Source organism: Vibrio sp. St2 (genome assembly GCF_947311885.1).
Taxonomy (GTDB): domain Bacteria; phylum Pseudomonadota; class Gammaproteobacteria; order Enterobacterales; family Vibrionaceae; genus Vibrio; species Vibrio coralliilyticus.
Genome location: NZ_CAMZNA010000002.1, coordinates 748736 through 806406 on the forward strand (window position 1 = coordinate 748736; position 57671 = coordinate 806406).

At 46.5% G+C, this 57671-nt stretch carries 50 protein-coding genes (2 of these 50 running past the window's edge); 22 read left to right on the plus strand and 28 right to left on the minus strand.

All coding sequences use genetic code 11. The features are described from left to right. A protein-coding gene (locus tag QMA41_RS09875; protein WP_281629523.1) for a LysR family transcriptional regulator crosses the window boundary here: on the minus strand, window positions 1-570 show its 5' portion. 336 nt of this gene lie to the left of the window's left edge; the window shows 570 of its 906 coding nt (coding positions 1-570); it begins with the start codon at window positions 568-570; its stop codon lies off the left edge, out of view. A gap of 225 nt (window positions 571-795) precedes the next feature. Here QMA41_RS09875 and QMA41_RS09880 point away from each other — a divergent pair, with 225 nt between their 5' ends. Continuing rightward, the gene (locus QMA41_RS09880; RefSeq protein WP_281629524.1) at window positions 796-2058 is read left to right on the plus strand and encodes a hypothetical protein; all 1263 of its coding nucleotides are present in this window, start codon (window positions 796-798) and stop codon (window positions 2056-2058) included. A 52-nt stretch (window positions 2059-2110) separates the two neighbouring features. Here QMA41_RS09880 and QMA41_RS09885 read toward each other — a convergent pair whose 3' ends face one another. Next, window positions 2111-2536, minus strand: coding sequence for a VOC family protein (locus QMA41_RS09885; protein ID WP_281629525.1), 426 nt, complete (start codon window positions 2534-2536; stop codon window positions 2111-2113). A gap of 133 nt (window positions 2537-2669) precedes the next feature. Between QMA41_RS09885 and QMA41_RS09890 the strand changes: the two genes are divergently transcribed. Further along, a complete protein-coding gene (locus QMA41_RS09890) occupies window positions 2670-3305 on the plus strand; it encodes an START domain-containing protein (RefSeq protein WP_281629526.1) in 636 nt (211 codons plus the stop codon). 3 nt (window positions 3306-3308) lie between these two features. Here QMA41_RS09890 and QMA41_RS09895 read toward each other — a convergent pair whose 3' ends face one another. The 9 genes from QMA41_RS09895 to QMA41_RS09935 all read right to left on the minus strand — a co-directional run bounded on the left by QMA41_RS09895 (window position 3309) and on the right by QMA41_RS09935 (window position 15777). Next, a complete protein-coding gene (locus tag QMA41_RS09895; RefSeq protein WP_281629527.1) occupies window positions 3309-4457 on the minus strand; it encodes a DUF1501 domain-containing protein in 1149 nt (382 codons plus the stop codon). Window positions 4458-4468: 11 nt separating this feature from the next. Further along, window positions 4469-5827: a DUF1800 domain-containing protein gene (locus QMA41_RS09900; RefSeq protein ID WP_281629528.1), complete on the minus strand. Its 1359-nt coding sequence runs from the start codon at window positions 5825-5827 to the stop codon at window positions 4469-4471. A gap of 127 nt (window positions 5828-5954) precedes the next feature. After that, window positions 5955-6269 (minus strand): DUF2834 domain-containing protein, encoded by a 315-nt coding sequence (locus QMA41_RS09905; RefSeq protein ID WP_171351575.1) that lies wholly within the window; start codon window positions 6267-6269, stop codon window positions 5955-5957. 17 nt (window positions 6270-6286) lie between these two features. Next, entirely contained in the window at window positions 6287-7291 is a 1005-nt protein-coding gene (locus QMA41_RS09910) for a S66 peptidase family protein (RefSeq protein ID WP_281629737.1), read from the minus strand. 98 nt (window positions 7292-7389) lie between these two features. Further along, window positions 7390-8031, minus strand: coding sequence for an alanyl-tRNA editing protein (locus tag QMA41_RS09915; protein ID WP_281629529.1), 642 nt, complete (start codon window positions 8029-8031; stop codon window positions 7390-7392). A 2-nt stretch (window positions 8032-8033) separates the two neighbouring features. Further along, complete coding sequence (locus QMA41_RS09920; RefSeq protein ID WP_095571143.1) at window positions 8034-8498, minus strand: GNAT family N-acetyltransferase; 465 nt, start codon at window positions 8496-8498, stop codon at window positions 8034-8036. Window positions 8499-8608: 110 nt separating this feature from the next. After that, complete coding sequence (gene glgB / locus QMA41_RS09925; RefSeq protein ID WP_064486751.1) at window positions 8609-10789, minus strand: 1,4-alpha-glucan branching protein GlgB; 2181 nt, start codon at window positions 10787-10789, stop codon at window positions 8609-8611. 253 nt (window positions 10790-11042) lie between these two features. Next, window positions 11043-13223, minus strand: a complete 2181-nt coding sequence (gene malQ, locus QMA41_RS09930; RefSeq protein ID WP_038160438.1) for a 4-alpha-glucanotransferase — start codon at window positions 13221-13223, stop codon at window positions 11043-11045. A gap of 100 nt (window positions 13224-13323) precedes the next feature. After that, complete coding sequence (locus tag QMA41_RS09935) at window positions 13324-15777, minus strand: glycogen/starch/alpha-glucan phosphorylase (protein ID WP_281629530.1); 2454 nt, start codon at window positions 15775-15777, stop codon at window positions 13324-13326. A gap of 556 nt (window positions 15778-16333) precedes the next feature. Here QMA41_RS09935 and malT point away from each other — a divergent pair. Next, entirely contained in the window at window positions 16334-19042 is a 2709-nt protein-coding gene (gene malT / locus QMA41_RS09940; protein ID WP_038160445.1) for an HTH-type transcriptional regulator MalT, read from the plus strand. A gap of 47 nt (window positions 19043-19089) precedes the next feature. Here malT and QMA41_RS09945 read toward each other — a convergent pair whose 3' ends face one another. Both QMA41_RS09945 and QMA41_RS09950 read right to left on the minus strand, forming a co-directional pair. After that, a complete protein-coding gene (locus tag QMA41_RS09945) occupies window positions 19090-20013 on the minus strand; it encodes a LysR family transcriptional regulator (protein ID WP_281629531.1) in 924 nt (307 codons plus the stop codon). A gap of 15 nt (window positions 20014-20028) precedes the next feature. After that, window positions 20029-20520, minus strand: a complete 492-nt coding sequence (locus QMA41_RS09950) for a GNAT family N-acetyltransferase (RefSeq protein ID WP_021455281.1) — start codon at window positions 20518-20520, stop codon at window positions 20029-20031. A 324-nt stretch (window positions 20521-20844) separates the two neighbouring features. Between QMA41_RS09950 and QMA41_RS09955 the strand changes: the two genes are divergently transcribed. Continuing rightward, window positions 20845-23721, plus strand: a complete 2877-nt coding sequence (locus QMA41_RS09955; protein WP_281629532.1) for an alkaline phosphatase family protein — start codon at window positions 20845-20847, stop codon at window positions 23719-23721. A gap of 67 nt (window positions 23722-23788) precedes the next feature. Here the strand turns inward: QMA41_RS09955 and QMA41_RS09960 are convergent, their stop codons facing one another. Then, the gene (locus QMA41_RS09960; protein ID WP_006961819.1) at window positions 23789-24145 is read right to left on the minus strand and encodes a YibL family ribosome-associated protein; all 357 of its coding nucleotides are present in this window, start codon (window positions 24143-24145) and stop codon (window positions 23789-23791) included. Window positions 24146-24218: 73 nt separating this feature from the next. Then, window positions 24219-24857, minus strand: coding sequence for a CatB-related O-acetyltransferase (locus QMA41_RS09965; protein WP_281629533.1), 639 nt, complete (start codon window positions 24855-24857; stop codon window positions 24219-24221). Window positions 24858-25114: 257 nt separating this feature from the next. Here QMA41_RS09965 and QMA41_RS09970 point away from each other — a divergent pair, with 257 nt between their 5' ends. The 3 genes from QMA41_RS09970 to QMA41_RS09980 all read left to right on the plus strand — a co-directional run bounded on the left by QMA41_RS09970 (window position 25115) and on the right by QMA41_RS09980 (window position 28185). Beyond that, on the plus strand, window positions 25115-25864 hold the full coding sequence (locus QMA41_RS09970) for a DUF4344 domain-containing metallopeptidase (protein WP_281629738.1): 750 nt from the start codon (window positions 25115-25117) through the stop codon (window positions 25862-25864). A 38-nt stretch (window positions 25865-25902) separates the two neighbouring features. Further along, window positions 25903-26289, plus strand: a complete 387-nt coding sequence (locus QMA41_RS09975) for a DUF393 domain-containing protein (RefSeq protein ID WP_043009765.1) — start codon at window positions 25903-25905, stop codon at window positions 26287-26289. Between the two features lie 234 nt (window positions 26290-26523). Next, on the plus strand, window positions 26524-28185 hold the full coding sequence (locus tag QMA41_RS09980; RefSeq protein ID WP_006961823.1) for a methyl-accepting chemotaxis protein: 1662 nt from the start codon (window positions 26524-26526) through the stop codon (window positions 28183-28185). A gap of 43 nt (window positions 28186-28228) precedes the next feature. Here the strand turns inward: QMA41_RS09980 and QMA41_RS09985 are convergent, their stop codons facing one another. Then, a complete protein-coding gene (locus QMA41_RS09985) occupies window positions 28229-29146 on the minus strand; it encodes a helix-turn-helix domain-containing protein (RefSeq protein ID WP_095663423.1) in 918 nt (305 codons plus the stop codon). Between the two features lie 106 nt (window positions 29147-29252). On the opposite strand from QMA41_RS09985, the gene QMA41_RS09990 reads away from it, so the two are divergent. The 3 genes from QMA41_RS09990 to QMA41_RS10000 all read left to right on the plus strand — a co-directional run bounded on the left by QMA41_RS09990 (window position 29253) and on the right by QMA41_RS10000 (window position 33359). Further along, complete coding sequence (locus tag QMA41_RS09990; protein WP_281629534.1) at window positions 29253-29771, plus strand: cysteine hydrolase family protein; 519 nt, start codon at window positions 29253-29255, stop codon at window positions 29769-29771. 344 nt (window positions 29772-30115) lie between these two features. Next, window positions 30116-31696, plus strand: coding sequence for a S8 family peptidase (locus QMA41_RS09995; RefSeq protein ID WP_281629535.1), 1581 nt, complete (start codon window positions 30116-30118; stop codon window positions 31694-31696). Between the two features lie 232 nt (window positions 31697-31928). Further along, window positions 31929-33359 (plus strand): amidohydrolase, encoded by a 1431-nt coding sequence (locus tag QMA41_RS10000; RefSeq protein WP_281629536.1) that lies wholly within the window; start codon window positions 31929-31931, stop codon window positions 33357-33359. A 60-nt stretch (window positions 33360-33419) separates the two neighbouring features. On the opposite strand, the gene QMA41_RS10005 is transcribed toward QMA41_RS10000, so the two are convergent. Then, on the minus strand, window positions 33420-34325 hold the full coding sequence (locus QMA41_RS10005) for an AraC family transcriptional regulator (protein WP_043009759.1): 906 nt from the start codon (window positions 34323-34325) through the stop codon (window positions 33420-33422). Between the two features lie 190 nt (window positions 34326-34515). Between QMA41_RS10005 and QMA41_RS10010 the strand changes: the two genes are divergently transcribed. The 3 genes from QMA41_RS10010 to QMA41_RS10020 all read left to right on the plus strand — a co-directional run bounded on the left by QMA41_RS10010 (window position 34516) and on the right by QMA41_RS10020 (window position 36992). After that, window positions 34516-35490: an alpha/beta fold hydrolase gene (locus tag QMA41_RS10010; RefSeq protein ID WP_281629537.1), complete on the plus strand. Its 975-nt coding sequence runs from the start codon at window positions 34516-34518 to the stop codon at window positions 35488-35490. 11 nt (window positions 35491-35501) lie between these two features. After that, complete coding sequence (locus tag QMA41_RS10015; protein WP_281629538.1) at window positions 35502-36053, plus strand: nuclear transport factor 2 family protein; 552 nt, start codon at window positions 35502-35504, stop codon at window positions 36051-36053. A gap of 291 nt (window positions 36054-36344) precedes the next feature. Next, a complete protein-coding gene (locus QMA41_RS10020; RefSeq protein ID WP_281629539.1) occupies window positions 36345-36992 on the plus strand; it encodes a hypothetical protein in 648 nt (215 codons plus the stop codon). Window positions 36993-37041: 49 nt separating this feature from the next. Here the strand turns inward: QMA41_RS10020 and QMA41_RS10025 are convergent, their stop codons facing one another. Continuing rightward, window positions 37042-38271 carry a DUF6596 domain-containing protein gene (locus QMA41_RS10025; protein ID WP_281629540.1) on the minus strand — a complete coding sequence of 410 codons (1230 nt, stop codon included), beginning with the start codon at window positions 38269-38271 and terminating at the stop codon, window positions 37042-37044. A 3-nt stretch (window positions 38272-38274) separates the two neighbouring features. Next, entirely contained in the window at window positions 38275-38634 is a 360-nt protein-coding gene (locus tag QMA41_RS10030; protein ID WP_006961833.1) for a YciI family protein, read from the minus strand. 263 nt (window positions 38635-38897) lie between these two features. On the opposite strand from QMA41_RS10030, the gene QMA41_RS10035 reads away from it, so the two are divergent. Continuing rightward, a complete protein-coding gene (locus tag QMA41_RS10035) occupies window positions 38898-39491 on the plus strand; it encodes a helix-turn-helix transcriptional regulator (RefSeq protein WP_281629541.1) in 594 nt (197 codons plus the stop codon). 59 nt (window positions 39492-39550) lie between these two features. On the opposite strand, the gene QMA41_RS10040 is transcribed toward QMA41_RS10035, so the two are convergent. After that, complete coding sequence (locus tag QMA41_RS10040) at window positions 39551-39946, minus strand: hypothetical protein (RefSeq protein WP_281629542.1); 396 nt, start codon at window positions 39944-39946, stop codon at window positions 39551-39553. 166 nt (window positions 39947-40112) lie between these two features. On the opposite strand from QMA41_RS10040, the gene QMA41_RS10045 reads away from it, so the two are divergent. Further along, window positions 40113-40328: a TIGR02450 family Trp-rich protein gene (locus QMA41_RS10045; protein ID WP_095571157.1), complete on the plus strand. Its 216-nt coding sequence runs from the start codon at window positions 40113-40115 to the stop codon at window positions 40326-40328. A gap of 86 nt (window positions 40329-40414) precedes the next feature. Here the strand turns inward: QMA41_RS10045 and QMA41_RS10050 are convergent, their stop codons facing one another. After that, window positions 40415-40888 (minus strand): peroxiredoxin, encoded by a 474-nt coding sequence (locus QMA41_RS10050; RefSeq protein WP_281629739.1) that lies wholly within the window; start codon window positions 40886-40888, stop codon window positions 40415-40417. Window positions 40889-41276: 388 nt separating this feature from the next. Between QMA41_RS10050 and QMA41_RS10055 the strand changes: the two genes are divergently transcribed. The 6 genes from QMA41_RS10055 (at window position 41277) to QMA41_RS10080 (ending at window position 49338) form a co-directional block, all read left to right on the plus strand. Further along, window positions 41277-42008, plus strand: coding sequence for a GntR family transcriptional regulator (locus tag QMA41_RS10055; protein WP_043009752.1), 732 nt, complete (start codon window positions 41277-41279; stop codon window positions 42006-42008). Window positions 42009-42320: 312 nt separating this feature from the next. Beyond that, a complete protein-coding gene (xdhA, locus tag QMA41_RS10060; protein WP_095559947.1) occupies window positions 42321-43766 on the plus strand; it encodes a xanthine dehydrogenase small subunit in 1446 nt (481 codons plus the stop codon). After that, window positions 43759-46149: a xanthine dehydrogenase molybdopterin binding subunit gene (gene xdhB, locus QMA41_RS10065; RefSeq protein ID WP_021455261.1), complete on the plus strand. Its 2391-nt coding sequence runs from the start codon at window positions 43759-43761 to the stop codon at window positions 46147-46149. The genes xdhA and xdhB overlap by 8 nt, the downstream gene beginning before the upstream one ends. A 37-nt stretch (window positions 46150-46186) precedes the next feature. Beyond that, window positions 46187-47038: a xanthine dehydrogenase accessory protein XdhC gene (gene xdhC / locus QMA41_RS10070; protein WP_281629543.1), complete on the plus strand. Its 852-nt coding sequence runs from the start codon at window positions 46187-46189 to the stop codon at window positions 47036-47038. Between the two features lie 30 nt (window positions 47039-47068). Next, window positions 47069-48406, plus strand: a complete 1338-nt coding sequence (gene guaD, locus QMA41_RS10075; RefSeq protein ID WP_006961844.1) for a guanine deaminase — start codon at window positions 47069-47071, stop codon at window positions 48404-48406. Between the two features lie 197 nt (window positions 48407-48603). Continuing rightward, complete coding sequence (locus QMA41_RS10080) at window positions 48604-49338, plus strand: class I SAM-dependent methyltransferase (protein WP_281629544.1); 735 nt, start codon at window positions 48604-48606, stop codon at window positions 49336-49338. A gap of 10 nt (window positions 49339-49348) precedes the next feature. On the opposite strand, the gene QMA41_RS10085 is transcribed toward QMA41_RS10080, so the two are convergent. The 3 genes from QMA41_RS10085 to QMA41_RS10095 form a co-directional block, all read right to left on the minus strand. Then, window positions 49349-51451: an ATP-binding protein gene (locus QMA41_RS10085; protein ID WP_281629545.1), complete on the minus strand. Its 2103-nt coding sequence runs from the start codon at window positions 51449-51451 to the stop codon at window positions 49349-49351. 5 nt (window positions 51452-51456) lie between these two features. Beyond that, a complete protein-coding gene (locus QMA41_RS10090) occupies window positions 51457-51957 on the minus strand; it encodes a hypothetical protein (RefSeq protein ID WP_281629546.1) in 501 nt (166 codons plus the stop codon). A 123-nt stretch (window positions 51958-52080) separates the two neighbouring features. Continuing rightward, the gene (locus tag QMA41_RS10095) at window positions 52081-52533 is read right to left on the minus strand and encodes an Lrp/AsnC family transcriptional regulator (RefSeq protein ID WP_006961848.1); all 453 of its coding nucleotides are present in this window, start codon (window positions 52531-52533) and stop codon (window positions 52081-52083) included. A 122-nt stretch (window positions 52534-52655) separates the two neighbouring features. Here QMA41_RS10095 and QMA41_RS10100 point away from each other — a divergent pair, with 122 nt between their 5' ends. Next, window positions 52656-53321 carry a glutathione S-transferase family protein gene (locus QMA41_RS10100; protein WP_281629547.1) on the plus strand — a complete coding sequence of 222 codons (666 nt, stop codon included), beginning with the start codon at window positions 52656-52658 and terminating at the stop codon, window positions 53319-53321. A gap of 38 nt (window positions 53322-53359) precedes the next feature. Here QMA41_RS10100 and QMA41_RS10105 read toward each other — a convergent pair whose 3' ends face one another. From QMA41_RS10105 to alc, 4 genes are all read right to left on the minus strand, one after another. Then, window positions 53360-55282: a methyl-accepting chemotaxis protein gene (locus tag QMA41_RS10105; protein WP_281629548.1), complete on the minus strand. Its 1923-nt coding sequence runs from the start codon at window positions 55280-55282 to the stop codon at window positions 53360-53362. A 344-nt stretch (window positions 55283-55626) separates the two neighbouring features. After that, window positions 55627-56934 (minus strand): urate hydroxylase PuuD, encoded by a 1308-nt coding sequence (locus QMA41_RS10110; protein ID WP_281629549.1) that lies wholly within the window; start codon window positions 56932-56934, stop codon window positions 55627-55629. Between the two features lie 66 nt (window positions 56935-57000). Then, window positions 57001-57564 carry an ureidoglycolate lyase gene (locus QMA41_RS10115; RefSeq protein WP_006961853.1) on the minus strand — a complete coding sequence of 188 codons (564 nt, stop codon included), beginning with the start codon at window positions 57562-57564 and terminating at the stop codon, window positions 57001-57003. Between the two features lie 14 nt (window positions 57565-57578). Beyond that, window positions 57579-57671, minus strand: the 3' portion of a protein-coding gene (alc, locus tag QMA41_RS10120) for an allantoicase (RefSeq protein WP_021455252.1). Its footprint extends 894 nt past the window's final position; only the last 93 of its 987 coding nucleotides appear in the window; its start codon lies off the right edge, out of view — the gene reads right to left on this strand; the stop codon is at window positions 57579-57581.

The following is a 57671-nucleotide window of genomic DNA, read 5'->3' on the forward strand; positions in this document are numbered from 1 at the left end:
GCTGGAATCTGACATCCAAGGATCGTGTTGCTCAAGGTAGCGTGGTGTAGCGTAGTAACAGATGGCAATTTTACCTATGATCCGCCCCACTAAGTGCTCGGGAGGCATTTGATTCATTGGCATAATCCGCAGCGCGATATCGACTTCATGATCACCCAAGTCCAGCACCTGACTCGACAAAACCACTTCGGCGTTGATATCAGGATACTGCTGACTGAACATAGCAATCGTCGGCATCAATAAATGGTTGGCAATCGCATCCGCAGTTGTAATACGAATTTCACCGCTGTATTTGGCGTCTTTCCCTTTGAGCTCGATCTCTGCTTGTCGTAGTGACATTTCGGCTTGCTCAGCATAACGCTGCAAGCTCTCCCCTTCAGGAGAGAGTGTGTAACCTGAGGTACCTTTACGAAATAGAGATACTCCCAGACTTTTCTCTAGGCTAGCAATTCTACGAGTAATAGTTGAATGGCTGACATTAAGACTTGCTGCAGCCGAGCGTGCACTGCCAGCACGCATTGTCTGGAGAAAAATCGCCACATCGCTCCAGTCCATGGATGAATTTTGCACCATCATATTCCTAACTAAAAGTAACTCATCAACCCATTAACTATAATGCTTTGTTAATAAATACAGCTAGAACGTACAAGTGTGATATTGATCTAAGTCCAAATAACCTTTTCTTATGTGGTGCAAAAATGCACCACAGACGTGCATTTTTCTATCTACTCACTCTCCACAATTATTCCTAATATCAAAAAGCATCAATAAAACGCTCGTTCACTGGCGTATTCGTTGCCTGAGAAGCTAACCGATTCCAACCCAACACAACTGGTCGATATTCAAGGGGGAAAGATGTTCCAAGATTTTTCTAAAGCGCTACTGGATGAAATTCAGCGCCGAGAGATTGCAAAAACCAGAGCTAAAAGCAAGAAATTCCTAGCGCAAATCAATAAGCAACAAAACCTCAGTCAGGGGTTTCTATTGGTCAATCAATCCCAATACAAACGTGAATTGGCTGAACTGAAAGCAAAACTGAAAAACTCTACTTTCCAACAAACGCCTGAAGGTCAAATGTCGAAACTTATGCTGGCGATTTTGGAGAATGATACTGAGCTGGAAAAATATCTTGATAAAGATGTCGTCGAAGAAATTCACCATAAGGACTTGAGATGGGGTAGTGAAAAGCCTAAACCAAATACATCGAAAACCACAAAAGTGGGGACAGGTATACGCTACAGCGATCGCACTCGAAATCAGTTAAGTAGTTTACGTTTCAAGCGCAAACAGTTATTTCTGTTTTACAAACGCATTATTGAAGCTCAAGTTGCTCTGCGTGTCTTATGTGATGATGTTGTCTCAACCGTAGGAGGCAAGGTTTGCGCGCCTCCGGGGGCTTTCAACGGTATCAAAAGCTTTAACGGCGCTCTCAACAAAATTACCCAACGTGAACGTAGCGATGAAGTGGGAGACCTAAAAGACTGCGCGCGTATGACAATCGAGTTTGATAACCAGAAACAAATGTTATTGGCGAAAGCAAAAATTGCTCAATCTCAGGAGTTCTTGGCCGTCAAGGGCTACCAGAAAGCGCTCAAAGACCGATATTCAAGTGGCACACAGGAAGACGGCCTGCTCAAATTCAACTCCTCTGCACAGAAGTCTGGCTACAAGGATATTAAATTTTTCCTCAAAATGAGCAATGGCGTCATCGGCGAGCTGCAACTTAACACCAAAGATATGCTGATTGCCAAAGAGAAAGAGCATGTGATTTACGATATTTTGCGTGAATCGAAAGATCAAACCAAGCCCTATACCATCAGCAACCCCGACGTGGTGATTAAAATCCGAGAGCACATGAACGATGGGTGGTTCTCATTTATTGAAACTAAAGTCCCTGAGGTAAAGGAAGCATTAGTGCAGGTTAAGCAAATGGTGAAGAATATTCCCATGGGGATCAGCCCGACTCTGACTGTGATGCCCAAGCAAGCAGAAGCACTCAACAAAGTCAGCCTCGGCTTGTATGCCAAGGGCGAGCTGCCTGGTGCGCTAGTCGTTTAATCGCTTATAAAATAACTCAGCCCATAGCTTTCGCTATGGGCTTGTCGTTCAATCAAATCACCAAACTGCCATCTTCATTAAACTCCCAGCAGTCACCATAAGCGACTTCCCACAAATACCCATCTGGGTCTGAAAAATAACCGCTGTATCCACCCCAAAAGACATCTTGTGCAGGTTTCTCAAGCTTTCCTCCTGCCTCAACGGCCACACGCAGCACTTCATCCACTTCGTCTTTACTTCGCGTGTTGTGCGCTAAGGTTATTCCGCTAAAACCTTCCCGCATAGCAGCAAAATCCGGCGAGACATCGTCAGCTAGCGCCTCAAGAGGGTATATCGCCAAACAGGTTCCACGTGTTTTGAAAAATACGATCCCCTCTTCTGGCGTTTTAGCCGATTCGAGGCCGAGCTTAGTATAAAAGTCGAATGAGGCTTTGAGGTTACTGACGCCAAGCGTAATGATGCTGATTCTAGGTTCCATCGCAGAGATTCCTTTTATTTGTTTGTTCTATAGTAGCGTGGTGAAAACAAATACCCCCAAATGAATCCCATTTTTGTGTTTTCTGTAGCCCAAGTTTATTTTTAATTTATTCCGTGCCTATTTCTAAACAACAATGAAATTCTACCTAGCCACTCTCGCCATCGTTGGGTTTTCAACACCAGCTCAATCTGAACCTATTCAGCCATGGCAATTTGATAGCAGTGATAATGGCATTTCTATTTACATCAGAGAGCACACGGATGGGTTGGTTGAAGTGCGCGCAGAAATGTTTGCTCCCACCTCCTATGGCGCCTTTCTAACCTTATTGGAAGACAGTGACAATGTTCCAAACTGGATTGATAACGTTAGTCACAGCCGAGTGCTGCGGCAAATCAGCGAGACTGAAAACATCGTCTATACCAAGTTCGCAGCGCCTTGGCCTGCCAAGGATCGCGACATGGTGACTTATTCCAAATTCGTAATCGACGATGCCAGTTTTACATTACGTATCAAGGATGCGCCAAGCAACACCTTACCTGAGCAGGAGGATTACATTCGGATCACCCGGGTTAAAGCCACTTGGACGCTACAAAAACTTACTAATGGGACGACTCACATCGAGTACATCGCATTTGCCGATCCCGGAGGTGCGCTACCTGATTGGTTGGCCAATGATCTGGCAAAAGAGAGCGCTCGTAATACTTTCGAAGGCTTACGGCAGCAGCTCCCTCACTACCAGACTGCGACTCATCCAAAAATCAAAGAGTAACACTTAAACGAAATCAAACTTCCACGGTGGTGCCTGCTCACTTTGCGGAAAGATGGTCTCAAGTTTATCAGCACTGACCGATAGATGTTGGCCCAGCACGCCTTTAATCACAGAACGCATGTCAGTGGTTGGCTTGAGGTCTCGGCCTTGATACAGCTCGGCTTCTCCGAGCCCCGGCCAGCCACCAAGCACTTGACCACCATTAATAGCTCCCCCAGCCACCAGCATGACATTGGCCGTTCCGTGATCCGTACCTTTGGTGCCATTTTCACGCGCGGTTCGGCCAAATTCACTGGCCGCAATGACGACTGTACGTTGCCATTGCTTACCCAAAGCTTGCTTAAGTGCCGCTAAACCGCTGTCCAGTAGTTTCAGTTGATTACTCAGCCTTCCATTCACGCTGCCTTGGTTAGCATGAGTATCCCAGCCGCCAATTTCCAAGGCTGCGATGTTAGGCCCTGTTGGGTCAGCCAGAATTTCTCCGGTCTTCTGGGTCAAGGACTTGAACTGCTTACCGACGCCTTCATCACCGACTAGCTTGTCAATTTTCATCATGCTTTCAAAATTGGCAGACAAGGTGGCATCACTTTGAAATAGCTGCTCCAGAAGTTCGGTTTGCCGTTCTCGGGTTTTAAGTCGGTTCGGATACCAGCTATCAACACTCGCATCGCCTTGCATGATAAGCGGTAGGCCCGAATCAATCGCAATACCTTGATTTTGGCTTTCCAAGCTCAGCAACCGGTTTAGCCAACCTTCCCCATAAAACGGGTCTAGAGTGCCGTTTTCCAGTATCTTCTGGCCATCAAAATGAGAACGCTCACGATAAGGTGTGGCACAAGCGTGAACAAAGGTGATTTCTCGATTCTTAAACCATAGATGACATTGCTTCAAGGAAGGGTGAAGGCCAAAGTAAGAAGTCAGATTGAGTGACTGTTCAGGCTTGAGCCCAATCGAAGGTCTGAGCGAGGCGTACGATTTATCACCATGAGGCACGACTACATTCAACCCATCCATTGCTCCACGCAAAGATATCCAGACAAACAGATTATCTGAGCTCGTCTTGGCAAACACAGGCATTGGTAACAATGAGCTAATACTCAGCGCAGCAGCATTCTGGAGAAAACGGCGACGATTTAGCTGTAAATTCGACATCAAACTTCTCCCTAGCGATATTGAAACTGCGGACTGAGCCAGAGTAGCGACAGCTGCATCATGGGGTTCTTGGTTTTATTGAGCACTAAACGCGTATGCTCATCCAAATCAGAGTGATAAAGCCGTGTGATCACTTCATCGACCACTTTTTGCGGCTTGATACCTTTGGATTTGGCATTTTTTACCGTTTTCGCCGCCAGCATATTGGCGATTTGCAATCGCTGCGTGAGAGCAGATGGGCTGTTGTAATCCTTGTCTCTGTCCGGCCACCCCGCCGGAGAGCCTGGTTTGAATGGAGCTTGACCTAAAGCATTCAGCGCATTGAACACCTGCTTATCATTGATATCAATTTGTGCGCTCCGCAATACAGCAAACATCCACTCTTTATGCATCCTGTATCGCATCGGTTTGGCTGATTTCGCCTGCTCACTGTCAATCAAAACCCGATAAACGGGTTGTAAATCACCCTTTGATTTCAAGTAGGCATCCACCATTTTGTTTTGCAGCACGGGGGGCGTTTCACCAAAGAAATGCTGACATAGTTTTCGGGTAAGGTGTTTCGCCGTATCAGGGTGCAAAGCTAACGTTTTTAGGCAAGCCTCACCTTGCTCTGTCCCTTTCTGCGCATAAGTATTACCCATGACAGTCACGGCTCCCGGTTCATGCATATTGGGCACAAAGCGGAATCCAACATTGGGGGCTTTTAGCTTAATGCTCCAGCCCGAAATGGCCTTTGCCAGCTCAATCACATCCTGTTGGGTATAGCTGCTATCAACGCCTAAAGTATGAAGCTCTAAAATCTCTCGCGCTAAATTCTCATTGAGCCCTTTACCTCGTTTTTTTCCTAGCTTGGAATTAGGCCCCGTTGAAACCTGATTATCCAGATATATCAACATGGCAGGGTGTTTCGCCACCCTCATCAGCATATCGCTGAAGTTGCCATTCCAGTATTGGCGGACTACATCATTTTCGATTCGAGAAGCGAGTGGCATTAAGCGTCGATTATCCACTGAGATGGCGAAGTGATTACTCCAGAATTGAATTAAGCGTTCTTGAAAGCCGTAAGGGGTATACAGGCTCTGCTGATGCCTCGCTTCAACCTGCTGTCGATAGTGCTGGCGAAAAAATGCCTGAGTCTGTTTTTGTAGCTCACGCTTTTTCACATCGTCATTTTTAACTTTGGCGCGTTGGGCTTGGTTGTGACCAAACTGCGCCAAAATCTCTTCGGTGGTTGGCAGTGTCTGAATAGCAGGGTGAATATAGCCTGTTTCATCAAGCTGATTCGCCAGTGGCACAGTCTGTTGCCCGAGTCGGGGGCCAAAACCAAACCTTTGTTCCGCAAGGATTTTCGCGTCTGGGTAATAATTCATAACGTACTTCCTGATACGACATACAGTAAGTGTAATCAGAGTCCGTCAGAGAATAATGAGCTTTACATTGTTTTACCCTACGCAATGTAAAAGTTTCGTCTTTTGAAAACGACACATGCCAGTATCGTTACTCAGCCTCTAGCTGGCGCTCGCGCAAATAAAGGTAAAAAGGTAAGCCACAGGAAACACCCACACATAGCGTCGCAACAATAGCCCAATTACGCCCTTTTACTTTGAGACGTTTACCGTCAACAAGAATAAAAACAATCAGTGCGATCGCTGCAATGATGACGTCTAGCCAGGCGAACTGACTGAGAGGGTATGCCATTGCCTCAGACATCAACTCTGGAATATTCAAACCATGATGCAATAACCATGGTGCAAAGGCTGCATAGGGAACAGCCACTCCAATAACAGCTAGCACGAGATACAGCCTTGCCATTACTCTTCCCCTGTCAGTTAGTTAACTACCCATGGAGACGTGAGAGATATAGTTCCTTGATCAAAATCGAGCTCTGCTTCAACACCTAATGGTGTGACCAGCATAGGGTGCGTGTGGCAACTGTCGAAGCCATAAAGAATCGGGACTTTTTGACCGTTCAACACCTCATACAACACATCAAGAGGCGTGCGACCTGTCCCTTTGTCATCAAACAGCTCATGCTTACCAAGTACGATAGCAGCGACACGGTCAAACACACCGCAGAGCTTGAGTAGGTTGAAACTGCGCTCTACCACAGCAATGTTATGAAGAGAGTCTTCGATAAGCAGAATGTCGCCTTTACTAATGTCAGGCATGTAGGGACTTCCCCAAATCCCATTCATGGTGTTCAGGTTTCCACCAATAATACGACCTCGTACTTTCCCGTCACTAATAAACTGCCATTCATTGGCTGTCACAGGTTTAGCATTCACTTGGGATTCCCAGTCAATCATGACATCTGTCCAGACTTCTGGCATCTGATAGCGATACGGTAGCGAAGGTGCGGAGCATAGTATGGATTCAAACGAAGAAAAAGTGTCGTCAACCAGAGGTGGAAACTCGCCAAATGATGCAACCAAAGCAGGGCCATAAAAGGTGATGAGCCCTGTCTGAGCATAGATACCCAATAAAAGTGCCGTGACGTCAGAGTAACCAATGATGATTTTCGGATCAGCTTTCAGGGCCTCATAGTCAATATAGGGCAGTAAGGCATTGCTGTTAGAGCCACCAATAGTCGAAATAATACAGCGGACTTCCGGGTCACGAATCAAGACATTAAGTTCCTCGGCACGTTCTTGAATCGAACCCGAGCGATAGTGATCTGACTTTCCGGTTAACTTCCCGCTTTTGAGCTTGAATCCTTTGCTTTCGAGATACGTTTTAGCTCGTTGAAACCGACTCGGGGCAAAATAAGTAGCTGGTGACGAAGGTGAGAAAAATCCTATGGTGTCACCTTTCGATAAACGGCGCGGCAATAATATAGACAAAGCGGGTACTCCTTAACCCTAAATAATTTATGCCGAGTGTAACCAATCCTTGTGTTAATTAGCCACCGTTCAAGATAAAAATGTATGATAGATCAAACCACTAGGCGTATTTCTACCCGCTCTTTCCCTCGGCCAATATTCTTACGTTTCAACGCTATTTTGCCCACCTCAGAGGTTTTTCTCAGGTGTGTACCGCCGCATGCTACCTGAGCAAACCCTTCGACGCGCCAAAAACGCCTTTCATTCGCTTTATCCTCAAACTGACTCTCAATTAATTGACCTTTATTAATCAGGGCTTGAGCTTTATTTTCAAACTCTGGAAGTAGAGGGGAGAGACTCTCGGGCCAGACGAAGTCAATTCGGCTTTTGTCTTGACCAATATGCGCCCCAATCTTTTCGATATCAGGATAACGTTGTGTAAACAATTCAAGTATCACCTCTGCTGCAAAATGGAGCTTCATCAGAGCGTAGCGACGAGTCCAATTAATCACGGTAATAACCTCGTCACCAACCTGAAATGGCGGTTCTGCTGCTAGAGTGTAGGTAATCTCTGAACCCTGCTTTTGTGCGCACTCAACCTGAATGCCTGCGATTGTACCCTCATCACTTTCCTGACCGCCTGACTCAGCATAGAAAATGGTTTTATCCAGTCTGAGATTACGGCCCTCAATCCAACTGACGGTAGAAAGCAGCTCAGTTTGATAAGGATTTTCCCAGAATACTTTTACCGTCATGGTTATCGCCTCCATTCGTATAGAATGTCCGGCAGCCCTTCTTCGTTTTCTGCATCGCCGCCAATCGCAACAAAACCATGTCGCTCATAGAATTGCTGAGCTCGAATGTTGTTTTCGAACGTTCGTAAACTCAGGCGTCCTGACGACTGCTGTTTCGCCATTGCCAAAAGCTGGCTGCCGATCCCCATTGACTGAAACTTTCGATGGACATAAAGCTGATTGATTTCACTGTCATTAATGGCAACAAAAGCTACCGGTAGACGCGTCTCGTTGCTTAGCGCCACATAGATTTTATGCGTTTCAGGTAAGATGTGATTGAGGAAAAATGCCTGTGATTCAAAGGTATGTACCGGAGGGATACCAATCGCCTCCTGCATTGAATCTCGCCACAAAGACACGACATCATGAGTGTGGCCTGGCTTAAAAGTTGTCACTTCAAAGCGCTGTGTGGTTTGCGTCGTCTCCATTCGCTCTCGCAGTCCCTTTAACTATTCCATTCCCCCTACCTTAACGATTTAATCGCAAAAAACAAAAGGGCCAGTCGATTGACTGGCCCTTTCTGTTATCTGCATCAGCATTACTTCAGTTTATAGAACACCGTAGCTAATGGTGGCAGACTGAGGTACAAGGATTGAGGCTGACTTTCACTCTCAACCTCTTCTGTCACCACACTCTGTTTCACCTCATAACCACTGCCGTTATAGCGCTGGTCATCCGTATTAAGCAGCAGTTCATATTCACCTGCCAATGGTACACCTAATCGGAACTGATCGTGAGGAACAGGGGTAAAATTGGTGATAACCAGGATACGCTCACCATTATCGCTTAAACGTTCGTGGGCAAGAATCGAAGACTCAGCAGCATCCTGCAAACGCCATTCAAAACCTCGTGGCTCACAATCCAGTTCATGCATCGCACGTTCAGAGGTATAGAGCTTATTAAGATCTCGAGTTAGCGCTTGCACACCTTGGTGGCGTTCAAACTCCAGCAGGAACCATTGTAGCTGATCATCATGATTCCACTCCGCCGTCTGACCAATTTCAGCCCCCATAAAGTTGAGCTTCTTACCTGGCTGAGCGTACATGTAACCAAGGTAAGCACGTAAGTTGGCCGTCTGCTGCCACTCATCGCCCGGCATCTTATTGTGGATTGAGCCCTTGCCGTACACCACTTCATCATGTGAGAGCGATAACACGTAGTTTTCACTATGTGCATACACCAGTGGGAAAGTAATGGTGTCATGATGGTACTTACGGTGGACAGGATCTTCCTGAATGTATTGCAATGAATCGTGCATCCAGCCCATATTCCACTTAAAACCAAAGCCTAGGCCACCCATAAAGGTTGGGGCAGAAACCCCTGGGAATGCCGTCGATTCTTCAGCAATAGTCATCGCATTCGGGAAGTATTTGTACACTTCCTCATTCATCCATTTCAGAGTCGCGATGGCATCATAGTTTTCGTTGCCACCATCGACATTTGGAATCCACTGATCGTGGCTACGCGAGTAATCAAGGTACAACATGGATGCGACCGCATCGACTCGAATACCATCAATGTGGAATTGTTCAAACCAGTACAGAGCATTGGATACTAAGAAGCGGCGTACGTGCTCACGGCCTAAGTCGTAAATATAGGAATTCCAGTCCTGATGCCAGCCTCGGCGTGGATCAGGGTCATGGAAAAGCGGTGTTCCATCGAAATTGGCCAGCCCGTGATCGTCGGAAGGGAAATGAGCTGGAACCCAGTCTAGTACCACACCAATTTCAGCTTGGTGACACTGGTCGACGAAATATTTAAAGTCATCCGGCGAACCAAATCGACTTGTTGGTGCAAACAACCCAACAGGCTGATAACCCCAAGAGCCGTAGAAAGGATGCTCAGAGACTGGCATCAACTCAACATGGGTATAACCCATATCGACCAGATAAGGAATAAGCTGATCAGCCAATTCACGGTAGTTCAAGAAATCGCCATTATCATTGCGACGCCATGAGCCCGCGTGAAGCTCATAAAAAGACAATGCTTCCTTACGCTTTTCCGTGACTGGTCGGCTTTGCCACTGATTATCCTGCCAGTCGTAGCGAGAGTGATCATAAGTCACCGAGGCAAAGGAAGGGTATTGTTCTGCATACGCTCCCCAAGGGTCTGCCTTATGCGGCAGTCCTTCACCATTTGGCCCTTTCAGCTCAAATTTATACTGAGTCCCTTCTTCCAGACCTGGAATGAAAATGCCCCAGATACCGTAATCGAGACGCTGCATCGGTGTGCGTCGGCCATCCCACTGGTTAAACTCACCGACTAAGCTACAAGCTGAAGCATGGGGTGCATAAACGAGGAAGCGAATGCCTGAAATCTGCTTGCCATCGCGCTCAAGCGTAACAAATTGCGACCCCATATGATGGTACATATCTTTGGGCGTATGAAGGTCATCGTACTCGGCGTAGATAGTGTGGTATTGATATGGGTCATCGATCAGTTGCTCTTCGCCTCCCCAGTGAACAGCTAACTGATAGTGAGTAAATTTCAGATCGCGTTGTTGCTGCATGATAAAGCCAGACGCATCTTCGCGTACCAGCTCAACACGCTCTTCTCCTTCAATCACCAGCTCCACTTTGTCGGCACCGGGCATCCATACCCGAAGAGCACCGTGTTCCGGATCTAAGAAAGGCCCAATAAACGAAAATGGATCCGCATACGACGCATGTGAAAGTTGGTTATACACTCTGGTTTTTTTGTCTAGTGTTGCCGCTTTCAAGTTATTCTCTCCCTAACCTAACTTTCTAAAAAATCCCGAAAGTCTGCTTACTTTTGAGGTGGATAATTGCGGACAGGAACGCTGGTTGATAAGCGTTAAAATCGAGGCGCAACGTAAACAGCTTCTAGTTTTATAAAACAAAGCCCGCTAATGATTGCGGGCTTAATATAGCGTTCTGAAAGTTTACCGAATTCCGGTTTCACATAGAGTGATAGAGTCGATATTTTTCTATGTTATTCGAGATAAGATCCTGTTATTTACTGACCTTGGCACGCACTTCTGTCAACTTATGCGCAATGCGATTCACCCCTTCCTGAGCAAATACTTCATCTAGATTCATCGACAGTTTACGACGCCAGTTTGGATACTCCTCAACGGTGCCAGGAATGTTGACTGGCTTGTCCATTTCTAGCCAATCTTCTAGCTGAACACTGAGCAGAGTGGAAGAACCCGCAGCAACGTGCAATTGCAGCGCTTCTGCAAGATACGAGTCCATTGGAACGTATTGAGCATCACGCCCCACTCCTTCTGGCAGATAACCGTGCCATGCCACAGAGTCTAAAATGCCCTGCTTACATTCAAGACGATCAGCAAACAGGCCTTTTAACTGTTCTGGATCTGGGTACAGACCCAGCTCTTCGCCCATCTTTAAGTCGTCACAATGCCAGAAGCCACGTAAAGTCGGCATATCATGCGTACACAGCGCAGACATAGATTGCTCCGCGTAGTGCGCTGGTGAAATAAAGCCACCATCTTCCTCAGACGTTTCGAAGAAGAATACCTTGTAAGAGTGCACACCTGCTTCACGCAGAATTTCGACAATCTCATCTGGCACCGTACCTAGGTCTTCACCAATCACGCTACATTGATGGCGATGAGATTCCAGCGCAAGAATCGCTAGCATATCTTCAACTGGGTAGTAGATGTACGCGCCTTTCGTTGCGTTTTCACCTTTCGGAATCCACCAAAGTCGTAGCAAACCAAGAACGTGGTCAATGCGCAGCGCACCACAATGCTTCATATTGGCGCGTAACAATTTGATGTACGCATCGTAACTGGTTTCCTGAAGCACTTGTGGGTTCAATGGCGGCAGACCCCAGTTTTGACCTAACGGGCCAAGAATATCTGGTGGTGCACCAATGCTGGCATCCATCACAAGGTTACCGTCATCTGCCCAAGTTTCGGCGCCGGAGTCAGCGACACCAACCGCTAAATCACGGTATAGGCCAACAGACATGCCTTTCTCTTCCGCTAATGCCTGAGCTTCATTAATTTGGATATCTGCAACCCACTGCAGGTACATGTAGAGGTGTACTTGGTCATGGTTCTGTTCAATAAACTTCTGAACCGCTGTATTTTCAAAACGGCGGTACTCATCAGGGAACACAGGCCAACCCCAGACGTTGGAATCTTCAGCGTGCAGAGAAGCATGCAGAGCATCAAACGCTGCTTGATGCATCAGGCTGTCACCGCCTTCCTCCACAAACGCAAGGAACGCTTGAGCGCGCTCAGTGTTCTTGTCTAAGTGGCGCTTTTTGAATTCACTGAACAGCAATGGTAATACGCTCAGCTTGAGATCCGCCACTTCGGTGTAATTGACCCAATGCGATTCGCGAGCTTTTTGCAGACGTTGCTGGAATTCCGCGCTGCCAACACGTTGCTGCGCTTCAATACTCAATGCAAACTCAGGAACAGAGCTGACATCAATGTACATGATGTTCAACCAACGACGTGAAGACGGGCTGTAAGGGCTCGCCCCTTCGGGATTCGCTGGAAATAGAGAGTGAATTGGGTTCAAGCCAACAAAATCCCCGCCACGGGAAGCAATATCAGCCACCAATTGTTTCAGATCACCGAAATCACCGATACCCCAGTTGTGCTGAGTGCGTAAGGTGTAAAGCTGAACGCTCGGACCCCACATTTTTTTGCCACCCTCAATTTCGTCTTGCTTGAAACAAGATCTCGGCGTGACAATCAGAGTCATCTCATAAGGGGACTTACGACGCTTACGAGTGATGGTTAGCTTGTGGTAACCCCACGCTAAATCACTCGGCAATGCAAACACTAAAGGGCCACCCTCTTTACGCTCATCACGAACGATTTGAGACTGAAGATAGCCTTCAAGTACCTCTCCCTGCTCGGTATCTAAACGCCAGCTGAACTCGCTTTCACGAGCGCTAGCACCAAGATTTAGTGCCACTTCAACCGGATCACCATCACGTACTACCAGTACCGGATCCAGGACATCCTTCTTGTGTTTTTTCTCTGCCGATTGCAGAAGAGTTTCATCATTTGTCGTGTCGTAGCCTAAAGACGCCAGTAAGTAACGAATCGTTTCATCGTCAACTTTTGCCTCATCTCCCCACGCGCTAACGTAGCTGTCGACAATTTTTGCCATTTCAGCGACTTGTTTTAATGCGTTTTGTTCTTTCATCGCTCTCTCCGAAGGACTGAATACCTTCAACATGTAGGGTTTTTATTAATATGTAATTAAGAGAGCCAAGGCTTTGCAGCCTTGGCTTTATTGTTAGGAATTAGCGTTTAACGGTTTCTAATTTCCAGATGTTATTGACGTAATCTCGAATAGAGCGGTCGGAGCTGAACTTGCCAACTAATGCCGTATTCAGAATCGCTTTCTTGGCCCAACCCGCTTGGTCACGGTATTGCTTATCCATGTCTTCGTGCGCCTTCACATAAGATGCAAAGTCGGCCAGACATAGGTACGGGTCACCACCATCAAGTAGGCTATCGTAAGTTGCACGCAGTTTACCTGGTTCACCCGGAGTGAATTCTTCACCTAGCAATAGCTCCAGAGACGCTTTCAGTAGTGGGTCTGCGTGGTAGTAATCAAATGGGTTGTAACCTTGTGCTCGTAACGCTTCAACACCATCAACTTCTAGACCGAAGATGTAGATGTTGTCGTCGCCGACTTCTTCACGGATTTCAACGTTTGCACCATCCATTGTACCGATAGTCAGTGCTCCGTTTAGAGCCATCTTCATGTTACCTGTACCTGACGCTTCTTTACCCGCGGTAGAGATTTGCTCTGATACGTCAGCAGCAGGAATGATGATTTCTGCCATGCTCACTCGGTAGTCTGGGATAAACACAACTTTCAGCTTGTTGCCGATACGAGGATCGTTGTTCACCTTCTCAGCAATCTTGTTGATCGCATAGATGATCTCTTTCGCCAAGTGGTAACCTGGTGCCGCTTTAGCTGCGAAGAACACAACACGTGGCGCCATATCGAAATCAGGATCGTTCAATAGACGGTGGTAAAGTGACAGAATGTGCAGCATGTTTAGGTGCTGACGCTTGTACTCGTGCAGACGCTTGATCTGAACATCGAAAATCGCGTTGGTATCAAGTTCGATACCCATGTTTTCAGACACCCAGTCCGCAAGACGCTGTTTGTTCTCTTTCTTCACAGCCATGAATTCTTTCTGGAACTTCGCGTCATCCGCAAACTTAGCGATTTGCTCTAGCTGTTCCAGTTTTGCTGGCCATTCTGTACCAATCTTGTCTGAAATCAGTGCAGATAGACCTGGGTTACAGAATTTCAGCCAACGACGTGGCGTGATACCGTTAGTCACGTTGTGCAGACGAGTTGGATACAGTTCATCAAACTCAGGGAACAAGTCACGTTTAACCAGTTCAGAGTGCAGCGCAGCTACACCATTCACCGCGTAGGAACCGATAACACACAAGTTCGCCATACGCACCATACGGTGGAAACCTTCTTCGATAATCGATAGCTTTTGCTGTTTAGCGACATCACCCGGCCACTTCTGACGTACTTCCTGCAGGAACAGGTGGTTGATGTGGTAAATAATTTCCATATGACGAGGAAGCAGACGTTGAATCAGAGACTCACTCCACGTTTCCAATGCTTCTGGAAGCAATGTGTGGTTGGTGTAAGCAAACGTCTTTGAGCTAATATCCCAAGCCTCATCCCAGCCTAGACCTTTTTCATCGATCAAGATACGCATCAGTTCAGGAATCGCGATAGTCGGGTGAGTATCGTTTAGCTGAATGGTTTCGTATTTTGGAAGCGATGCCAGTGTGTGGCCAGCTTCTTCGTGGCGACGAAGAATGTCACGTACCGATGCTGCTGAGTGGAAGTACTGCTGCATCAAACGCAGCGTTTTGCCTTTCTCATGGTTATCGTTCGGGTATAGAACTTTCGTGATGTTGCCTGCATCGATTAACGAGTGCTGAGCTTCGAAGTAGTCACCATTGTTAAAGCTCGCTAGTGAGAATGGCGCAATAGCCTGACATTCCCAAAGGCGCAGTGGGTAAACCGTATCAGATTCGTAACCCACAATTGGCAAATCCCATGGCATTGCTTTTACAGACATACCCGGAACCCAGCGACGCTTCTCTTTGCCGTCCTCATGGTAAACTTCAACGTGACCGTAAAAACCAATTTCCTGAGCTAGCTCAGGGCGTGCAACTTCCCACGGATAGCCTTCAACACCACGCCATGCGTCTGGCGCTTCTTGCTGATGACCTTCTTGGAACGACTGTTTAAACAGGCCGTACTCATAGTGAAGACCGTAACCTACTGTTGGGAATTCTTGTGCCGCTAGAGAGTCCATGAAACACGCAGCCAGACGACCCAGACCGCCATTACCCAGTGACGGGTCACGCTCTTCTTCAAGCAGGTCTGTTAAATTTTGCCCCATCTCTTCCATTGCTGCTGTGATTTGCTCGTACAAACCAAGGCTGATCAAGTTGTTGCCTGTCAAACGGCCAATCAAGAACTCAAGAGATAAGTAGTTAACGCTTTTTGCGTTAAGGATTTTGTCATCCTGCTCCGTTTGCAGCATATCAAACGTAGTCAGCTCAGCCAGAGCTCGGCCCATTGCCAGATACCAAGCGCGGCTGTCAGCTTTTTCAACCGTCGTAGCGTACGTTGCGGTCAGATGCTTCTTGACGCTTTCCTGGAATGACGCCTTATCAAAATTTTTCTGTTGCGTAGGTTTCATTAGAGAAATCTCACTTATTGGGTTTAATCCATCTGAGACATATCGTGCATTGACACGACAACCAAAACATCCTCCCAAATACACGGCTTATTAGGAGGAGGATGAAGGGCGTAGAGGGCGTATGACCAGAGGCTCAGTGATCTAACTCTCAAATCAATTGGGCTCACACCTAAGCTCTGGTGATAAAGATCACACCATCAACGGATTTCACCTTAACGCTGATGTATGAATGTTAGGTGTCTGGATTCTCAATAAAATAATCAATATGTTCATCTGATCACATATTGAGCGGAAGATTTACGCAACTTTCATTGTTTTTGGTGCAGAAGGAGCTATAACTCTCACTTATAAAATCAACATAAGGTGACAAACATCACAAATAAAGGGCGTAGAGGCGGGCAAAGTGTGAAATACGCGAAAATCTGGTGGTTGATCAATAACTGTCGCTATTGTTCTCAAGTAACATCCCTGTCATTAGGTCTGATTGACTAAGTTTTAATCAACACACTCCGAATAGAATCTGGATTCGAGAGTGTTTAAGAACAGGGAAAAGAAGATGTGGATTCCTTCGAAATTAACCCGTCCGGGACGTTTACACAACGCAATTGTCCGCCCAAGAGTTCTCGATTTATTACAGCAAGCCCCCTGCTATAAACTGGTCCTATTCCGCTCGCCAGCGGGTTACGGGAAGACGACTATGGCCTCGCAATGGCTGGCTGATAAAGCCAATGCGGGCTGGTACAGTATTGATGAAAGCGACAACGATTCGTTCCGCTTTATCAACTACCTGCTACAGGCATTGAATAAGGCTACGCATAACGCTTGTCCAAATTCTCAGAAGCTGGCTGAAAAGCGCCAGTTCTCTTCACTTCACTCCCTTTTCAGCGAAGTGTTTGCCGAGTTCGCCAATTTTCATCAAGAGTGTTATCTGGTCCTGGATGACTACCATCTTATCTCTAACGATGATATCCATGAGGCGATTCGCTTTTTCCTCAAACACATGCCAGACAACCTAACTCTAGTTGTCACCAGTCGTGCGACACCGCCGCTCGGTACGGCTAACTTACGTGTTCGCGACCTGATGATCGAGATTGGTGACGAATTGCTGGCATTCGATACAGAAGAAACCACCCGCTTCTTTAATCAGAGAGTTGCAGATGGGATTGATGATACGACTGCTGACAACTTAAGAAACTATGTCGAAGGCTGGCCTTCAGCATTACAACTGATCGCGCTTCAGGCTCAACACCAACACAAAACACTGGCTCAATCCGCCGAGTCATTCTCTCAGTTTAACCATGCCCACCTTTGGGATTATCTGGTGGAAGAGGTGTTTGACCTACTGGATGCAGAAACACGCCTGTTTTTGCTGCAATGTTCTGTTCTCGATCACTTCAACGATGTGTTGGTTTCTACTCTGACAAAACGTGATGATGCCCTGAGCATGATTGAGTCACTCAATCGCTACGGCCTATTCATCCACCCACTTGAAGGCGAGCAAAACTGGTACCGCTTCCACAATCTGTTTGCTGAATTCTTATCCCATGAGCGCTCGGCACGTATTCCTCAGCAAGAGCAAGAATTGCATCAAACCGCTGCCAAGGCGTGGTTGAATTTATCCTCTCCGCATCAGGCGCTTCGTCATGCGCAAAAAGCGGGGAACCGTCAGCTTACTGCAGACATCTTGAGCCAATATGGCTGGAAAATGTTTAATGGTGGAGAATTACAAACGGTAGAAAAAGCGATCAACACCCTCGCCCCTGAGCAGCTCTATAGTGAGCCAAAATTGTGCATGCTTCAGGCATGGTTAGCGCAAAGCCAGCACAGATATAATGATGTTGGCGATCTGCTATCCAAAGCGGATGAGCAAATGAAAGCGCTCAATGTAACGCTTAGCACTAAAGAACAGGGCGAATTTAACGCTTTACGTGCGCAGGTAGCCATTAACCAAAATGAACCGGAAAAAGCGCTTGAGCTCGCTGAGTTATCTCTAGGACAACTTGATAGCACGGTTTACCGAAGCCGTATCGTAGCAACGTCCGTTGTTGGTGAAGTAAACCATGTGCTAGGTCATCTTAGCCGCGCATTGCCTATGATGCAGCAGACCGAAAAGCTGGCACGTCAGTATCAGGTTTACCATCAGGCGTTATGGGCGATGCTTCAGCAAAGCGAAATTCTAATTGCCCAAGGTTATGTTCAAGCTGCCTTTGAAGTGCAGGAAAATGCCTTCAAGCTGATCGAAGAGCAGCAGCTGCAGCAAGTTCCAATGCATGAGTTTCTGCTACGTATTCGTGCACAGATTTTCTGGTGTTGGAATCGTCTCGACGAAGCAGAAGAATGCGCCTATAAAGGCTTGGATGTACTGGGCAATCACAGCCCAAGTAAACACCTACATAGCTACTCTATGCTGGCACGCATCGCGATTGGTCGTGGTGAGCTGGACAAAGCCAACAAGTTCATTGAGCAAATTGTTCACCTACAGAAGCAGTCTACCTACCATGTTGACTGGACGGCTAACGCTTCGTTGTCTCTGATTCTGTTCTGGCAGGCACGAGGTGATATGGAAGCCATTCAACATTGGCTGGAAACCACACCTCGCCCAGAGAAAGCGTGTAACCACTTTACTCAATTGCAGTGGCGTAACATCTCCCGTGCACAGATCAATCTAGGTATGTTTGATGAAGCGGCTGAAACGCTTAAATTCCTTCAAGAACAAGCGAATCACAACAGTCTGGTCACGGACAATAACCGCAACCTGATTGTTGAAGCTGTACTGGCAACCACACAGCAAGATGAAGAGCGCGCCAAGTTACTGCTCAAACAAGCACTGGAACTGACGAATCAGACAGGTATTTTGGGTAACTTCCTCGTTGAAGGCGGCAAGATCGGTCATATTCTCGAAAAGCTGGTCAACAAAAATGAGTTGGGTGATCTTGAACGCCATCGCGCTCAGCAGTTGCTCAAAGATATCTCGACAACTCAGCGTAGCCGCTCGGTTCACTTTGATGAAGAATTCGTTGAAAAGCTGGTTAACCACCCGAATATTCCTGAGTTGGTTCGCACCAGTCCACTAACTCAACGTGAATGGCAGGTACTTGGCCTAATCTATTCTGGCTTTAGTAACGAGCAAATTGCTCAGGAGTTGGATGTAGCGGGCACCACAATCAAAACTCATATTCGTAACCTGTACCAGAAACTCAATATCGCGAATCGAAAAGAGGCGATAAAAACAGCAGAAAACCTCCTGCAATTAATGGGTTACTGATACTAGGCCCTCAATCTCAGCAAAAAGCCCTGACTATCAGGGCTTTTTTACATCAACTCAACGCCAGAAGCATACATCAGCTTCAAATGCTGCTGTAATGCCGCAAAGCTCTGCTCCCGAAACCATCGATGGGCAGGATCTTTTTGATGCCGACTGTGCCACAGCAGATAGTAGCTATGCTTGGGCAAATCGAAGGGCAGTGGTTTTACAACGTAGTCAAACCGATTTGAAAAATACCCCGCCAGATGTAAAGGCGCGGTAACCAACGCGTCACTCTGACAGACTAATTCCATTGCCGCTGTAAACGATGGCACTCTAGCGATCACCTTACGGTGAACCTTGCGCTGTTCAAACTTCTCACCCACATACTGACGCATCTCTCGCATACCATGCACCATCACATGGGAAGCACTAAAATAATCATCCATTTCAAGGCTGGCGTCAGCCAGTGAATGATTACCAGACATAAGTACGACATATTCGTCTTCAAGCAATTTTTTGCCGTAGATATTCTCAGGAAAGTAGTCGAGTGTGCTCGCCAGTACATCAATCGGGCTGTCACCGAGAACGCTAACATGCTGATCTTGCCACAGCTCTCCATTTACCCCTGCGTTTGGGGCCAATCTAAGCAGTTCGGAAGACACCAGAGGCACACTCGATTCAGACAAAAATGCCGTGTAGGCCAGTCTGAACTCTCGCTGACAAGCATGAGGTGAAAATGCTTCCACCGCATAAAGCTCATCTAATGACCCAATCAACTCAGGCAGTTGAGCGAGTAACTGCTGGCCTTTGGCACTGACCACAAACTGTTTGCCTTCCCTAATCAAAATCGGGTCATCAAAGGCCGTCCGTATCTGGCTCAAGGTTCGGCTCATCGCTGACTGAGTGACGTTGAGCTGCAGTGCAGCCTCGGTCAAGCTACGAGTTTGGAGCAGCACCAGCAATGGGCGCAGCAGTTTGTAGTTATTCATATCACCTTCTTAGAATCACAAAGATTTAAGCATCCAAACATCGCAGCCATTGTGCAAGGTACCCTCAAGAGGCGCAGTGAGGTGTTCGAATTCCAAGCTTTCATAGAGTCGCACCGCCGCAGACATATTGGACAAAGTGTCCAGATAGCAACGTTCAAAACCTTGTTGCTTAGCAAACTCTAAACAGGCCAACGACAAGGTTTTACCCAAGCCAAGCCCTCTACTCTCTTTAAGTAAAAAGAGCTTCTTCAATTCGCACGTTTGCTCATCTTGCCCAAAAGGCGCAACACCACAACCGCCAACCACCTTGTCATCTAAGAGCGCCACTAAGTACAAGCTACGGTTCTGCTCGTGATAATGCTGACTCATATTGTCGACCTCAGCATCAGACGGCCCAAACCCTTCTCCCACAGCACCATACTCTTTGCCGACCTGCTTGATTATCTGGCAGATCGCTGCGTCGTGTTGCGCTGTGATAGGCACTATACGAAGGTTTTCTTGGCTCATAGTCATCTCTCTTCAATATCATCTTGGACAGCTAATAAGGTAAAGCCAATCAAGAATGAATTAAAATCACTTTAAATCATTTCAATCATGATAAAAAATCATCATTTAAAGTTTGGTACTCCCTTCTCATCCCTTAGGGTTTACATTGTAAATTCATCTAATGTGCAACTTTACTCGCTAGGAATAAATATCTGACAGCTACGACAACTGGAACCAAGTCACATTCTGACGCTATAAACTCGAAGCTTTGGTCAGCCCGTTCTTGCACTCTCCTATAAGCCTGCCAGAATGAAAATCATCAGTATAATGAATGAGATATAAACAATGGCTTGGTTGAGAAAACGGCTTCTTCCTGTTGCAATTGTGGCAGCACTTACCCCTTTGAGTTCCGCTTACGCAGATATCGGCGATACCCCAGTGATCGGTGGGCTATTTAACTCAACAGAAGTACTGAAAAATCAAATCACCTCGTCATTGTCCTACTCGACACGTTTTGCTCGCGATATGACCCTGTTTACCATTGGCGGTCTCACTCTAGAAACCTACCTACTGACATTACCACTTGATGCAAGCACGAAAAGCCGGGTCATGACACAGCTCGCCGACCCGACGTATTCCATTCCTCTCGGCTATTTTCTTTATCAGTTCTACGATCGCTACACAGGAATCAGCAGTGACGATGAATTTAAAGCCTACCTGCAAACTGTGTATGACAAACAAGCTCTGAAAAGCTTTGAACACTCGCTCTTTGCTCTGGAGGAGAAAGCCAAAAAAGAGCCTAAACAACACGCTAAAGACCAGGCTCACCACGAAGGCATCCAAATTAATGGTCAGTTTATGGCAGCCATGGTGACCGTATATGACGCTTTGGTTCAGATTGGCGAATGGCAAGATATGGACCGCCTGCCTGAGCAATACACATATCTGACCAAGTCACCTGAGGATTTAGCACTGGTCGCCAAAATTCAACCTATCGTGGTTGGCATCATGCAACAAGCCGCCTCGGGGATGGAAGAGAGCGACATGAAACAGGCCATACTCGGCATTGTGGCCGATGGTGCAGCCGACAGAGCCAGCGAACCGAATAACAAAGCACAAGCGTTAACCATTACCTTAATTGATTTTGTGCGTCTCAATGTGCTGAAAGCCTATCGTCAGTTTGTCTATCAGGATGAGAGACAAGAACGCCTCAATGACTGGCTACAAAACGCGTTTGATGATCACCCTCAACAAGCAATTGAGTTTCTAGAGTCACAGCAGAACCGCCGCTTTGCTGTTCAGATAACGGTCGACGGGTTGCAACAAGGGTTAATCGAAGGGTTGGTTGATCCAGATAAACCTTTCCTTTCCCACGCTTACCAGCAACATACCAAGAGTACTGAGCTCGACAGCCCTGCCGCAACAAGCAGCCCAGAGCACGTTCAATCCATGCGTTTTCTTCAGGTTCTATCAGAACAAACGTATCGTGACCCATATTACTTACCATTCTTCAAGCGACTTTACCAAAATCATACCGACTCCATTGCTCGGGTAGGTATCTCTTCCACACCGACGATTAGCGTAAGAAACCTGCCTATCATCAAAACAGGGGCAAAAGTCTCTGGCGAACAAGGAACAGGAATCCCGAATTTCCACTTTGTCGACCGAAACGAAGACAGAGCCTATTACTTCTTTGGTAATGATGCCCTTCAACTTGATCGCTTAATGCAGGCCAATCAGGTTCAGACGATGTTTGACCGACTGATTCACTTGAAAACGCTTAACTGTAACGCCCAATATGACTGGAATGCTCACACCAGTTACGACGGTCTGGTTAACCTTGGCGCAGGCGAAGCACTACGTGACTTTGGTGAGAAACGTTGTTTGAGAGAGCTGAATGAAAGAGCCGAAGTGGAAAACGTGCTAACGAAGCAGCGTCAGTCCCTCATCGATAACATTCAAAGTTATCAAGAGATACCGCTATGGGACTTCTACACCAAGCTGACCCGAAAATGGAAAATTGAACAGGACATCACTACTTATGCAGAGCTTGATGGACAAGGGATGCCAGATTATGCCCTGATTTACAATCCGTGGCCGGATCACTTTGCCCACTTTGTTGGTCCTTTTAGCGATGAAATCATTATGCCAACAGGTGAACTCAACCGCCTCGATTACTGGATACGTCAAATTGAACAAGCGTACAAGGACGCCAGCATTTACCAGCAGACACTCTGGGGAATGGCGGGGGACCATGGTTTATCTCCGGTCTACTACACCTTAAATCCGGAGAAAGCGATCTTTGAGCCACTTTCGGAATCACTCGACTACCCTCTAGTGATCAAGAAAATCTCATCTGATGAAGGCGAAGGACCAAAGATCACCAATGCATTAAATTATCCGAGTAACCAAGGTGTTGATGTGGTGGTAGCCTCTACCGCTGGCGGTAACTTCATGATGGATATGTTTAATTCGCAATCGGGTTGGCAAACACAACCTGTCTATTCGGAGCTGACCAACTGGACACCAGTCAATGCACCACAAGGGGAAAAGCTGGACATCATTGCCGAGTCAGTAGAAAAGCTTTCAGATAGTCTCGACTACCTGGTCGTCAGAGAATCAACCTGCGATGAGACAGAGTGTCAGGTACGTTTGGTCGCTCAGCGTGACGGCAAACGAATCGATGAGCTCATCATCAAACAAGGAGAGCGCTATCTCTACAAAGCCAATAGCAAAACAGCGTTACTGGAAGTCAACAAACTCAACCCTTATCTGCCTTCACCAAATCAAGAAAAGCTTGAGACGTTTGCTCAGTTGGTCAATCAATGTGTCAACCGAGCAGACATCGACAACCCACAAAGCTGGTGTGATGAAATGCAATGGCGTGAACTGACTCAGTTTACGCCTAGGCCTGATTCAGTGGTACAACTCGCTAAGCTTTACGCCGAACCGCGAGCAGGTACAGTGAATTTGTTCCCTCGGGAAGGCATTGGCTACAATACGAAAGTTCCGGGCCGTCACGCAGGCGAAAGCTATTTGGAGAAGGACGCCTTTATCGGATTTTGGGGCGCTCCAATTGGCAAACAAGCTACGCCACTGAGTAGTGAGGAGAACGGCTCTCTGGCTCCGACTCTGTATCAATACCTGACCGGAGATGACGTCAAAGCCGGAGAAAATGGCTGGGGATATCCATCATTGCTTAGCAAACTCGATATTCACTAAGCCTCCTTCAATAACAGAAAGCAATAACAAAAAAGCGCCTTACGGCGCTTTTTCAGCTATCTGGAAATCAGAATTTTTTCGGTGCGTAACCTGTCATGACTTCAAGTCTCAGCTCTTTACCCAGCTTAGTCATTGGGTGAACCACGATTAGACCTTTGACTGACCTTTTCAGCTTACCCATGTCTGCTTGTTCTTCTTTAGTAATTGCACGTGAGAACGGCATGTCAATCAAGCTCTTACGCTCTTTATTCATGTCGTATTTCTGTTTGCTTTTCATCACGTGAATTTTTTTGCTTAGCTTATCTGCTTCATCAGTGAACTTAGTCACCATTTCCTGATCACCACGAGATTTCGCCGCATCCAGCTTACGCTGACACTTGTCCAGACGATTGTGAAGGTTTTGAAGTTCTTGCTTAGTACTCATGGTATTGATCTCATTGAAACAGAAAAGGGCGGCGAGTGTAGCACAAGCTGACTCGCTGCCCTAATTTTAGTCGTTAGACATGTTTTTGGTCGTAATCTTTCATGGCTTTTTCGAGCAATTCGAAGTCTGGTTGAGTCAGAAACTTACGCATGGCAGCAAATTTCTCTTCAGGCCACTGGTAAATTTCCAGTGCCACCAGCTTCTCTATCAGCTCAGGGGCAAAACGATGTTTAACCAATCTGGCTGGATTTCCGCCGACAATCGAGTATGGTTCCACATCTTTGGTCACCACACTGTTGGCCGCGACCATCGCACCTTCACCTATGGTCACGCCCGGCATGATCATGGCACGCATGCCTATCCATACTCCGTCATGAATGACGGTATCGCCTTTACCTTGATAAGAGTGTTCAACCTCTTCCATAAACGGGTAGAGACAAAACCAGTCCGTTCTATGGTTGTGATTTCCACCCATCAAAATAACGGCTTCTGCTGCGATGCAAACATAGTCGCCGATATAGAGCTGATCAATATCCCATCTCGGCTGCCATTGCTTACTGATTTCGTCACCATGCAAATAGCGGACGACGGACTGTTCAAAACCGTTATCCCAACAATCGCTGTAGTAGCTGTGAGTCCCTTTGATATGAATGTTTTTGTTCTGCACCACTTGATGCAGTAACTGAAATGTCGACCAATGTTTTTGTGGCATGACAAAATCCTCAATATTTAATTCAGATTTGCCACGGAACGAATTTCGTGGCGTTGCTTAGACGTTCAGCTAAACAACGCTTATTGGATGCGTGGCTGCTTAAGCAGCGGGATGATTTTCATGGTCAGGTCTCCTTTCGAGGCGCAACTTTACGCGAAAAGGCGGTTTTTATGTCAATATTGAGTCAGCATATTAAATATACAGATAGATTGAGTTTGCCTATGTTTAAACACCTTTTCCCGCTGGCAATTGTTGCTATGACGACAGCGATCACGCCGGCGGCATATGCCGCTGAGAAGAACATTCAGATCCAATACCTGCCTCCCGCTAACCAAGCCGAAGAGCAAATGAAAGCAGACATTGAAACAAGCGGAGTCAACGATACCGTAATAGAGTTGTCAGATACGCTGTTCCCGTTTAACAAGACGCTAACGATTCAATATGGTAGCGAAGACGGGCCACTTTATGACCCAGAAAAGCACACGGTGCATATGCCTTATCACTTCTATCAAGAGGCACTGGATTACTTTATCAAGAACAAGTACGACGAAAAGTACGGTAAAGAGGCCAAACTTGGGGCTATGGACACCGTTTTACACACTCTGCTCCACGAAGCAGGGCATGCATATATCGCCGATCAAAACATTCCTATTCTCGGTAAAGAAGAAGATGCGGTGGACAATCTTGCTGCGATTTTAATGATCGAATATTTAGACGATGGTGATGAAGCCGCTATCAGCGCTGCTGATATGTTTGCTTTTGAGTCAGATGACAGGCCAGATTACTACGACTTTGGTGAATACATCGACGAGCACAGCTTTGACTTGCAACGCTACTTCTCAACTTTATGTTTGGTTTACGGCAGTAACCCTGAAAAGCACAGCAACTTGCTGGATGAAGTAGAAAATGATTACTTGGCTGATCGAAAAGATTTTTGTGTTTTCCAGTACCAGTCGCTCAGCGATAACTGGCACACTTATCTAAAAGAGCCTGAGGCTGATCAATGAAGTCGCGTATACGTAGAAGATGAAAAAAGGATAAACCTATGACTCAACTTACGATTTTCTACGATGGCACCTGCCCACTGTGTGTGAAAGAAATGGAACGCCTTGCACACTACGACAACCAGCAGCATTTGAAGCTGGTTGATATTCACTCCGAAAACTTCCTCAATTATCCTGAGATTGACGCCAAACATGCGACTAAAATTCTTCACGCATTGGATAACAACGGGACGCTTCTGCTTGGTTTAGATGTGACTTATCTCGCATGGAAACTGGTCGGAAAAGGCTGGTTGTACGCTCCATTACGTTGGAAGCTCATCCGTCCAGTTGCAGATTGGTGCTATCTCAGATTTGCAAACAACCGATATACCATTTCTAAGCTGCTGACTGGAAAGCGAAAATGCGATTCCGGTCAATGTTTCCGATAAAATAGGACTAATGTCTAACATCGAACACGAATTAACCTATCAAGATTCACAGTCCTACGTCGATAAATTGGCTAGTCTTATAAAATAAACGTTTGGAACAATGCCCTTCTTTTGCTCACAAACTCGAGCAGAAGAAGAACGCGTGAACCAAATTAATAACAACAGGCGTTTCATACCAGAAGCAGCTCTGACAATGTAAAAACGCCAAAGACCTTTCAAAGACAGGATGTTTGTATGAGTCTAACTATTCGAAGTCGCCTGTACATTTTGGCGCTTGTTCCTTTACTGGTAATTGCACTGGGCATGCTTGGTTTTACTTACGTAAAAACCAGTGAACTCAATGACCAACAAATCGATGTTACCCGCACTAACATGATGAACATGAAGAAAGCGGAACTGAGAAACTACCTTCAAATGGCAAAATCTGCCGTCCAACCTTTTCTTGATAGAGGCGCCAGCCTAGAAGAAGCCTACCCAACCCTAAAGACTTTAGAATACGGTAAGACAGGTTATGTGTTTGGCTACGACTCTAAAGGTATACGAAGAGTCCAAGGTCAAAGTAGCAAAGGGATTGGCGACAGTTTCTGGAACCTACAGGACAAACAAGGCAATTACTTAATCCAAGATCTGATACGTAACGCCAAAACAGGTGAATTCACCACATACTACTTCCCGAAACCGGGAGAAACCGAAGCATTACCTAAGCTGAGTTACTCTATATTTATTCCTGAATGGGATTTGATGCTAGGTACTGGTTTCTATACCGACGACATCGATGCCATTGTGGCTGAAATGGAAAATGCGACGACGGAAGCGCTACAGGAAACCCTCTCTGCCATCATTTTGTTCTGTATCGTGATCGCTGGTATCGTTGCAGCCTTTGCTGTGGCTGTTAACCGAACCATTCTTAAGCCATTAGAAATGTTCGATGCTTCGATCAGTTCTTTTGCCAGCGGCGATGCGGACTTGACCGCCCGTATGGAAGATTTCAAAGCGCCAGAATTCTCCCAACTCAGCAAAAACTTCAATGCTTTTGTCGCTAGTCTGCAAACCATCATTCGAAGCGTCAGTGATGTAGGTCAGCAAGTTGTTTCCGAGACCAGTGACATGACGGGTCGCGCAGCGAAAGTAGATGAGTTGGCCTCAGGTCAACGTCAAGAGACTGAGCAAGTAGCAACCGCGATGACCGAGATGACCACAACAGCATCTGAAATCTCGAACAATGCCAGCCAAGCGGCGCATTCTGCCAAAGAAGCTGATGACAATGCCAAAGAAGCACAAGGCATCGTCAATTCTGCCGCCCAATCGGTGGAAGCGCTTGCCGAAGAAGTCTCTCAGGCGAATGGCGTTATTTCTCGTCTTGAAGGTGATGTGCAAAACATTTCTTCCTCTTTGGAAGTGATTCAAGACATCGCAGAACAAACTAATCTGCTGGCACTGAACGCAGCCATTGAGGCCGCTCGTGCTGGTGAGCAGGGTCGTGGATTTGCAGTTGTTGCCGATGAAGTTCGTAAACTGGCGAGTCGTACCCAAGACAGTACTGGTGAGATTCATCAGATGATTGAACAATTAAAAGCTGCATCGGACGACGCGGTAAGAGCCATGGAATCAAGCCAGAAGCGTGGTGCCAGCACGGTAGCAGAAGCCAATGCTGCTGCTCAGGCGCTGATTCAGATTCAGGAATCCATCGGCACCATCATGGATATGAACTCCCTAATCGCAACCGCGACCGAAGAGCAAAGCTTGGTAGGCCAGGAAATTTCACAGCGCATAGTGGTGATTTCTGACCAGAGCTCTCAATCAGCTGAACTGGCCAACGAAAACCGTTCAGGTAGCCAAGAGCTGAATCAACGCGCCAATGAGCTGTACGAATTGGTAGACAGATTTAAGGTGTAAGCTTCCAGCTCCCAGAAGCCCGCAATCATTGCGGGCTTTTTATTTATCGTCTAAAGCGCCGACGAAACTCCCCCGGGGTCAGCCCCATTATCTGACTGAATACCTTGCGACATGCACTCGCGTTTTCATACCCTACCTGGTGGCTTATCCACTCAAAAGAATGAGTTGAACCTTCCAGGTAGTCACAAGCCTTCTGCACCCGTACTCGCTGCAAATACTGGTTTGGATTCATGCCTGTGGCTTTCATAAATCGACGCTGAAAAGTTCTTTCGGTCAAGTTTGCTTCAACAGCCAATTGTTTTACCGACACTGTCCGAGAAAAGCAGGCACTGATTCTGTGCTGAATTTCAACAATTGCAATATCACCATGAGAGAATGATGGCGTGAATTGCTGATAAAACCTCTGTTCTCTTGGCGCAGTATCGATGACCAACATCTTACCCAGCTGTCGCATGATTTGTGGTGAAGCATACCTGGATACCAACTCCAGTCCGAGATCCAACCAAGACATCATGCCACCAGCTGTAATCACATCACCATGATCAATTAAAATTTGATTTATCTCCATGGGCTGCGATGGGTACTGTGACTTAAAGGTCTCAGCTAGCCCCCAATGGGTAGTCAGAGCCCTTTGTCCACCAATCCCTGACGCCGCCAAGATAAACGCGCCAGCACACGCCGACGCAATCACACTGCCACGTCGGTGTTGCTCAACCAGCCATTCGAGTACTGGTGCTTCTGGTTTTCGGTAGAACTGATCGTCAATGCTGGGCGGGAGTAGCACGACATCAAATTGCTTGGGAGGCATATTACACGCGTCAATAATGTGCGCTTTGAACTCCGTCTCAAGTTCACTCTCACGGCATGCTCGGTTGGCTAACTGAAAAAGCTCTTCAAAACCAAATACGGCCGATTTGAGAGCAAAAGGATAGTTAAATACGGCAATATTAATCTTAGGCATACAATGTCGTTTTTAGCATTATTTGTGTCATTTTAGACTCTAAAAAGCCAAAAAATAAAGCGCCATAATGACTCTACTTTGAACGATACCAAACAGGAGAGGCAAAATGAGCCAGAAAGCACTACTCGTCATCGATCTACAAAATGACTACTTTCCAAACGGGAAATTCCCTCTTTGGAACACAGAGAACACGTTAACCAATATCAAAGCGGCGATTAAAAAAGCCCAACAGAAACAGATTCCTGTGATTCACATTCAGCATATTGCAGACCCTGATATGGGTATCGCACCCTTTTTCAACAAAGGTAGTACAGGTGCAGATATCCACTCAGAGATCCTCGCGAGCGCACCGGAAGGGGATATTGTCGTTAAATCTTTCGCAGACAGCTTTGAACAAACAGAGCTAGACAATGTGCTCAAAAAGCATGGGGTAACTGATTTGATTGTTTGCGGCATGATGACGCAAAACTGCGTGACTCACACTGCGATTTCCAAAGCAGCAGAGCAATATGAAGTATCTGTGCTGGCCGATTGTTGCACCACTACCGATGAAATGATTCATAACATCGCCCTTCATGCCATCTCTACACGTGTTCCGTTGATAAACACTGAGCAACTGATTTAAGCCTCAGTAAGGCCTCTTGTCTAACAGGGGCCTTCTGCAAACCCTTCATTCAAAATAAATCACTATTGCCTTAGCACGTAGATTCCACCGCATAGAGCAAAAGCTCTCATTTATGATTCTTATCCCACGATTCAAGAAATAGTAATAAGTCAATTTCAATAATCTTATAAACCACGCGCAGATTTATAGACTAACTAAAACAACAATATGCAACATATTGAATATATGCATAGTGTGAATTCTGTAGTCAGGTTCTCTTTGAACCACGAGAACCCACCTGACATGCTTGATGTTTGTAGTAGGCCATGTTCAACAATCTCTTTTACTATTCAAAGGAAGACAGTATGTTTAAGAAATTATTAAGTTGTTGTATCGCCTCGACTCTTTCAGTGATCTCAACCTCGGGGCTTGCGCAACAGAACGAAGGAGGAGCCATTGCATCTGAGGATCAAATGCTTGCGCCTTTAATGACGGCGTCGGCAGAATCTGCGATTAAAAATCAATACATCGTTGTGCTAAAACAGCCATTAACGATGAGCAACGACCAACAAGCCCTTCAGCAGTTTACGCAGCAAACCGTTTCTGGTTTAGCTAGCCAACACGCCTTTAAGATCGACAAAGTTTATGACCGTTCGTTAAGTGGTTTTGTCGCTACTCTTTCGGCTGAACAACTAAAAGCACTTCGTGCAGATCAACAAGTTGACTTCATTGAGCAAGACCAAATCATATCACTTGATCCTGTCGTCTCCGCCAACGCGACTCAGACTAACCCAGTTTGGGGATTAGATCGAATCGATCAACGTGATTTGCCACTCAGCAACAGCTACACCTACAACTACGATGGTTCAGGTGTGACCGCTTACGTTATCGATACTGGTGTAACAAACACTCACGTTGAGTTCGGTGGCCGCGCAAGATCAGGTTATGACTTCGTCGATAACGATAGTGACGCAACCGACTGTAACGGTCATGGTACCCACGTAGCGGGTACCATTGGTGGCTCACAATATGGTGTGGCGAAAAACGTCAATATCGTAGGTGTACGTGTACTAAGTTGTAGCGGTTCAGGTACAACTTCAGGCGTCATTGGCGGTGTTGATTGGGTAGCAGCAAACGCTTCTGGCCCATCAGTAGCCAACATGAGCTTGGGTGGTGGCGTTTCGACAGCTCTTGATCAAGCGGTCGCCAGCGCGGTTCAATCAGGCATCAGCTTTATGCTCGCAGCAGGTAACTCCAACGCTGACGCTTGTAACTCCTCACCAGCTCGCGAGTCTAGCGGTGTGACGGTAGGCTCAACAACCAGCAGCGATAGCCGCTCAAGCTTCTCTAACTGGGGGAGCTGTGTTGACGTATTTGCGCCGGGCTCAGATATCAAATCGGCTTGGTACGATGGCGGATACCGCACCATCAGTGGTACATCCATGGCAACGCCACACGTAGCTGGTGTCGCGGCTCTGTATCTACAAGAAAACAGCTCACTGTCACCTGCTCAAGTATCAACGCTGATCAGCGAACGCGCGAGCGCAAACAAAGTCAGTGATACTAAAGGTACTGTGAACAAGCTGCTATACAGCCAAACCGACAGTGGCTGTGACCCTGATTGTGGCACGCCTTCTCCAGATGGTGAACTCACCAACGGCACACCTGTGACTGGTATCAGCGGCAGCCGCGGTGAACAGAAGCACTACTACATCGACGTGACTGCTGGCCAGACACTAACTGTAAGCACTAGCGGTGGTTCAGGTGATGCCGATCTTTATGTTCGCTTTGGCGCCAAACCAACGACTAGCTCTTGGGACTGCCGCCCATATCGCTACGGCAACACTGAGACATGCACAGTGTCTAGCACCCAAAATGGTCGCTACTACGTGATGCTTAATGGCTACACTAGCTTTAGCGGTGTCAGCGTTCAGGCTAGCTACTAACTCTCCCACTTTTCCTTAAACAATAATGCCAGTCCGCATTTGCCGACTGGCATTTTTTGATACTAAACACAGACAAACTTCTTTCTTCACGTCATGATACTTTACTCAATTCGGTAACTGCACTGACCTAAAACTGTCATATTTCGGTGTTAGGCTGGCGCGCTTTTTATATACAGATAATTTTTCTCTTGCTATCGATACGTTTCGAAAACCAAGAGGCTTCAGGGCATCCATGAAAAAGCAAACTCTCTCCATTGCTATAGCAGCAACATTCCTCTCTGGTTGTGCTCAACTTGCACCAGAAAACCAAGTCGATCTGATGATCACCAACGGTCAAGTTCTGACCATTAACGCCGACATGGACGTGATCGACAATGGTGTCGTTGTCGTTAAAGATGACACCATTGTCGCGATTGGTGGGCAGGAACTGCAAGATCAGTATCACGCTAAACAAACTATCGATGCTGATGATGGCATCGTATTACCCGGCTTTATCAACGCCCACAACCATTTGCCAATGATTGCCTTTCGCGGCCTTGGCGAAGAAGGGATTTCCAACCGCCTGTTTGCCTACTTTTTCCCTCTAGAGGGCGAAAAGCTCAGCCGAGAGCTGATTTATAACGCCACAAAACTCGGCACTATCGATCTCGCTCAAAGTGGCGTAACGACCTACGCGGACATGTATTACCACATGGATGAGATGGCCAAAGCGACTAAAGAAGTGGGGCTGCGCGCGGTACTAGGTGAGACCGTGATAAAGTTTCCCGTCGTTGATGCCAAAGAGCCCTATGGTGGCATTGAATACGCGGAACACTTTATCGATACATACAAAAACGATCCACTGATCACTCCAGCTTACGCACCTCACGCCGTTTACACAGTCAGCAAAGAAAAGCTGCAACAAATCAATCAGCTGTCAAAGCAACATGATGTGCCTGTGCTTATCCATGTTGCCGAGTTCCCGAATGAGCAGGAGCGCATCAAAGAGGAGCACAACGCCAAGTCTCCGGTTGATTACCTGGCACAGATTGGCGCACTGGATGAACGTACCGTTCTGGCTCACGCCATCCACCTCTCAGAAAAAGATCAACAACTGATCAAACAGGCTGATGCAGGTGTGTCATACAACCCAATGGCCAACGCCAAAGGTGCAACAGGTATTGCCCCAGCATGGGAAATGTATCGATCTGGTATACGTATGGGGCTGGGTACAGACGGGCCAATGAGTTCCAATCAAGTCGATCTCTGGCGTACGCTCAGCTATTCCGCCAACATGCAAAGACTGAAGCATAACGACCGTACCATCATGATTCCTCAGCAAACTATAGAGCTGGCTACCATCGGCGGCGCAAGAGCCCTGCATATGGAAGACCAGATCGGTTCATTGGAGAAAGGTAAAAAAGCGGACATTATTATTGTAGAAACACAGTCTGCGAACATGATGCCAAACTATGACCCGTACGCGACCTTGGTATACCAAGCTAACCCAAGCAATGTTTCAACTACCATCGTCAACGGACAGGTCGTCATGCATGAACGTGAAATGGAAACCGTGCAGTTGGACGACATTCGCCAGAGCGTTGAAGCCTTCGAAGCCGATATCAGTGAATTTGCTAAAGAGCTGGCCAAGAAAGCGATTAAATCTAAAAGTCTGATGGATTAATCAGGTTTAGAGGAGGGCCTCTATACGAAAAGGCCCTCTTTCCAATCTCTAATTCGTCTATTAGTTTTCATTCTGTTTTACGAATTGCCCTGGCGTCATGCCGAAATGATTTTTGAACGCACGCGTAAAATGAGACTGATCATTAAACCCAAGCTCGTGTGCCGTTAACGCAATATTCGCTGAACCTAACGAAAGTACCAATCGTGCTTGCTCCAAACGCTTGTTCATCAAGTATTGATAAGGCGTTACCCCGATGAGCTTTTTAAACTCCCTCAGAAAGTAAAACTTGCTGCAGCCGAGCAAGTCGGCGAGATCATCAACCGCGATGTTGTTGCCGATGTTTTCTTCAATGTACTGGTCAATCTTATCGACTTGGTGTTGGTCGAACTTAGAGGCAGCAAGCTGGTTGTTCTTTAGATCAAAGTAGTTGGAATAGTTTTGAATGTAGTGAGTTGCCAGCAACGAGATCAAGTTATTGAGGTAGGTTTTACCATTTCGCCCTTTGGCTTTTGCTTCCAACATAAACAATTCAATGATGCCTTTGATGGTTTCATCTAACACATTGTAGTTGTTCAAAAATTGCAGCTCAATCCCGTCTAAATTTAATGGGCAGTGTGAGAAAAACTCCTGTTCTTCAATCGCTAAGATAACGAAATAACAAGGCTCAGCTACATCGTGGGTAAATGGGGTTTTAGGCGGGTTAATCCAAATGTTGCCCGGGCTGGTTTTCAGGTCGGCGAACGTGCCATCCTTTTCGACGCTCCAATTCAAATCTTTTTCTAGCGCCAGCGCAAAGTAGAAGTATGGGGTGTAGACATTCTTTGGGTAGAAGTAAGGAGACGATCCTTTTTCTACCAACACGCCGAGCCAATCTAATCCATGGTTTGAAAACTCAATATCCAGCACATCGCCGCAACCTGATAGCTCACTAGATTCAGAGTCATAAAACTTTAGCTCGGACTTCATTTTCTTCCCTTAGTTATCTTCCACTTGCTAGCTGAAACTAGCTGAGTTTTGCACATTTCGTCAACTTATTGAGGGGCAAGAAAATACAAAAACTCAGGCAGGAATGTTCAATCTTCTCTCGCGCTGCAGCGCTAATCTATACCCAAGTTAGCCGCATAGCACAGGCAATGCACCAGACAGAGAGGATGCCATGTTTAAGAAATCGCTTTTACTACTATTGAGTAGTTTACCGTTCGCCACTTTTGCTCACTCAGTTTCTGCAAATGATGACAACACGAACCTAGCTTTAGAGGAGACCACCATGAAACACATCGAACTTAATACTCAAGTAGGTCAACTTGCTGCAAACCTTTACCTACCAAAAGACGCGAAAGATGCTCCAGTTGTGATTGTGACTGGCGCATGGACAACGGTGAAAGAGCAGATGCCAGCGGTTTACGCTCAAGCACTTGCAGAGCGAGGCTACGCAGCACTGACGTTTGATTTTCGTGGATGGGGGGAAAGTAAAGACCCAGTGATGTATTTAGAAGATCCTGCACGTAAAACGGCAGACATCCGCGCAGTAATTGATGTGGTGAGTCAATTGGACGGTGTTGATGCATCACGCATCGCTGGTTTGGGTATCTGTGCGTCAGCAGGCTACATGCTAGATGCGGTGACAGGTAACGACAAAGTAAAAGCTGCAGCCGTGGTTGCTCCTTGGCTGCACGACAAAGCGATGGCGACAGAAATTTATGGCGGTGAAGAAAGTGCTAGAAACTTACTTGCATTAGCGGCAGAAGCAGCTCGCTCAACAACGCCGGTTTACATTGAAGCGGCAAGCACGACCGATGAGCATGCATTGATGTTCCAAGCGCCTTACTACACAGAGACAGACCGTGGATTGATTCCTGAGTATGACAACCAATACAACGTTGCATCTTGGACAGGATGGTTAAATTACGACGCTCAAGCAAGCGCAGCAACACAAGATAAACCGGTACTTATGGTGGCATCTGAAGCGATGGCTCTGCCTGCTGGAGCTCACCGTTACCTTAAAAATGCTGGCAGCAATATTGACGCAGTATGGCTATCCGACATAAACCAATTCGACTTCTACGACCAACCAGAAGCGGTACAGCTAGCTGTCGATGAAGTTATTAAGCACTTCGAAGCGAATCTATAAGGGAGCGCGTAATGAAACTAAAACAATACTTGTTACTGTTTATTGGAGTGATAACCATGAGTGTAAACGCCCAGACTATGACCTTAGATGAAGCTAAGATTCGCAGCAACATTAACAGTTTCTCAGCTTTGGCAGACCAAGGGGCATTTGAATACTTAGGTCGGTTATTCGCTCCCGAACTGAAGGTCGATTACACCAAGCTATTTGGCGGTGAGGCTCAACAAGTCAAACGCCAAGATTTGATGCAACAGTGGGCGGGATTCCTGCCGGGTTTTGACGCCACTTTCCATGACTTAAGCAATCTGAACGTCTTTATTAATGGTGATAAGGCGAATGCAACAGTCGACTTCACCGCAAGCCACTGGTCAGGTGAAGAAGGTTTCTGGTCCGTTTCGGGGGAATACGAGTTTGGTTTGCAACGAGCAGGTGATAATTGGCAAATCACTTCAGTAAAGCTAAATCGAAAAGCAGAGCAAGGCAGCCGAGATGTGTTAGCAGAAGCGCCTAAGCATGCAGCACAAAACTTAAAAACACGTGAAGCGCTAAAAGTGACATACCAATAACCACACTAGAGCGTCAAAAAGGCACCAACTGGTGCCTTTTTAATAATTAACTAAACTTCGATTCTCGGGTAACGCATTGCGCCACATGGTCCTTACCTTCCTTCAAGCCCCCTCACTTCAACAAACAAAACATACTTAAAGCAACCAAACACAATCAATTAGATAGTCATTTCCATCATTTTACTAGGCATAACAAACATTTATTACGTCAACTGCACCGCACATCTTGCTAGAAAAATTAAACCGTGGAGAATACTGTTATTATCTTATTGTCCTAGTAAAGTAGCACCTATGAGACGTCACTCTAATCCCGTAGTACCAACAACAACGCAAAAACCAAACAGAGAGCTAGCAGCAAGTCAACAGTTACAAAGAATTACTGACTCAAAGTACACTCCAGCCGACTATGATCGTTGGCAAAAGCGGTGCGATGAGCAGAGTGAAGCAGCCGCAAAGACAAAGCGTCTAGTCGCTTTTTTACATATAGGAACTAGGTCTGTACACAGAAATACAGCCAATATTGTGGCTGAATTTGATAAGGACGGAAATCTTAAACCAAATAGCGAAGAAGCACTTAAAGGGCTTATCGATGGCAATAAAGATTATGTGATAGGTTTTTCTGGTCACTCAATTCCTATAAAAAATGGCACGCCAAATAAGTATACCTATACGAAAGAAGTTAACGGGAAAATGGCTGGCAAAGTCGATACAGCTGGAGCTATGAGAAGTATTTCTGACTGCTTAAAAGTTAAAGGTTCTAGCATTGTAGGTTTGGTGGACGGGCATTGTTTTTCAAAAACAAGAAGCCTTAGTACAATGCTAAAAGGCTTGGAGCATGAGCTGGATGCGAGTCGTATACACAGCACTACAAAGAAAACAACTGCCGAAGAATCGCGAATGGAGGGCCTGAAAATGGTGATGAAGCTTAATAAACGGTAATCGATTTGGTTATCTTTGAAGCGTTAAAACAGGTTAAGTAAACCACACGTCAATGTGCCAGTTCTCGTAATCTAAACTCTAAAAACTTACGTGTCCCCGCACTTGGGGCCTTCTCAATCGCCAGTTTATAAAAAATGATCGCCTCTGCATTTTGCCCTAGCTTACTCAGAATATGCGCCCGCGCTGCATACCAAGGTTGGTAATCTTTAAGGTCCTCTTTAAATTCATCCAGCTTCTTGAGTGCAAGTTCTGCGCAATCAAGCTCTGCCATCACGACTGCCCAGTTCAAGGCGACAACCGGAGTAGGCTCGAATCGCCATAGCGATTGATAAAGCAGAGACATCTGAACCCAATCAGGATTGGGCTTCATCATGTGGCAGTCTGCAATTGCTGCCTTAATCTGAAAAGACCCAGGTTGCTTTCTTTCGACAGCATTAGAAAGGATGTGGTGAGCCTCATCAATATTGTTTTGCTGCCATAGCGCAGCGTCCTGTTCTTCGACAGGCACCATGACTCCATCTACATTTATTCGAGCTGCGCTTCTCGCATCGGTTAGTAACATTAACGCCAGTGCGCCTTCTATTTCCGGCTCATGCGGTCGCAGCTTAGTGAGAAGCCTGGCTAAGAAGATCCCCTCTTGGCATAGGGTACGCGGGCACTCCTCTTCCAAGACATAGCCAGTTGTGAATATCAAATAGATGGTTGTTAGCACTGTCTCCAGCCTGTCATGCCATCTGTCTGCCTCGGGGAGAGAGAACCGAATTCCTTTGGCTTTAATCTTTGTCTTGGCGCGATACAATCGTTGCCCCATGGTTTGCTCGCTATCAAGAAAAGCGGCGGCGATTTCCTTGGTCGTTAAATTACAGACCGTACGCAGGGTCAAAGCAATACGCGACTTTTCTTCCAAGGCTGGATGACAGCAGGTAAAGATAAGACGTAGACGTTCGTCCGGAATGGTCTCGGGAACATCAAGCTCTTTACCACCGGTGAAAGTGTCAGCAAGGCCCTCCACTTTACGTTGCTCTCGCTGAACTCGACGAAGATGGTCTATACCTTTGTTCAAACCAACTCTAAGCAGCCAAGCTTCTGGATTATGAGGTGGACCAGATCGAACCCAGTGTTTCAATGCCGCCATCGATGCTTCCTGTAGGGCATCCTCTGCTAATTGAAAGTCATTAAGACGCGAAATAAGCCCCGCCAAAAGCCGCCCTCTGTCTTTACTTAAGACATCATTGATAACATGACTGATAGCAATAGCTTTTGAAGAGGCGTTATTCATACGTTAATCGGCTTCGTTATAATCCAATAGAGGGCGGACTTCGACGGTGCCGAACTTAGCCACCGGGATGATTTCTGCGCATCGCAGTGCAGCGTCCAAATCGGGAACGTCAACAATATAATACCCACCCAAGTGTTCACGTGTTTCCGCAAAGGGGCCATCCATGGTTTCCACCTTACCGGACTTAATCCGCAGTGAAGTTGCCGTTTCAACCTCCTGTAGCCCTTCGCCGCCAACAAGCACCCCATCCTTTTCAAATGTCTCACTGGTAAGGGCAAAGTCTTCCATCATCTTGTCAAATTCAGGGGTGCCAAACGCTGGTTCTTGATCTGGTGCAGCATAAAGCAAAAGCATGTATTTCATTTTAGGTTTCCTTCTGGTTTGTTGTTTCAAACTCAAGGACGTTTTCACTTTGTTATTTTCGACACGTACTCAAATTTTTTTTCAACCTTGTGAATGTACCGCAGAACAAAAACTAGTTAGCTATCAATGGCAAGATTTGTGTTGGGTGTCGTTCAACCAGGCTGTATGTCACCCCTTTGGCGCATGACTGGCGTTAAACTGTCGTATAAGAAATGTTGAATTCATATATGCTTGAGTCTCAAACATTCGATGTTGGACGTGTAATGAAGGTTAATACTAAAAAAATATCAAATGAACGTAAATCTAGAGCATGGAGTCAACAACACTTAGCTGATGTAAGTGCATTAAGTTTAAGAACCATTCAAAGAGTTGAGAAAGAAGGCACAGCCTCACCCGAAACAGTCAAAGCACTAGCAGCTAGTTTTGAAATAGATGCCAATGAACTGCTAGTACAAGAAGAAAGCTCAGAAAATTCCATCGGCATAAGTTTCAAAACGAAACTCGCGGCGATGTGCTCTTCAATTATCGTTATTTTTGTCAGCGCTATATTGTTTTTTGTACAGCCCACAATGGCTTCAAGTATTGAAATTAGTGCAGATCAGATAGAAAGTTCTGATGAAAACAACGCTCAACTCTTTAGTGGCAATGTAGAAATATTTGTGCCTGAAGATTTGACGTTTGAAGTCGAGTCAGATGAACTTTGGGGGACAGAAGCCGCTTCCGTTGTAACAGGAAGCGTAAAGGTAATGCTAGAGGATGCGACATTAGTAGTAGGTGATGGTGTCCTTATCAAAGTCGACAAGGGTATAAAGATTACTACCGACTACGCGGAGCTTAGTCCTTTACCACTGGAGTAGAATACTGAAAACTATTATCCGATAGATAGCACTAGACACAGAACAAACGTTGCATTAATTCACTGACGGTAGTCTTCGGGCAGAAGAGCATCGCCTGAATGCTCAGCAAGATAACTAAGTGCGTCAATCACTCGGATAGGCGTTAACAAGTTGTCTTCATGACACGGGTCGAGTTCAAATGTAAGGTGAATTTGGTCTTGTTCAATTTTAAGAAACAGGTTCCCTTGAGGCGCTCTATCTTGTGTGAGAGCGAAAATACCGATACCAATGAAGTGCGAACTCTTCAGGTTTCTCGTTGGGTAGATATCACAATTCAACTTGTGGGCTAGCGCTATGAAATCGAGAAGTAAGTTGATCTGAACATCTGAGACGCTATCCAAGGCTTTGACATGCGGCGCTTTGCAGAAACGCTCTAAATAGCTAACCATCTCATCGATATCATTGTTAAATAGCATCGTGGCTCCTCCTCTCTGGAAAGCTTGCGATTGTACCTTTCACACACAGCATAACAAGGCGTTAGGTACTTCTGTCTAATTAAACGCGATGTGTCACTGAACTTATACCTTATCACCTGCGTAAAACCTGTTGTTTTTAATGCAATTAGATCGGTATGGCCTTGAGATGAATCGAATAAACCCAGCTAAATTACCTAACAGCAAATGGACAGCCTTAGAGCCTGTTAATCGAGAAAAGCATTTCTTAGTCTCTGAAGTCGAGTTTGACGAGGATGGTGTGGTCACCTCTTGTAAACTAGAGGCGGTGCTATCCAAAAAAGAATATCCCATCGACTGGCGAGACTTAAAACACCGAGAGAAATGGCTTCAAGGTTGGAAATGAATACCGCTTCCTCCTCCTTGATAAGCATTCTCACTGAAAAGGGTTCAGGATAGACTATCCTGAACCCTTGATGGCCTTAAAGCTTACTAAAGAGCCGCTAATATAGTCTCAGCCTTACTCGCCTCAAATTGCTTAGGTTCCTCAACATTTAACTGGGTCACCACACCGTTTTCGATAACCATGGCATAGCGCTGTGAACGAATACCACCGAAGATCGCCGTGTCCATTTCAAGTCCCAAAGCTTTTGTAAAGCTCGCATCACCATCAGCCAGCATCATAATTTCCGTGGCATTTTGCGCTTCTCCCCACGCTTGCATGACAAAAGCATCGTTGACTGAAACACACGCGATAACATCGATACCTTTTGCCTTAATGTCATCAGCAAGTACTACGTAACCAGGTAAATGAGCTTCTGAACAGGTTGGCGTAAATGCGCCTGGAACAGCAAAAAGCACCACTCGCTTGTTTGCAAAAAGCTCCTCTGTGTTATGGGTTACCATACCCTCCTCACCTAGTTCGCTAAGGGTTCCGGTTGGTATAGCTTGGCCTTTCTGAATCATGTCTGCATTCCTTGTTTTGTTTGCCTGAACAGTGTAGCCGCCAAAGCAATAAGGAACCACCCACACAAAGTCCGGGTATCGTCGGGGAACCGAATACACCGAACAATCCACTCCAGCCGATTCGTAACCTTGTTTGATGTCAGTGTTCCACGTGATATAGCTAGGTGTTGTGGTCGCGTTAATCATACCTCATTACTAGGTGGTTAGAATCTAAACTGCGCTGACCAAAACACTTTATTAACAATCACGCTAGAAAAATGGGTGGAGTTTTGCGCTTTATGTTTCACTTCTGTGCTCGCCCAGCTTGCCAATGCTAGCCACGTGTATACAAAGTGAAGTATCATTGTTTTATCAGGGAAATAAATAGGTTGAGGGTGACAAGCCGCCTATGGCAAATCTAAAAAATTCTGTGGCGAAAAACATTAAAACAAAAGTCGCCGGTCAAACGCAGGATGACGTGGTTTATTGCCACATCTTCGATGCGATACTTGAACAACGGTTGCCACCAGCGACCAAGCTGAATGAAGAAGCTTTAGCAGAGATCTTCAGCGTTAGTCGAACCATCATACGTCGAGCCTTGCTCCGACTGTCGATGGAACAGGTGGTCAGCATCAGACCAAACCGCGGTGCGATGGTGTCTGCACCGACCAAAGAAGAAGCAAAACAAATCATCAAAGCGCGTGAAGTCATGGAGCTTGCCATTATTGAGCTTGCCGTTGAACATGCCACCAGCGCGAAGATAGAAGAGTGCCGACGCTTGGTAGAAAAAGAAAACGAGGCTTTCGATAACGGTGATTACGGTAAAGGACTTCGACTATCTGGGGAGTTCCACATTAAGCTGGCTGAGATGGCAAACAACGCCCCATTGCTCGCATTCCAGAGAAGCTTAGTGTCGCAAACATCACTGCTGATTGCCCAGTATGAAACTGGCAACCATTCAAACTGCTCTCAGGACGAGCATACCCAGTTGCTAGATACGATTGAATCTGGCGATACTGAGCAAGCTATCAGCCTGATGGAAGAGCACTTATCTCATATCCGTTCCAAGCTAAACCTTGATAGTAATGCTGCTTCAAACGACCTACATGTCGTCTTTTCGGATCTATTGAAGAACAAATAATCAGCTGATTTTGCATTACCTAAGTCCGGCGCCTTGCCGGACTTTTTGTTTCTCACCATCAAGATTGTACACAAAATAAAATACAATATTAAATTTCTTTGCGTTAAAATTTTTAACGTCAAAACAAAATTTAACATCATTAAATTCATAGACTTACTTTGCCACCACTCTTGTTAATGACACCTTTATCGGTCATTTCATGTTGCAATATTGTAAAATTAAAGTTGACCTTACAGTCAAATTATCCAATTATTGACCCAAAGGTCAGAAAATTATTATTGGAACAATAGTGTCAATGCACAAGGAGGTCTCTTGATTACTTTCCTACTCAATCAAGAACTCAGACAAGAGAGTGAGCTGTCACCAAATATGACAGTGCTGCAGTACCTGAGAACACATGTACAAAAAACAGGTACTAAAGAAGGCTGTGGCTCAGGTGACTGTGGTGCCTGTACCGTAGTACTAGGCGAAGTGATCGAAGGCCAACTTCAGTATCGCTCGGTGAATTCCTGTCTGACGTTCGTATCCGCACTACATGGTAAGCAGCTGATTACCGTTGAAGACTTGCAGAACAAAAACAAGCTTCACCCAACTCAGCAAGCGATGGTCGATTTCCACGGTTCTCAATGTGGTTACTGTACTCCAGGTTTTATCATGTCGATGTTTGCTCTGAGCAAGAACAAACCTGCGGCGAACAAGGAAGATGTCATGGAGTCTCTGGCGGGTAACTTATGCCGCTGTACCGGGTACCGCCCTATTGTTGACGCCGCTTTGTCTCTGGCTTCTGATGAACCATTGATGGACCAGTTTGTTGAGCTGGAAAAAGAGACCATTGCTCGACTAGAAGCTCTTCAGGGGCAACCCGCCAGTCTGAGCCAAGGCAACCTAACAGCATATATCCCTCGTAGCATTGACGAACTGGCTCAAATTTACACTGCAAATCCAAAGGCCAAGCTGGTTGCTGGAGGTACTGATTTGGCTCTTGAAGTCACTCAATTCCACCGCGAGATTGAAACGTTGATCAGCGTAAATCTGGTTGAAGACATGAAAGTGTGTGAAGAAAGTGACGATGCTCTACACATTGGTGCTAACGTTGCGATCAGCGATGCCTACCAACTTCTGACTCAACATTTCTCTGATTTTGGTGAGCTGCTGCATCGCTTTGCTTCTCTTCAAGTCCGTAATCAGGGCACATTGGGTGGCAACATTGGTAACGCCTCCCCTATCGGTGATGCGCCGCCGCTTTTGATTGCACTGAATGCACAAGTGAAATTGCGCCGTGGTAAGCAGACCCGGATCTTGCCGATTGAAGACTACTTCATCAGCTATAAAGTCACCGCTCAGCAGGAAAGTGAATTTATCGAGCAAGTGATTATTCCTAAATCAAAAGCGAACGAAACCTTCCGTGCTTACAAGCTTTCCAAGCGTCTAGACGACGATATTTCTGCGGTTTGTGGCGCATTCAATATTGAGATTGAAGACAATAAAGTCATCAATGCCCGCATCGCTTTCGGTGGTATGGCGGCAACGCCAAAACGTGCAACGCACTGTGAAAATGCGCTATTAGGCAAAGAATGGACACAAGCAACCATTGATGCCGCGATGGCTGAAATCCATAACGATTTTGAGCCACTGAGCGACTTCCGTGCCAGCAAAGAGTACCGCTCAATGACAGCAGCGAACATGCTGCGTCGCTTCTACATCGAGCAGACTCATCACAACAACCAGATCGAAACAAGGGTAACGTCTTATGTCTAACGCACATCATCAGACCATGACTCAAGAAGAGATGGTCGCCATCGTAAAGCAGGATCTGAAAACCGGCGTTGGTAAAAGCGTAAAACACGACAGCGCTCCGAAGCAGGTCACAGGTGAAGCGGTTTACATTGATGACCGCTTAGAATTCCCTAACCAGTTGCACGTGTATGCACGCCTGAGCACCCAAGCTCACGCAAAAATCACCAAACTGGACGTTTCGCCGTGTTACGAATTTGAAGGCGTTGCGATTGCCATCACCCACGAAGACGTACCGGGCCAGTTGGATATCGGTGCCATTCTACCGGGCGATCCACTGCTTGCTGACGGTCTAGTTCAATACTACGGTCAGCCCGTACTTGCCGTTGCCGCGGATGATATGGAAACGGCACGCAAAGCCGCGCAAGCCGCCATTGTTGAATACGAAGCCCTACCGCCAGTACTCGACGTAAAAGAAGCGCTTGAGAAAGAGCTGTTTGTCACTGAAAGCCACCAGCAAAAACGCGGTGACTCAGCGGCTGCACTCGCCAAAGCAAAACACGTGATTGAAGGCGATCTAGAGATTGGTGGTCAGGAACACTTCTACCTTGAGACTCAGGTCAGCAGCGTGATGCCAACCGAAGATGGTGGCATGATCGTTTATACCTCGACACAAAACCCAACTGAAGTACAAAAGCTGGTCGCCGAAGTACTTGGGGTTTCGATGCACAAGGTCGTGATCGATATGCGTCGTATGGGCGGCGGTTTCGGGGGTAAAGAAACGCAAGCCGCAGCGCCAGCGTGTATGGCTGCAGTCATTGCACATCTAACTAAACGCCCAACTAAGATGCGTCTGCCTCGTATGGAAGACATGACCATGACGGGCAAGCGTCACCCATTTTATAACCAGTACAAAATAGGATTTAACGATGATGGCGTCATTGAAGGGGCTGACATCATCGTAGCGGGTAACTGTGGTTACTCTCCGGATCTGTCGAGCTCGATTGTCGACCGTGCAATGTTCCACTCAGACAACGCATATTATCTGGGTGATGCTACAGTGACAGGTCACCGCTGCAAAACCAACACGGCGTCGAATACGGCTTACCGTGGATTTGGTGGCCCGCAGGGGATGATGACCATTGAGCATATCATGGATGAAATTGCCCGCTATCTGGGTAAAGATCCACTCGAAGTCCGTAAAGCGAATTACTACGGTGGTGAGGGACGTAACGTCACTCATTACTACCAGACAGTTGAAGATAACTTCCTGCCAGAAATCACTGAGCAACTTGAACAAAGCAGTGACTATCACGCACGCCGTAAAGCCATCGCTGAGTTCAACAAGCAAAGCCCGATCCTTAAAAAAGGTCTGGCGATCACACCAGTGAAATTTGGTATTTCTTTCACTGCGACTTTCCTGAATCAGGCTGGTGCGCTCATCCATATATACACCGATGGCAGTATTCATTTGAATCACGGTGGTACGGAAATGGGTCAGGGTCTGAACATCAAGGTGGCGCAAATCGTTGCTGAGGAGTTCCAAGTAGATGTTGAACGTATCCAAATCACCGCTACCAACACAGACAAAGTACCGAACACATCACCAACCGCGGCCTCATCGGGCGCCGACCTCAACGGTAAGGCCGCCCAGAACGCCGCACTGACCATTAAACAGCGTCTGATCGACTTCGCTGCCAGTCACTACAAAGTGTCAGCAGAAGAAGTGGTGTTTAAAAACGGTATGGTCGTGATTCGTGATGAAATTCTGACCTTCGAAGCCTTTGTTCAGCTGGCCTATTTCAACCAAGTATCGCTATCGAGCACTGGTTTCTACCGCACACCAAAAATCTACTATGACCATGAGAAAGCGCGTGGCCGTCCGTTCTACTACTTCGCGTACGGTGCCTCTTGTTCAGAAGTCATTGTGGATACCCTGACAGGCGAATACAAAATTCTGCGCGCAGACATTCTGCACGATGTAGGGGCTTCTCTTAACCCAGCAATTGATATTGGCCAGGTCGAGGGCGGCTTCCTGCAAGGTGTAGGCTGGCTGACCACAGAAGAGCTGATCTGGAACGAACAAGGTCGTCTGATGACCAACGGGCCTGCCAGCTACAAGATTCCGGCGATCGCCGATATGCCTATCGAGTTCCACACTCACCTTCTGGAAAATCGAGCCAACCCAGAAGATACCGTGTTTAACTCCAAGGCTGTCGGTGAGCCGCCATTCATGCTCGGCATGTCAGTGTGGAGTGCACTGAAAGATGCCATTGCCTCAGTTGCCGTTGAAGGTGCTATACCTAAATTAGATACACCAGCAACACCAGAACGTGTGTTGATGGCAATCAATGAGGTAACGCAAACGCAACAACAAGTGGCAAAACAGAACACGCAAGAGGTTTAAGCGGTTATTCAAGGGTTTACCGTTCAAGGAGAGACGTATGTTTAAGGACAATTGGATTCATGAACTGGCACAGCTAGAGAAAAACAGTGAACCTTGCGTGATGGTGACCGTATTGGAAGACCGTGGCTCAGTGCCACGGGATGCGGGCACAAAAATGTTGGTCACTCGCGACCGTTTGATTGCCACCATTGGTGGTGGTCATCTGGAGCACATCGCCACCAAAATGGCGCGTGAAATGCTGCTTGCGGGTGAACGTTCACTGAAAGTGGAGCGCTTTAATCTCGGGGCTCGTTTAGGTCAGTGTTGTGGCGGAATGGCAACACTGAGCTTCGAGCCAATTGGAACCGCGCAAAAACATCTAGTGGTATTCGGTGCTGGCCATGTTGCCAAAGCCCTTTTGCATATCGTCTCGACTCTCCCTTTCCGTGTCACTTGGATTGATGAGCGTGAAGACGTATTCCCTGATGAACTCCCTCGTAACGTAACCAAGTTGGTGAGCGATGATCCTGTCGCTGAAGTACGCGACATGTCACCCAATAGCTACTATCTGGTCATGACACACAATCATCAGCTCGATTTTGAATTGGCCAAGGCAATCATTGATCGCGACGACAGTGTGTATTTCGGCATGATAGGTTCACTAACCAAGCGCAAAAAGTTCGACATGCGTTTGGCGCAGCGAGGCTACAGCCCGCAACAAATAAATACGATGATTTGTCCAATTGGAATCAGCATGGTGAATGGAAAACATCCTGCTGAAATTGCGGTCTCGGTTGCGGGTGAATTAATCGCACACTATCAGGGAATTTCGCTTGAAGAAAAACGCCCTACGCCACACAGTAAAGAAGAACAACTGAGCGATTCATCATTGGAAGAGAAAATCGCCTAGCCCCAAAGAGGGCCTTTAAAGGAAGTAAACATGACAACTCAACGTAAAGCTTATCGTGCAAGCCTTCTGCACAGTATTGCTGACCCAAAAGACGTCGGACTGGAAAACTCGTATCAGTTTTTCGACGACGGTCTTCTCGTGGTAGAAGACGGCCACGTCGTCGATATCGGTGAGACAGAAGAGGTGCTTAAAAGGCAGCCAAAGAACCTCAACATCACCGAATATGAAGACAAGCTGATCACATCAGGTTTTATTGACACCCATATTCATTATCCGCAAACCGGCATGATCGCCTCCTACGGTGAGCAACTGCTCGACTGGTTAGAAAACTACACCTTCCCAGAAGAAAGACGCTTCAAAAATCCGGTTTACGCGCATAAAGTCGCGAAGCTGTTCTTCAATGAGCTAGCGAGTAACGGCACCACCACAGCACTCGTGTTTGGTACAGTACATAAAGAGTCGGTCGACGTATTCTTTGAAGAGGCAGAGCGCCGCAACTTGCGTATGATCGCAGGTAAAGTCCTAATGGACCGCAACGCGCCAGACTACCTGACCGATACACCAGAATCTGGTTATGAAGCGTCTAAAGAGCTGATTGAAAAATGGCACAACAAAGGCCGACTGCTTTATGCGGTTACGCCCCGTTTCGCTCCAACCAGCACACCGGAACAGCTGGCGACTGTAGGTAAACTTCTGGAAGAATACCCAGATGTGTACATGCATACCCACCTTTCAGAGAACAAGAAAGAGATTGAATGGGTACTTGAGCTGTTCCCAGAGCGCGACTCTTATCTGGATGTCTACGACCATTACGGACTGCTGCATAAGCGCTCTGTGTTTGCTCACGGCATTCATCTCTCTGATTGTGAATGTCAGCGTTTGGCAGAAACTGAATCGGCAATTGCCTTCTGTCCAACATCGAATCTGTTCCTCGGTTCTGGTCTCTTCAAACTACCTAAACTGGAAGAACATGGGGTTCGCGTCGGTATGGGCACCGATGTCGGCGCTGGTACCAGCTTCTCGATTCTTGAGACGATGAGTGAAGCGTATAAGATCATGCAGCTTCAACAGGAAAAACTGCATCCATTGAAATCCCTGTTCTTAGCAACACTGGGCGGCGCACGTTCACTCCACCTTGAAGACAAAATTGGTAACCTTGAAGTGGGTAAAGAAGCGGACTTTGTCGTGCTGGATTTACATGCAACTCAACTGATGCGTTTCCGTATGGAACAGGCCAAAACCTTGGAAGAGAAGCTGTTTGTGCTGATGAGCCTTGGCGATGATCGCACCGTTTCTAAGACGTACATCTATGGCGAGAAAGCCTATGACGCAGAAGGACGTATCGACGCAAAAAAGTTTGCTAGTTAACTCGGTCTTTGAGTGAAAACGCTCTTGCTTCGCAAGGGCGTTTTTTTGTTCCTCGTATCTTATTGAATATCAAAATCAATCTCAAAATAATAACGTCTGTAATAGTCAAAATAAACACTTATAAAACAGCAACTTAAATACAAAAAATATCGGCACAATAACTGCTAAGTTTCATCATAACAGTGGAGGTGTTGAATATGAGTGAACAAGCTAAGTATCTTGGCCAGAATAAGATTGTTTTATCCAAGGGAGACATTATCGACAAGGAGCTGTTTCACCTTGTCTCAGATATTATCGAACGCTACATACCAAATCCTAACCAAGCACATTTTCTCGATGTCGGTGGAGGCAACGGTAGCTACGCGGACAAACTCATCGGTCGATATCCAGGCTGTCAGGTCACTATCGTTGATCCTGACGAGAATGCATTGAACGAGAACAACCCTAATAGTCGCAAAAACCTGATCCAAGCTCATTACCAAAGCTTCGACTGCTTCTTCAAATACGACTTAATCCAGTTCAACTGGGTACTCAACCATTTTGTCGCACCAACCTACTCCAAGACGCATGAATTACAACTGAAGGGGTTAAAAGATGCTTACCACATGCTAGCACCAGAGGGCATCGTTGTGATTTTTGAGAATCTCTATGAAGGCACGGACCACTCCAATATTCCAGGCAAAAGAATTTATCAGCTCACCTCCTCGACTCTGATTAAAACGCTTGTAGCCAAGTTAGGTTCAAATACTGCAGGGGTCGGAGTGTGTTTTAATTCAGAACTTTTCTGGCGAGAACAACTGATCAAAGCAGGCTTTAGCAGCGTTTTCTCAGCCCACTGCTACGACTTTGGTAACTTAAATCCCATCAAAAAATGGCTGCTAGGTATCGAGAACCAAAGAGTGGGAATGATCGTGGGTGTGAAATCTGATTAGAACTACAAACTCATGCGTGTTTCTCTAACATCCCTTTCAACCACTCTAACTTAAATGGTTTAGGAAGCACGTTATCAAAACCTTGCTCTAGGTAGTTCTGTACATCACTTTCAAACGTGTTGGCGGTCAGTGCGATGATTGCGGTATCTGGTGCAAGGTTGTCACGCTTTATCTGTTTGAGTGCTTCTAACCCATCCATCACCGGCATCTGGATATCCATAAAGATAATATCGAAATGCTCATGATTAAGTAAGTCGACACATTCCTGCCCGTTGTTCACGGTGGTGACCTCTGCCTCCAAGGTTGCCAGCATTTTCTGAGCGACGATTTGGTTCATACGAATGTCTTCAACCAACATAACGGAGACCCCAGAAACGTCGTCCCCACCCACAGTGCGCTCTTGTTTTGAATCCGTTTTAGCCATCGCTTGTAAACAATCGAGCAAACTAAATAAGTCGTACGGCTTACTCAATAATGTCATGTTTTCGCTCGGCGGAAGTGTCGTATTGATATTCCCATACACAATGAGTGTTTGGTCATCACGGCAGTGCGCTTGTTTGAGCGTATTTTCCAAAACATCATCACTGCGCAGATAACATAATACCGAATCCCCATGAGCGTCATACAGCTCCAGCTTGTTAAGCTCTTTGCTAATCAATTCAGTCGCATAGCGGTTATCTGATACTACTCTCACTGATCCTGTCGCCAGCTTGTCACTGACTAAAGGGGCGGAATCAGTAATACTCACGGGGACTTCAATTGAGAATTCACTACCCTCACCCAGCGAGCTTTCTACACTGATAGCGCCACCCAACAAATTCACTAAAGACTGACATATCGACAAACCCAGCCCGGTGCCTCCATACTTTCGGGTAATCGAGTCATCTGCTTGGGTAAACTCCTGAAACACTTTATCCAATTGCTCTTGAGTCATACCAATCCCAGTATCCTTCACCACAATATGCAGCATCCCAGACTCTGAACTAAGAGATATGTGGATCTCGACGTGACCTGATTCCGTAAATTTGAGCGCGTTGTAACCTAAGTTATTGATTATCTGGACGAGCTTAGTTTTATCCGACTTTATCTTATAGTTTCGATCCAAGGATACTGAAAAGAAGACATCTACCGCTTGCTGCTTATCGAAGTTAATAAACACGGTTTTAGAGACATCAATCAGCTCACTGATAAAGAACTCATCACTCTCCAATTTGGACTTACCTTGCTCAATCTTGCTGAGGTCTAACACGTTGTTAATCAGCTTAAGCAAGTGCTCACCTGAGCTGTTGATCATCGAAAGGAAGTGTCTGGTTTGCTCATCAGACGATTGGTAATACTCTTTCTGACTCAACCCAATAATTGCATTCAGAGGAGTACGCATTTCATGAGACATGTTGGCGAGAAATCGGGCTTTCGCAATGGAGCTTTGCTCAGCGTTTCGCTTCGCCTCTTCCATCACCTTGGTTCTTTCCTCTAGGTCTTTACTTAACCGAATCTGGTGTAGATACATCCATGAAATCACACCAATCATCAGCATGGAACACAACAAAATGATGCCTAAATAAACATACTGTTTGTTATAGAAAGATTCTTTGAAATCGAGAAACTCGATCTGTTGACGTTGTACTTCGGCAACAAAGTCAGCTAAGTAAACATTGAGTCTCGAATAAGTACCATCAATACGATTTATCACTGTATCGATGTTTTCCACATTGGTAAGGCTAAGCTGGTCTATCAAGTCGAAAACAGATCGAATGTCCTCAACAACTTGCTGAAGTTCATCCACGTTACCAAATTTTTCATGAACACGATTGGTTCGTTCAGCGAGGAGGTCCTGCAGGATACTCGACTTATAAATTCTGGATTTAAATTTGAGTTTTGACAGGCTTTTCTTATCTCTAAGGGCGGAAAAGGAAAGCACTTCAGATTTTACGAACAGCAGTTTTGTTTTAGCTGAAATGTTGTTGTTGATTATCGTAACGTAAGGCTCAGAGGATACATTTTTGATTTCTGTTACAGAGTAAAAAACATAGGCAATGACCAACAAAAGCAGAGAGCACAATGCCGAAATAATCACAACAAAGTAACGTCCCCTATCCCAAAACCGTTCCATACTGCTTACTCGATAACAATCTCTCGAACTTGCCACACGGACAGGCTATAAAACAGATCGTTTTGGATCTCGGGGTTATCAGTGAAGGGGAATACAACGAAGAACGGACCCTTACCATCAATGGTCATTTTGATGCCATCTTCATGCGTCGCAAGCAAAACACCGTATTTTTTGATGTCTGACATCGGAATGCTGACCACATATTCATCCCAAGCAATGACTTTGACCGTCGAGCCTTGAGCACCCACATAATCCAACACAGCACTCATTTTCGGTCCTTTGTATTCGACAATATCAGAAACCACATGGTTATTGGTCTTAATCGTTCCTTGCTCAAGTTGCTTTATCATCGCGGAATCGAACTCAACACCATCGGCAGTGTTGGATTTGGTAATCTTTCCCGATACCCAAAGAATTGGGTCACCTTCCGGAACCGGCAGAGCGTAAACCACATTGGATAACATCAAACCAACCACCAAAGTGCTAAACCAAGTTGTTCTGCACATAGAGACCCCTCGAATATCCCGCTTCAATCATTCACACTATTTATCAGTGTTCAGAATCAGTATAGACAAGGATTCATTAAATGCCTTTTCAAGCCTTTGAAGTCAAAACAAAAGCTGCACATTTCACACAGGAAGTTCAAGACCAACTTTGCCCGGTTGAATCACGACTTTGGTCGAAAACTTTTTGATATTTTGGTTGGACATAAACAGACGCCTCGATAGTGCATCATAGGCCTTCATATCCTGAGTGACGACAATGACGACAAAATCCACGTCGCCCGCTACGTAATAAAACTGCTGAACCTGAGACTCAGCTTCAAGCGCGTGAATAAACTCATCTAGCGCAGTTTCTCCACCACGCTCCAGAGTGATATCTACCAATGTGGTGATGAATCCCGGCAGTTGACTAGCATCCAGCACCGCCACTTCTTGCTTGATCACCCCCTGTTGTTTGAGTTTTTTGATCCGCCGCTGACAGGCCGATGGTGATAAACCAATCTCAGCACCTAATACTTCGCTACTGATTCGACTGTTGTTCTGAAGAGCTCGAAGAATGTGATGATCAAAAGCATCCATGCCATTATTCCGCGTATAATTGAGTTATACGCCTTTTTATAGGCGTTTACATGTCGATATTCAAGCGAACTAACAGCGGAGCAACCTTATAATAGGGCCATCATCATCAGAAAGGACGCAACATGAAACGCATTCTCTACAGTGGTAATCGCAATGCCTCTAGCTGGGCATTCAGGGCTTGGTTGGCGTTAAAAGAACAGGGGATTCCTTTTGAAGAGCGGATTATCGACATTCGCCGCCCGCAACGTTGGGAAAACCTGCAGCATATCGGCACCTTTTCTCCACCGGCAGCAGTGCCCGTGCTGGATGACGATGGCCTGATCATTTTTGACTCACTGGCGATCGCAGAATACGCCAGTGAACTCGGTGAAGGTAGTTTGTGGCCAGAGGACATTGGCGCACGGGCGAAAGCCAGATCGTTTGCCGCCTGGCAGCATTCCACTTTTGGTCGTGTCTGCTCAGCATTATCGTTTGAAAGCTCATTTTATCCCGACAAAAGAGCTCTGAGCCAAGATGAGACAGCGCAAATTGAAGCCATTTATCAGCTCTGGAACGACACCATTAACGAGTACCGAGGGCATTACTTGGTAGGAGGGTTTTCCATCGCCGACATTATGCTGTTGCCTTCGGTAGTGCGTTTCTCTTCTCATCTTGAGGCCGATGAACGATGGCCTCATACCCAACGTTGGTTCAGGGAACTTCTCAATCGCCCATACGTAAGAGAATGGCTAGATGAGGCTTCCCAGCAGGAGCCTATCTATCTGCCTGGCTATCACAACGATCCCTAGCCTCCAATAAAAAAGCGGCCTTATGGCCGCCTTACGAGTTAGAACTTGAACTTCGCCACCAGCTGGCTGAGAGAATTCACATTGTCTTTCAGATCGGCACAATGATGGGAGGTTTGATTCACCATCTCAGTGTTGCTGCGTGCCACATCAGCAATACTCGAAACATGCGGAGCAATTTCATTGATAACCTGAGACTGCTCATTGGTCGCAGTGGCGGTCTGGCTACTCAGCTGGTGAATCTCATCAACAAACTGATTGATAGACTCTAAGTGCTTCTCTGAAGCCTGAGCGGCGGTTAAACACGCTTTACCGGTACTGTGACTCTGGCCAACTTCTTTCACCACCGTATCGCTGAGACCCTGAAGATTTTCGATAATGGTGCGAATTTCACTGGCTGAATCCTGCGTGCGTGACGCTAATGTGCGCACTTCGTCCGCTACCACAGCAAACCCTCTCCCCTGATCTCCCGCGCGAGCTGCTTCTATCGCCGCATTGAGTGCAAGCAAATTGGTTTGCTCCGACACGCCGCTGATCACATCCAGTACCGTATCAATGGCGTTGATATCATTAGAGAGCTTTTCAATACTCTGACTACTCTGATCCAACTGGCGACTCATCGCTTCGGTATGAGAAAATGTGTCACTGACCGATGACAAACCATGTTTCACTTCTACTGTCGCTTGCTGCACATTGTCTGACGTATTGTTGGCATTGCTGGCGATCTCTTCCGAGCTAGCGCTCATTTCATGGATCGCTGTCGCGACTTGGTCAATGTTCTGCTCCTGCCCTTGGATCTGATGTTTCATCTCACTGGCTTGAGAATCAATATGATCAATGGTTGCCACCAAATCAGCGCGCGAGCGGTCGATCTCTTGCAAGACATTGCCCATATAAGCAACAAACTGGTTGTAACCACGGGCAATGCTGCCGACTTCGTCATTGCGGCTTTCGTCCAGCCTTTGCGTCAGGTCACCACCACCGCCGCCGATTTCCAGCAGCAAGTCTGCCGTGGCCGACAAAGGTTTAAGCAGCGTATTGGTCATATAAGCACTAATGACAATAAATAGTAAGGCCACCACCACACCGATGTAAGTCATGGTCTGAATAAACTGATTCAGCTCCGCCAGCACTTCACTTTGAGGCTGAAGAGAAACCAGTGTCCAACCGAGCTCTGGCAAAGCAATAAACCCGACAATCATGGCGCTGCCGTTCACTTCAGCTTCAATAATGTGTGAGTCTGTGTCACTGAGTTTACCCAGCTCCGCTGCCAATTCTCGCAGCTGTAAGTCGTTGAGTGATTTACCAACCATATTGGCATCTGCGTGAATTTTCACTACTCCTTGATTGTCGACCAGCATCAGTTGACCTTGCTCACCCAGCGAGTAGTTTGCGACGGTTTTCCCCATATTTTGTAGTGACAAGCCAATCCCGGTAACACCAATACGCTTGCCTTGTTGCATCACCACATGGTTAACAAACACAGTCGCTACACCAGTAGAGTCATCGACATCAATCGATAGCTCGACTTTCTTGCCACTGGCGAGAAAACCATAAAACCATTGGTCATCACTAGACTGCGCCGACATGTCTTTCAATTTGCCGGTCGGAGTGTAGTAGCTGCTATCAACGGTATTGACGTAGAACGCCGTCAGAGCACCAAACTGCTGCTGAATACGGCTAAGGATATCGACGATTTCTGCACTACCCTCACCTGTAAATTCGGTCAGTTGGGAAAGCTCCGACATCACATCTGCGATAACCAGCGGTTTCTCCAACTCAAGCTTAATTTTGTTACTCACTTCTCCCAACGAAGCCGGAAGCTGCTGTGAATAGGTTTGGTCGAGAATGATCTTACGACCTTGGCTCACGGTGGTACTGATCAGTACGATGATCACCAGAACCACTGCCAATACTGTCGCCAGTATGGTTTTGTGTCTGATGCTGATGGCTAATTTCGTCACATCTAAATCCTTTTATAATTGACCAATGTAGGGCGCATCTAATGAGCCCGTGAAAAGAGAAAGAAGGTAGAAATGTCGCTCTCAGCCTTTCATTCACGACTAATGCGTTACCTGTCAATAGTAAACGTAGCACAGCCGAAATTTCTGCATGCGTTGATTGAAGATAAACATCACAACTTCAACAACCTTGCATTTCTTGCTTCTTAACACCTATAAAAAACCCCGGAACACGTTCCGGGGAAAGGGAAATACACTGTCTGGAGACAGCTGGGAATGAGGAGTCTATGTCAGCCTGAACATAGGATGACAGGAAGTCAGGCTGACACTCAGTCCCGCAAGGACAGTTATTGGATAACTGCACCTTGTTCCACCCAAACTCCGATAAGGGATCGTTCCTCATCAGTCATCTGAGTAAGGTTGCCCAGCGGCATCACTTTAGTCGCAACGGACTGAGAAATGATGCGTGGAACATTAGTTAAGATCTCTTCAGGGGTATCCAGTACAACTCCTCCAGGCGCAACCGCAAATGCTGCGTGCGTTGGCGTGGCAGAGTGACATACAGAGCAACGCTCTTGAATGACCTTGTTCACTTCGGCAAAGCTGACACCACCTGTTGCAGGTGCTGCTTGCTCCTGAGGAGCCTGCTCAGCGGTTGATGCCGATGCGGTTTGATTTGCTTCTGTTGTTGCAGCTTCAGCAACAGGCGCAGCCTGCTGTTGTACAACCGGTGCTTTCGCCACTGGCGCTGCAGGTCGGTTCGCATAAGGAGAAGTCACAAATGCCAACGTGATCATACCCAAAGCCGCCACAGGGATCGTCCAAGCAAATTTCTGGCTACCATGACGTGTGTTGAAATAGTGTCGTACTAGGATACTGAAGATCGCCAAACCCGCTAGAATCGCCCAGTTGTATTCCGAACCGTAAGTGCTCGGGAAGTGGTTACTGATCATGATGAACAGTACAGGCAATGTTAGGTAGTTGTTGTGGCGAGAACGCAGTAAACCTTTCGCTGGCAGTGCCGGATCCGGTTCGCGGTTTTCTTCAATCGCACTCACCAGATTGCGCTGCGCTGGCATGATAACGCGGAAAACGTTACCCACCATGATAGTACCTATGATGGCACCAACGTGGATGTAAGCACCACGACCACTGAAGACCTGAGCCAGTCCGTAGGTCGCACCAACAAGCAGTACAAACAGAACCAGTCCCAGCAACATTGGGGTTTTGCCTAAAGGCGAATCACACAAGAGATCGTAAATGAACCAGCCCGCGACTAACGCACCCACACCAATCGCAATAGCAGTGGTAGATGACAGGCCAGAGCCCGGTGCAATCAGATAGATTTCTGCGTTGAGATAATAAACAACCGCCAGTAGCAACACACCGGTAATCCAAGTGAAGTATGCTTCCCATTTAAACCAGTGCAGGTGCTCTGGCATTTCTGGTGGCGCAAGCTTGTACTTTTCAAGGTGGTAGATACCACCGCCATGAATTGCCCACAAGTCGCCTGACAGGCCAGTTTTCGGGTTAACGCGGTTTAGGTTGTTCTCCAACCAAACAAAGTAAAACGATGCGCCAATCCAGGCGATCCCGACTATCATGTGAACCCAGCGAATCGCCAGATTCAACCACTCCGTGATATGTGGATCCATAATAAACTCCTATTTACTGCCAGCGCTTTCCATCACAAGGGAACCCTGTGATGGGCAGTGCCAGCATTACAACGCTTGTTCCATGCGTTGCTCTTCATCCGTGCTGCTGTTGCCTGGAATATCTTCCAGATGCAGAGAAACCAAATCGGTGTCGAAAAACACTTCATCACAGTTATGCCCTTCACCACCTCGATCGACGATCAAAAACTGATCACGCTCGGTCAGCGCCAACACCGGATGGTGCCAAACACCTTTGTGGTAATTGACACCTTGTCGGCCATTGCTGATAAAGGCACGGCTTTGCGACAACTGCGGGTCATCTCCTTTCGGTGCAACAACAATTAAATATGGTCGCCCAAGCAACGGAACGAAGGCCTGTGAGCCAAGCGGATGACGTTCCAGCATTTTTATCGTTAACGGGTAACTCAGCGGCGTGGCCTGAAAGATACTGATGATGGCTTCACCACCTTGATCTTGTACATCCGTGCTCGCTAGCTTGTGGTAACGACGGGTCGAGCCGTTATTGATCATAAAGTAGTCGCTGTTTTCGACTTCAATAACGTCTCCAAATTCTGCAAACGCCTCTTTGGTGAGTGGCTCTATTTTTAATCGGCGAATTCCATTGCTCATTGTGCTTCCCTCGCTTATTCCGCTTTAGTTCCAAATAAACGCAGACGGCTAATACCACCATCCGGGAAGATATTCAGACGAACGTGCGTCACAGCGCCCAGTTCATT

Coding starts and splice junctions, on each gene's coding strand:
- QMA41_RS10040 (WP_281629542.1), bottom strand. CDS start 39,946: ATGCTATTTAACAATGATATCGATGAGATGGTTAGCTATTTAGAGCGT.
- QMA41_RS10010 (WP_281629537.1), top strand. CDS start 34,516: ATGTTTAAGAAATCGCTTTTACTACTATTGAGTAGTTTACCGTTCGCC.
- QMA41_RS09990 (WP_281629534.1), top strand. CDS start 29,253: ATGAGCCAGAAAGCACTACTCGTCATCGATCTACAAAATGACTACTTT.
- QMA41_RS10025 (WP_281629540.1), bottom strand. CDS start 38,271: ATGAATAACGCCTCTTCAAAAGCTATTGCTATCAGTCATGTTATCAAT.
- QMA41_RS09935 (WP_281629530.1), bottom strand. CDS start 15,777: ATGAAACCTACGCAACAGAAAAATTTTGATAAGGCGTCATTCCAGGAA.
- QMA41_RS10050 (WP_281629739.1), bottom strand. CDS start 40,888: ATGATTCAGAAAGGCCAAGCTATACCAACCGGAACCCTTAGCGAACTA.
- QMA41_RS09905 (WP_171351575.1), bottom strand. CDS start 6,269: ATGGCAAGGCTGTATCTCGTGCTAGCTGTTATTGGAGTGGCTGTTCCC.
- guaD (WP_006961844.1), top strand. CDS start 47,069: ATGACAACTCAACGTAAAGCTTATCGTGCAAGCCTTCTGCACAGTATT.
- QMA41_RS10115 (WP_006961853.1), bottom strand. CDS start 57,564: ATGAGCAATGGAATTCGCCGATTAAAAATAGAGCCACTCACCAAAGAG.
- QMA41_RS10085 (WP_281629545.1), bottom strand. CDS start 51,451: ATGGAACGGTTTTGGGATAGGGGACGTTACTTTGTTGTGATTATTTCG.
- malT (WP_038160445.1), top strand. CDS start 16,334: ATGTGGATTCCTTCGAAATTAACCCGTCCGGGACGTTTACACAACGCA.
- QMA41_RS09885 (WP_281629525.1), bottom strand. CDS start 2,536: ATGGAACCTAGAATCAGCATCATTACGCTTGGCGTCAGTAACCTCAAA.
- QMA41_RS10000 (WP_281629536.1), top strand. CDS start 31,929: ATGAAAAAGCAAACTCTCTCCATTGCTATAGCAGCAACATTCCTCTCT.
- QMA41_RS09920 (WP_095571143.1), bottom strand. CDS start 8,498: ATGGAGACGACGCAAACCACACAGCGCTTTGAAGTGACAACTTTTAAG.
- QMA41_RS10095 (WP_006961848.1), bottom strand. CDS start 52,533: ATGGATGCTTTTGATCATCACATTCTTCGAGCTCTTCAGAACAACAGT.
- QMA41_RS10035 (WP_281629541.1), top strand. CDS start 38,898: ATGAAGGTTAATACTAAAAAAATATCAAATGAACGTAAATCTAGAGCA.
- QMA41_RS09995 (WP_281629535.1), top strand. CDS start 30,116: ATGTTTAAGAAATTATTAAGTTGTTGTATCGCCTCGACTCTTTCAGTG.
- QMA41_RS09985 (WP_095663423.1), bottom strand. CDS start 29,146: ATGCCTAAGATTAATATTGCCGTATTTAACTATCCTTTTGCTCTCAAA.
- QMA41_RS09945 (WP_281629531.1), bottom strand. CDS start 20,013: ATGAATAACTACAAACTGCTGCGCCCATTGCTGGTGCTGCTCCAAACT.
- QMA41_RS10110 (WP_281629549.1), bottom strand. CDS start 56,934: ATGGATCCACATATCACGGAGTGGTTGAATCTGGCGATTCGCTGGGTT.
- QMA41_RS10080 (WP_281629544.1), top strand. CDS start 48,604: ATGAGTGAACAAGCTAAGTATCTTGGCCAGAATAAGATTGTTTTATCC.
- QMA41_RS09980 (WP_006961823.1), top strand. CDS start 26,524: ATGAGTCTAACTATTCGAAGTCGCCTGTACATTTTGGCGCTTGTTCCT.
- QMA41_RS09955 (WP_281629532.1), top strand. CDS start 20,845: ATGGCTTGGTTGAGAAAACGGCTTCTTCCTGTTGCAATTGTGGCAGCA.
- QMA41_RS09900 (WP_281629528.1), bottom strand. CDS start 5,827: ATGAATTATTACCCAGACGCGAAAATCCTTGCGGAACAAAGGTTTGGT.
- QMA41_RS10090 (WP_281629546.1), bottom strand. CDS start 51,957: ATGTGCAGAACAACTTGGTTTAGCACTTTGGTGGTTGGTTTGATGTTA.
- QMA41_RS09970 (WP_281629738.1), top strand. CDS start 25,115: ATGACGACAGCGATCACGCCGGCGGCATATGCCGCTGAGAAGAACATT.
- QMA41_RS09960 (WP_006961819.1), bottom strand. CDS start 24,145: ATGAGTACTAAGCAAGAACTTCAAAACCTTCACAATCGTCTGGACAAG.
- QMA41_RS09975 (WP_043009765.1), top strand. CDS start 25,903: ATGACTCAACTTACGATTTTCTACGATGGCACCTGCCCACTGTGTGTG.
- QMA41_RS10005 (WP_043009759.1), bottom strand. CDS start 34,325: ATGAAGTCCGAGCTAAAGTTTTATGACTCTGAATCTAGTGAGCTATCA.
- QMA41_RS10045 (WP_095571157.1), top strand. CDS start 40,113: ATGAATCGAATAAACCCAGCTAAATTACCTAACAGCAAATGGACAGCC.
- QMA41_RS10100 (WP_281629547.1), top strand. CDS start 52,656: ATGAAACGCATTCTCTACAGTGGTAATCGCAATGCCTCTAGCTGGGCA.
- QMA41_RS09890 (WP_281629526.1), top strand. CDS start 2,670: ATGAAATTCTACCTAGCCACTCTCGCCATCGTTGGGTTTTCAACACCA.
- QMA41_RS10020 (WP_281629539.1), top strand. CDS start 36,345: ATGAGACGTCACTCTAATCCCGTAGTACCAACAACAACGCAAAAACCA.
- QMA41_RS10030 (WP_006961833.1), bottom strand. CDS start 38,634: ATGAAATACATGCTTTTGCTTTATGCTGCACCAGATCAAGAACCAGCG.
- xdhB (WP_021455261.1), top strand. CDS start 43,759: ATGTCTAACGCACATCATCAGACCATGACTCAAGAAGAGATGGTCGCC.
- QMA41_RS09965 (WP_281629533.1), bottom strand. CDS start 24,857: ATGCCACAAAAACATTGGTCGACATTTCAGTTACTGCATCAAGTGGTG.
- QMA41_RS09950 (WP_021455281.1), bottom strand. CDS start 20,520: ATGAGCCAAGAAAACCTTCGTATAGTGCCTATCACAGCGCAACACGAC.
- malQ (WP_038160438.1), bottom strand. CDS start 13,223: ATGAAAGAACAAAACGCATTAAAACAAGTCGCTGAAATGGCAAAAATT.
- QMA41_RS10055 (WP_043009752.1), top strand. CDS start 41,277: ATGGCAAATCTAAAAAATTCTGTGGCGAAAAACATTAAAACAAAAGTC.
- QMA41_RS09915 (WP_281629529.1), bottom strand. CDS start 8,031: ATGACGGTAAAAGTATTCTGGGAAAATCCTTATCAAACTGAGCTGCTT.
- xdhC (WP_281629543.1), top strand. CDS start 46,187: ATGTTTAAGGACAATTGGATTCATGAACTGGCACAGCTAGAGAAAAAC.
- QMA41_RS10015 (WP_281629538.1), top strand. CDS start 35,502: ATGAAACTAAAACAATACTTGTTACTGTTTATTGGAGTGATAACCATG.
- QMA41_RS09895 (WP_281629527.1), bottom strand. CDS start 4,457: ATGTCGAATTTACAGCTAAATCGTCGCCGTTTTCTCCAGAATGCTGCT.